The following is a 56426-nucleotide window of genomic DNA, read 5'->3' as shown; positions in this document are numbered from 1 at the left end:
ACCTGATCAAGCCGTTCACCGCCGACGCGATGCGCGACAAGCTCGCCATGCTCGGCCTGCTCACGGAAGGGCTGCCCGCATGACCGCCGCGCAGACCGCGCAGCCGATCACCGCGCTGCTGGAGACGTCGACGGTGCAGGCCATCGCCGACGAGGTGTGGCCGACCCTGGTCGGCGACGGCGAGGCCTTCGTCCCCGTGCCGGTGCCCCCGCCGGCCGAGGTCGTCAGCGCCTGGGTCGACATCACCGGGCCGTGGACCGGCTCGGTCGTGGTGACCTGCGCGCCGGCCACCGCCGAGGCGCTCACCCAGAGCGTCCTCATGTTCCACCCGCCGGCCGACGTGGACGCGGAGGACGTCAAGGACGCCCTCGGCGAGCTCGCCAACGTGCTCGGCGGCAACATCAAGAGCGTCCTGCCGGGTGAGTCCCGGCTGGGCCTCCCCCAGATCGGGTCCGCGCCGGCCACCGGCCGGCTGGACGACGTCTGCCGCGTCGCCGGCCAGTGGCGCGGTCAGTTCCTGACCATCACCGTGCAGGGGACCGCCGTGGCCCCGCACGCCGAGCGGAACGAGGAGAAGCCGCTGTGAAGATCCTGGTGACCGACGACAGCCGCGTCATGCGGCAGATCGTCATCCGCACCCTGCGCCAGGCGGGCTACGACGACCACGACATCGTCGAGGCCGAGGACGGCGCCCAGTGCCTGGCGAAGGTGGGCTCGGAGTCCCCCGACCTGGTCCTGTCCGACTGGAACATGCCGAACATGACCGGCATCGAGTGCCTGCAGGCGCTGCGCGCGTCGGGCTCGCAGGTGCCCTTCGGCTTCGTGACCTCGGAGGGCTCCCCGGAGATGCGGGAGAAGGCGGCCAACGCCGGCGCCCTGTTCCTCATCGCCAAGCCGTTCAACGAGGACACCTTCAAGGACGCGCTGGACGGGGTGATCGCGTGACCGCCGTGGTCCCCGCGCCGCTCCCGACCGCCAAGGACGTCCGCGACCTGTTCGAGGGCCTCTTCGGCAAGGACGTCGTGGTCTCCCCCGGCGAGCCGGTCTCGCTGAACGACAAGCCCGCCGTCGCCGTGTACGTCGACCCGACCATGGCGACCACCGCCCTGGTCCTGGTCGACCTGCGGCTGGGTGCCTGGCTCGCCGGCGCGCTGGCCCTGCTGCCCAAGGGCGGGCTGGAGGACGCCATCGACGAGGGCGAGCTCTACCCGATGCACCTCGAGGCCCTGTACGAGGTCGTGAACATCGCCGCGTCGATGTTCAACGGCGAGGGCGTCAACCACTCGAAGCTGCACCAGCTGATCGCCCCGGGCGACGCCGTGCCGGGCGACATCGCCGGGCTGGCCGCCGCCTTCAACCGCATCGACCTGCGGGTCGACGTGGCGGGCTACGGCTCGGGCGACCTGTCCGTCGTGCTGGCGCACTGACGGTCCCACCGCTCGACCGCTCGACCCCCGGGACCCGGGGAGCCACCACGGTGGCTCCCCGGGTCCCGTCGCGTCCGGCTCCTGGACCTGCGGACCGCCGCTCCCGGCGGGAAGATCACCGCGCACGCACACCGAGCGCACAGGAGCTGTCATGGCCACTGGGAGCACCCCCGCCGCCGACGCCGGGCACGACGCCGGCACGCCACCGGCGCGACAGCACCGGGACCGCACCCACTGGCTGTACCCGGCGGTGGTCGTCGCCGTCGCGCTGGGCATCGGCGTCGGCCTGCTCTTCCCGGACTTCGCGACGGACCTCAAGTGGATCGGCGACGCCTTCGTCGCGCTGATCAAGATGCTCATCGCCCCGGTCATCTTCTGCACGATCGTGCTGGGCATCGGCTCGATCCGGCAGGCGGCCCAGGTGGGCCGGGTCGGCGGCATCGCGCTGGCCTGGTTCCTGCTCATGTCGACCGTCGCGCTGGCGATCGGGCTGGTCATCGGCAACGTCATCCACCCCGGCGACGGCCTCCAGCTCACCGACGAGCTGCGCAGCAGCGGCGAGCGGTACGCCGGTGAGGCCGAGTCCGAGGGCGGCTTCAGCGGCTTCGTGCTGAGCCTGATCCCCACCACGCTGCTGTCCGCGCTCACCTCCGGCTCGGTGCTGCAGGCGCTGCTGGTCGCCCTGCTGGTCGGCTTCGCCGTCCAGGCCATGGGGACGGCGGGCGAGCCGGTGCTCCGCGGGATCGGCCACCTGCAGAAGCTGGTGTTCCGCGTGCTCGCGATGGTCATGTGGCTCGCCCCGGTGGGTGCCTTCGGCGCGATCGCGGCCGTGGTCGGGGCCACCGGCGCCGACGCGCTGACCAGCCTGCTGGTGCTGATGCTCAGCTTCTACGCGACGTGCATCGTGTTCGTCCTCGTGGTGCTGGGGCTGGTGCTGTGGTTCGCCGCCCGGGTCAACGTGCTGCAGCTGCTGCGGTACCTGGGCAAGGAGTTCCTGCTCATCGTCTCGACGTCCTCGTCGGAGACCGCGCTGCCGCGGCTGATCGCCAAGATGGAGCACGTCGGCGTGAGCCGGCCGGTGGCCGGCATCGTCGTGCCGACGGGGTACTCGTTCAACCTCGACGGCACTGCGATCTACCTGACGATGGCCTCGCTGTTCATCGCCGAGGCGCTCGGTGAGCCGCTGTCGCTCGGCGCGCAGATCGGCCTGCTGGTGTTCATGGTGGTCGCGTCCAAGGGCGCGGCCGGCGTCACCGGGGCGGGGCTGGCCACCCTCGCCGGCGGCCTGTCCTCGCACCGCCCCGAGCTGCTGGACGGCGTCGGCTTCATCGTCGGCATCGACCGGTTCATGTCCGAGGCCCGCGCGCTGACCAACTTCGCCGGCAACGCCATCGCCACCGTGCTGGTCGCGAACTGGACCCACGAGCTCGACCGCGACCAGCTCACCGAGGTGCTCGCCGGCCGGCGGCCGTTCGACGAGGCCACGCTGCTGGAGTCCGACGCGCACGGCGAGCGGCGCGACGGCGAGGTGCCGGCCGAGGAGGCCCAGTCGGAGCAGCGCGACCTGGCCGCCCGCCCGGTCCGCTGAGCACGACCCGGCCGCCCGCGTCACCCGTCCGGGCGACCGGCGCCGGGCCGCAGGAGCGCGGTTGTGGGGCAGGTGCCCCCCGATGAGGCACAGTGGTGCCATGACAGGGGTGGGCGCTGCGCCCGGCGACCTGCTCCTGCAGGCCGTCGAGGGCATGCAGCGGCCGCTCTTCGTCCTCGACGCCGACTGGCGGTTCAGCTACATCAACCGGGCCGGCGCCGAGGTGCTCGGCCGCCGGGTCGAGGAGCTGCTGACCCGCGTCGTCTGGGACGAGTTCCCCGAGGCGGTCGGCAGCCCGTTCTCCGAGCACTACGAGCGCGTGGTCGCCACCGGCGAGCCGGCGAGCTTCGAGGCGTGGTTCGAGCCGCTGCGCACCTGGTTCCAGGTCGACGCCTTCCGCACCGACGCCGGGCTGGTCGTCACCTACGACGACGTCACCCGCCGCCGCCAGGTGGAGCAGTCCCGGGTCGACGCGGTCGCCGCCCGGGAGGAGGAGGCGGCCCGCGCCGCCGAGTCCGCTGCGGCCGCCGAGCTGGCCGGCCGGCACCTGATGCTGCTCGGCGACATCAACATCGCCATGACGTCGACCACCGACACCGACGAGGCCGTGCAGCGGTTCGCCGAGCTCGTGGTGCCGCTGCTCGCCGACTGGTGCCTGGTCAGCGTCGTCGACGAGGGCGGCCGGCGTCGCGACGTCGGGCTGGCGCACCGCGACCCCGCCCAGCTGCCGCTGGCCCGCGACTACGCCCGCCTGCGCCCGCACACCAACCGCCCCAACGCCCCGGTGAACACCGCGCTGCGCGAGGGCCGGCCGGTCGTCCTGCAAGACCTCACCGACGAGGTCATCGCCACGATGACCACCGAGGCGGCACGCGAGCCGCTGCGGCACCTGCGGCCGTCGTCGGTCGCGGCGTTCCCGCTGCTGGCCCGCGGCGAGCTGTTCGGTGTCATCACGCTGGTGCACGGCGCCGACCGCGGCCCGTTCACCGACGCGGAGCTGCGCACCGGGGAGGTCGCCTCGCGCCGGGCGGCGCTCGCCCTGGACAACGCCCGGCTGGCCGCCGCGCAGAGCCGGGTGGCCGAGCGGCTGCAGCGCAGCCTGCTGTCCGCGCCGGTGCAGCCCGACCACCTCGAGCTGGCGGTGCGCTACCTGCCGGCCACCGCGGGCATCGCCATCGGCGGCGACTGGTACGACGCCTTCCTGCAGCCCGACGGCAGCACCGTGCTGGTGATCGGCGACGTGATGGGCCACGACCTCGAGGCCGCCGCGACGATGGGCCAGCTCAAGACGCTGGTCCGGGCCATCGCCTACGACCGGCAGGAGGCGCCCGCCGACGTGCTGCGCCGGGTCGACCTGGCCGTCGTCGGCCTGGGCGTGCAGAACCTGGCCACCGCGATGGTCGCGCGGGTGGAGCAGGACGAGCAGCAGCGGGCGCGCGGCGTCCGCCAGCTGCGCTGGTCGTCGGCCGGCCACCCGATGCCGGTGCTGCTGCTGGCCGACGGCACGGTGGTCGACCTCGCCGCCCCGGTGGGCCCGCCGCTGGGCATCGGCGGCACGTCGGAGCGGGCCGACGGGCTGGTGGAGATGCCGGCCGGCAGCACGCTGCTGATGTTCACCGACGGGCTGTTCGAGCGGCGGGCGTCGGACCTGGACGCCGGCCGGGAGCGGCTGCGGCGGGCGCTCGCCGGCCTGGTCGACCGGCCGCTGGAGGCGCTGTGCGACGGGCTGCTCGCCGAGCTGCTCGCCGAGGGCGCCGAGGACGACGTCGCCGTGCTGGCGGTGCGGGCGCACCCGGTCGACGCCCCGCGCCCGGCCGAGGCGGGCCCGGAGCGGGTGCCCGCGCGGGTGCCCGCGACCAGCTGACCGCCGGTCAGCGACCCCGGTCGGCCGCGGTCCGCACCGCGTCGGCGACCTCGGCGACCGCGCTGGCGGCCCACAGCACCGACCAGTGGTCGGTGCCGGGCACCTCGCGTGCGGTCACGTGCGCGCCGTCCAGGCCCAGCCGGCTCAGCCGGACCTCGTCGTAGAACCCGGGTGCCTCGCTCTGCGGGCCGCGCGGGGCCCACAGCAGCGTGGCCGGCACCGGCAGGTCGGTGGTCGCCTCCAGCACCAGCTCGTTGTCCAGCAGGTCCGCGCCGTCGAGCCGCACCGCCTCCGGGTGGACGCCGCTGCGCAGCTGGGGCGGGGTGCCGGTGAGGTCGCGGGCGACGAACGCGGTGACCGCCGGCTCGTCGACCCACGGCCCCACGGCCGGGTGCCCGGACCAGTAGGCCCGGACGGCGCCCTCGTCGGCGAAGGTGGCCGACAGCCGGTCCAGCTCCGTGCCGAACACGGCGGCGAGCGCGTCGTCGACGTCCGCGGCCGGCGGGACGGCGAGCGGCAGGCCGCCGTCGACGAAGACCAGGCCGTGCACCAGGTCGCGGGCCTCGCCGGCGGTGGCGAGCGCCGCGACGAAGGCGCCCATGCCGTGACCGGCCAGCACGGTCGCGTCGGCGCCGCCCTCGCGGTCGGCCCCGAAGCGCTCCAGCAGCGCGGTGACGTCGGCGGCGTGCACGGACAACCCGTAGGGCCCCGGCACGTCGGCGCTGCCGCCCCGGCCGCGCAGGTCCAGCGCCACGACCTCGCACCCGCCGGCCAGCGCCCCGGCCACCCGGGCCCACACCAGGGCGTTGCCGGTGATGTCGTGCAGCAGCACCACCAGCGGCGCGCCGGGGGCGTCGGCGGCCCAGTAGAGGGCGGCGAGCTCCCCGCCGTCGACGGGGACGCGGATCTCCTCGGGGGCACGGACGTCGCTCGGCGTGGTCACGGGGGCAGTCTGCCCACGAGCCCCCGCGTTCATTCGGCGTGGCTGAGCAGGTACCGGCCGAAGTGCGGGACGGTGAAGGCGATCTGCCCGCGCTCGGCGGAGTAGACCAGCCCCTTCTTGATCAGCGAGTCGCGGGCGGGGGAGAGGGACGCCGGCTTGCGGCCCAGCGTCGCGGCCACCTCCGCGGTGGCGACCGGGCTGCCCTGCGGCCCGCCGAGCTCGGCCATCGCGTGCATGTACTCCCGCTCGGCGGGGGTGGCCCGGTCGTACCGGGAGCCGAAGAAGCCCACGGCCAGCTCTGCCTCGGCGGCCGGCGCGGCCATCGCGACGTCCGCCGCGGTGATGGGGGAGGAGGCGGCGACGTCCCAGGTGACCTTCCCGTAGGCCTGCACGAAGTACGGGTAGCCGTCGGCGGCGTCGTAGAGGGCGTCCAGCGCGGCCGGCTCGAAGGTGACGTCCTCCCGCTCGGCCGGGGCGAGCAGCGCCCGGTCGGCGGCCGGGCGGTCCAGCCGGTCGATGCGCAGGTAGCGGAACAGCCGCTCGGAGTAGCTCTTGGACGCCGACAGCACCGCCGGCAGGTGGGGGAGCCCGGCGCCGACGACGATCAGCGGCGCGCCCTGCTGGGAGAGCTCGTGGCAGGCCGCGCAGATCGCCGAGACGTCCTGCGGCTGCACGTCCTGCATCTCGTCGATGAACAGCGCCACGCCCTTGCCGACGTCGGCGGCCAGCCCCGCGGCGTCGCTGAGCAGCTCGACCAGGTCGATCTCCATGTCCCCGGAGTCGGCGCGGCCGCTGCCGGCGGGCACGTCGATGCCCGGCTGCCAGCGGTCGCGCACCTTGGCCGGGCCGTCCGACCCGCCCGCCCCCCGCAGCGCGAACGCCTTGACCACGCCCAGCACGGTGTCCATCGACTCCTGGTCGGGGTGCCGCAGCTCGCGCAGCGCCATGTGCAGTGCGGAGGAGACCGGACGGCGCAGCGACTGGTCGGGGCGGGCCTCGATCTTGCCGGTGCCCCAGCCGCGGTTGATCGCGGCGGAGCGCAGCTGGTTGAGCAGCACGGTCTTGCCCACGCCGCGCAGCCCGGTGAGCACCAGGGAGCGCTCGGGGCGGCCGTGCGCGATCCGCTCGAGGACCACGTCGAACGCCGACAGCTCGGTGTCGCGGCCGGCGAGCTCGGGCGGGCGCTGGCCGGCGCCGGGGGCGTACGGGTTCCGGACGGGGTCCATGTCGAGCAGGGTATGGGGTCGTCTAGTTGTGTCGGTAGACATGCGTAGAACAGGGCATGCGTCGTCGACGCGAGGGCCATCTGCGGCCGTCTAGCGCGATGGCTAGACAGGTCCAGACGGTCATCGACGATCGGGTCCGCCGACCGTCGTCCCTCGCGGTGACCGGAACGCTAGCACGATCGTCGAACGTGTGTTCGAATGGGCGAGCAGCCACAGCAGCGATCGCGAGGTCCGTCTGCGGCTCTCTTTGCTCTGCCCTAGAGAGCGCTAGATCGAGCTCGACTCCGGGGACGGCCGCGACCGGTGGCGACGCCGCCAGGGACGCAGCACGAGCAGGGCGACGAGCGCCAGGGCCAGCGGGACGAGGCTGGCCAGCAGCCCCAGCCCGCCCCCGGGCCCAGTGGTCCCGACCGTCGCGCCCACCGTGACGTGCAGCAGGGTGCCCGGCGCCAGCCCCACCGCCGAACCGAGGAGGTACCTGCCCGGCCGGATCCCGGACAGCCCGCTGGCGTAGCTGATCAGGGTGAACGGGATGACGGGGACCAGCCGCCCGCTCAGCACCGCCAGCGCGCCGCGCTCGGCGAGCAGGGCGTCGGCCCGCGCCAGGCGGGGCCCGGCCAGCCGGGTCACGGTCTCGCGCCCCAGCCAGCGCGCCGACCAGAAGCCGGCCAGGGCGCCGAGCACGCCGCTGCTGAGCGCCAGGGCGAGGCCGCCCCAGAGGCCCGCGACGACGCCGGCCAGCAGGGAGACCGCGGCCCGCGGCACGGGGGCCAGCGTGATCAGCGACATGCCCACCAGCAGCCCGGCCCAGCCGGCCGGGCCACTGCGGTCGAGCCAGGAGCGCACGGCACCGATCGAGGGGACGCCGACCAGGAGGGCGACGAGACCTCCCGCGGCGACCAGGAGCACCAGCACCAGGCTGCGCAGCACCGCGCGGCGGGGGAGCCGCCGCAGCCGGGCGGTCCAGCCGGGTGACGGGCGGCTGGCGGCCGCTCCAGGCGTCGGCGTCTCGGGCATCGCGCTCCAGTGTGCGGACGGCCGGCCGGTCAGGACGACGCCGCACGGGGTGGTGGTGCTCGAGAGGGGGACGAGGCGCGGGTGGCCGGGTACGCAACGCCCCGCCGACGGGCGACGTCGACGGGGCGCGCGATGGCCGGCCCGTCAGCCGCCTCTCGGCGAGGAGTCGCTCGCAGCGACGGAGGGGTGGAGCCCGGGGGTCTGCCCGGGCCGGCACGTCGTACAAGCCGGCGGGAGGCGGAGGACTTCCGGGGAACGGCTGTGGCGCTGGTCGCCTCATGGGTCGTCTGCGCCCGTCTAGCGCCGACGCAAGATCTTGCTAGATGCGGGGAGAGACGCCTGCGGACAGGTGCGGCCGCTAGCGTGCCCGCCGTGAAGGCCATCCTGAAGTTCGCGCTCCGCGTGGTCGTCCTGGCAGTGATCATCTACTTCGTCACCCGGCTGGTGAACGGCATCACGGTCGACACCGCCGGGGGCCGGTACGGCGAGGCCGGCACGTACCTGTGGGTGGCGCTGCTCTTCGCCGTCGTCAACTCGGTGCTCGGCCCGGTGCTGCGGCTGCTCTCGCTGCCCTTCGTCGTGCTCACGCTCGGGTTGTTCCTGCTGGTGGTGAACGCGGCGCTGCTGGGCATCACCGCGGCGCTGTCCGACCGGCTGCAGGTCGACGGGCTGTGGCCGGCGGTGGCCGGCGGGTTCCTGATCGCGCTGTTCAGCTGGATCGCCGAGCTGGTGCTGCCGCTGGAGGTCAACGGCCGCCGCTGAGCCGCGCGGCGGCGCGCCACGCGGACGCGCTGCTGCGCGTGACGGCGGTCTCCCCGGCGGCTAGCGTGGCCGGACATGGTCCGCCCCGGTTCCGTCTCCGACCGCCCCGATGCCGACCACCCTGCGGAGCCCGGTCCGGACCCGGTCGACCGGCTCGACGACATGGCCTCGCTGGAGGCCGCGGAGGACGAGAAGAACCGGCTGCTGGACCGCGCAGCGGCCACCGCCCGCGACCGGCTGGACGCCGACCTGCCCGCCGGCTGCGGCGCTGCGGACCTGCCGGCGCTGCTGCACCGGTTCTGGTCCGGGGAGCCCGCGGGCGAGGTGGTCGGCCGCGAGCCGGAGGCGCTGGCCGCGCTGGCCCTGGACCACGTGCGGCTGGCGGGGGAGCGGCCGGCGGGCACCGCCGTCCTCGACCTGCACCGCCGTCCCGACGGGTCGTCGGTCGTGCGGGTGGTCGTCGACGACATGCCCTTCCTGGTCGACTCGGTCACCGCCGAGGTGGTGCGGCAGGGCCTGGACACCGGCCACGTCGTCCACCCGGTCGTCGTCGTCCGCCGGGACGCGGCGGGGCGGCTGACCGCGTTCTGCGACAGCGCGGACGCCGGGGCGTGCGGCGCGGACGCGCTGGCCGAGTCGTGGATGGCCGTGGAGCTGGTCGGCTCGGTCGACGACGAGGCGGCCGGTGACCTGCTGGCCGGGCTGCGCACCGTGCTGGACGACGTCCGGTCGGTGACCGAGGACTCCGCCGCGCTCGCCGCCCGGGCCCTGGAGCTCGCCGCCGCGCTGGACGCGCTGCCGGCCGCGCCGGACGCCGACCGGCCCGGTGAGGACCCGGCCGAGGCCGCCGCGCTGCTGCGCTGGCTGGTCGACGGCAACTTCGTCTTCCTCGGGGCCCGCGCCGTCGAGCTGGTGACCGGCCCGGACGGCCGCCCCGGCACCCGGCTGGTGCGCGGCACCGAGCTCGGGGTGCTGCGCCGCTCGCGGGACCGGGTGACCTCGGTGGCCCCGCCGGCGCTGGCCGACCCGGCGGTGCTCGGCGACGCGCGGGTGCTGGTGACCAAGGGCGACGCCCGCTCCACCGTGCACCGGCCGGCCTGGCTGGACCTCGTCGTCGTGACGCTGCCGGCGGGTGGGGCGGCTCGGGGTGCGGACCGGCCCCGCCAGCACCTGCTGGTGGGGCTCTTCCCCGGCAGCTCGTTCACCAGCAGCGTGCGCGAGGTGCCGCTGGTGCGGCGCACCGCGGACTCCGTGCTCGAGCGCTCCGGCGTGCCGGCCGACAGCCACACCGGCAAGGAGCTGCTGGGGGTGCTGGAGGCCTACCCGCGCGACGAGCTGCTGCAGGTCGACGTCGACGAGCTGTTCCCGGTGGCGCTGGCCGTGCTGCACCTGCGCGAGCGCCGGCAGACCCGGCTGTTCCTCCGCCGCGACCCGTACGGCCGGTTCTTCTCCGCGCTGGTCTACCTGCCGCGCGACCGGTACACCACGCACGTCCGGCTGGCGATGCAGCAGCTGCTGCTGGAGCACCTGGGCGGCACCAGCCTGGACTACACGGTGCGCTCCACCGAGTCGGTGCTCACCCGGCTGCACGTGGTCGTGCGGGTGCCGGTGAGCCGGCGCAGCGGCGCGGCCCTGCCGGAGGTCGACGTCCCCGCGCTGGAGGCCGCCCTGGCCGGCGCCGCCCGCAGCTGGACCGACGACCTGGGCGACGCCCTGGCCACCCGCCACGGCGCGGACGCCCCGCGGGTGCTGTCCCGGGTGGCCGACGCCTTCCCGGCGTCCTACCAGGAGGACTTCCCCGCCGGGACGGCCGTCGAGGACCTGGACCGGCTGGACCGGCTGGCACCGGGCGCGCTGGACCTCCGGCTGTGGACGCCGCGCGGCGGCGCGCCGGACGAGCGCCGGCTCACCGTCTACCGGGTGGGGCAGCGGCTGCTGCTCTCGGACGTGCTGCCGGTGCTGCAGCACATGGGCGTGGACGTCGTCGACGAGCGGCCGTACGAGATCGACCGGATCGGCGCCCCGCTGGCCTGGGTGTACGACTTCGGGCTGGCCGCGCCGGACGTCGAGGTGCCCTTCCCCGGCAGCCTGGCCGAGCGGTTCACCGACGCGATCGCGGCGGTGTGGTCCGGCCGCGCCGAGGACGACGGGCTCAACGCGCTGGTCCTGCTGGCCGGGCTGACCTGGCGCCAGGTGGCCGTGCTGCGCGCCTACGTGCAGTGGCTGCGGCAGGGCAGCCTGCCGTTCGGGGCCGGCTACGTGGAGGAGGTGCTGGCCGCCCACCCGCACGTCGTCGCCCAGCTCGTGTCGCTGTTCGAGACCCGGTTCCACCCCGACCGGGCGGCCCGGCGGGAGACCCGGTCGGCGGCGCTGGTCGAGTCGTTGACGGCGGCGATCGCCCGGGTCGAGACGCTGGACGCCGACCGCGTGCTGTCGGCGCTGCTGGCCGCGGTGCAGGCCACCGTGCGGACCACGGCCTACACGCCCGGGGTGCTCGGCGGCGGCGCCCCGCTGGCGCTGAAGCTGCACCCCGCGACCGTGCCGGACCTGCCCGAGCCGCGGCCGGCCCGCGAGGTGTGGGTGAGCTCGCCGCGGGTGCGCGGCGTGCACCTGCGCTTCGGCGCGGTCGCCCGCGGCGGGCTGCGCTGGAGCGACCGCCCGGAGGACCTGCGCACCGAGGTGCTCGGCCTGGTGAAGGCTCAGACGGTGAAGAACACCGTCATCGTGCCGACCGGCGCCAAGGGCGGCTTCGTCGTCCTGCGGCCCCCGGCGGACGGGGCGTCGCGGGACGAGGTGCTGGCCGAGGGCCAGGCCTGCTACCGGCTGTTCATCGGCGCCCTGCTGTCGATGACCGACAACCTGGTCGAGGGCCAGGTCGTGCCGCCGGAGCGGGTGGTGCGGCACGACGGCGACGACACCTACCTGGTGGTCGCCGCCGACAAGGGGACGGCGACCTTCTCCGACCTGGCCAACGCGGTCGCCACCGAGCGGGGGTTCTGGCTGGGCGACGCGTTCGCCTCCGGCGGGTCGGTGGGCTACGACCACAAGGCCATGGGCATCACCGCCCGCGGCGCCTGGGAGTCGGTGACCCGGCACTTCCGGGAGCTCGGCATCGACGTGCAGAGCCAGGAGGTCACCGTCGTCGGCATCGGCGACATGTCCGGTGACGTGTTCGGCAACGGCATGCTCTTGAGCGAGCACCTGCGGCTGGTGGCGGCCTTCGACCACCGGCACGTGTTCGTCGACCCCGCTCCCGACGCGGCCGCGTCGTACGCCGAGCGGCGCCGGCTGTTCGAGCTGCCCCGCTCGTCGTGGGCCGACTACGACCGGGCGCTGATCAGCCCCGGCGGCGGCGTGTGGCCCCGGACGGCGAAGTCGGTGCCGGTGTCCGAGCCGATGCGCCAGGCCCTGGGCCTGGCCGAGGGGGTGACCGACCTCAGCCCCGCGGAGCTGGTGCGGGCGGTGCTGCTGGCCCCGGTGGACCTGCTGTTCAACGGTGGCATCGGCACCTACGTGAAGGCCGCCACGGAGAGCCACCTGGACGTCGGCGACAAGGCCAACGACGCGGTGCGGGTGGACGGCGGGCAGCTGCGCGTCCGCGTGGTGGGGGAGGGCGGCAACCTCGGGCTCACCCAGCGCGGGCGGGTCGAGTACGCGCTGACCGGGGGGCGGGTGAACACCGACGCCATCGACAACAGCGCCGGAGTCGACACCTCCGACCACGAGGTCAACATCAAGATCGCGCTGAACCGGGTGGTCGACGAGGGCCGGCTGGACGCCGTCGGCCGGGCCCGGCTGCTGGTGGAGATGGCCGACGACGTGGCGGCCAGCGTGCTCGGCGACAACTACGCGCAGAACGCGACGCTGGCGACGGAGACCGCCTCGGCCCGCGGGCTGCTGGACGCGCACGAGCGGTTCATGCGCCACCTGGGCCGCGCCGGCCGGCTGGACCGGGCGGTCGAGGCGCTGCCCGGCGACCGGGCGATCGACGAGCGGCGCCGCGACGGGAACGCGCTCACCTCGCCGGAGCTGTGCGTGCTGCTCGCCTACGCCAAGATCGAGGCGGGCGACGAGCTGCTGCACTCCGGGCTGCCGGACGACCCGGCGCTGGAGGAGCTGCTGTCGGGCTACTTCCCGGCGCCGCTGCGCCGGCGGTTCCCGGCCGCGCTGTCGACGCACCCGCTCCGCCGGGAGATCGTGGCGACCGCGCTGGCCAACCGCGCGGTCAACGTCGCCGGGGTGACCGGGCTGTTCCGGCTGGCCGAGGAGACCGGCGCGCCGCTGCCGGCCGTCGTGCGGGCGCACGCGGTGGCCCGGGCGGTGTTCGACGTCGACCGGCTGTGGGACGCCCCGCGCGAGCTGGACAACCGGGTGCCCGCCGCGACCCAGGTGCAGCTGCGCACCGAGGCGACCCGGCTCGCCGAGCGGGGCACCCGCTGGCTGCTGCGGGTGCCGGAGCTGACCGCGGACCCCGCCCCCGGCATCAACGCCGCGGTCGACCGGTTCGCCGGGCCGGTGGCCGCCGTCCGGGCGGGCCTGCCGGGCTGGCTGCTGGGCGCCGACGCCGAGGCGTACGCCGAGCGGGCGGCGTCGCTGCGGGCCTCCGGGGTGCCGGAGCAGCTGGCGGCGGAGGTGGCCGCGGCGCCGCTGCTGCCGACCGCGCTGGACCTCGCGGTGGTCGCCGAGCGGACCGGGGCGCCGATCGCGCAGGCCGGGCGGGTGTCGCAGTGCCTCGCCGAGCGGCTGGGCCTGGTGCCGCTGCGCGAGCTGGTCACGGGCCTGCCCCGGGACCGCCGCTGGCCGTCGATCGCGCGCACCGCGCTGCGCGACGACCTGGCCGGTGAGCAGGCTGCGCTCACCGCCGACGTGCTGCGGCTGCGGGACGGCGACGACGACCCGGCCGACGAGCTGGTGGGCCGGTGGGCCGACGCCTGGAGCCCGGGGCAGCAGCGGGCCGCCGCGCAGCTGGGCGAGCTGGCCGCGGGGGACCGGCACGAGCTCGCCGAGCTCGTCGTCGCGGTCCGCACGCTGCGCGGGCTGCGCGGGCACTGACGGCGGGGCCGGACGGCGCATGGCGCGCCGTCCGGCGGGGCACCCCGGGGCGGTGAAGACCGTCGTCGTCGCCGCGCTCGGCGGCTTCCTCACCCTGGCCGGCATCGCGCTGCTGGTGCTGCCCGGCCCGGGGTTCGTGCTCATCGCTGCCGGCCTCGCCGTGCTGGCCACCCGCTTCGACTGGGCGCGCAAGCCGCTGGACCAGGCGAAGGAGAAGGCGGCCGAGGGCGTCGACCAGGTGCGCCGCCGGCCGCTGCAGGCGGTGCTCGCGCTGGTGTGCGCGCTGGCCCTGCTCGCGGTCGGGGTCGTCGTGCTGGCCGGCGTCGACCTGCCGTTCGTGAACGCGTTCACGGCGGTCGTGCTGATCCTGTCCGGGCTGTTCCTGCTCGGCACGATCGTCTACGCCCGCGTCACCCGCGGGAAGCCCGACGCCGTGGGGGCCGGCGCGCGCTGACCATTCCGGGGAGTCGACTTGGCCATTCCCGGGTGCGGTCGTCGACCATTCTCGGAAATGCGGCGCGCCGCTCACGGAAATGTGACGCACCACCCTGCACCATTTCTTCGGGGCACACGGAGGTGCCCGGCCCGGACCACCGGGTCCCGCTCAACGGACGAGGACGGGGACTCGCTCCCCTCATCGACCTCAGGTGCGCGACGTCGTCCTTCCCCACTGCGCTCGGCGCACGGCACGACGCTGGTCAGGCGGCGGTCACCGGTCTTCCCCCCGGCGCCCGCCGGCTGCCGGCACCCGCATCGCGCGGCGGTCGCCCGTCCTTCCCCCGGGCGGCCGCCGCGCGGACGCGCGGGCCCGGCCCGGGGGCTCAGCCCAGGTCGGGACGGCGCAGGCCGAACCCGGTCGCCTGCTCGAAGGCGTGCCCGACCTCCAGCACCCGCCGGTCCGCGCGCGGCGCACCGATCACCTGCAGGCCCACCGGCAGCCCGTCGGGCGTGAACCCGCCGGGCACCGACAGCGCCGGGCAGCCGGTGGCCGAGATGACCGTGCAGGAGCGCATCCACTCCAGGTAGTTCTCCTGCGGCACCCCGCCGATCTCGGTCGGGTACTCGAGCTCCACCGGGAAGGGCAGCACCTGCGTGGTGGGCGCCAGCAGGACGTCGTAGCGGCCGAAGAACGACACCACCCGCTCGTACAGCTCGGTGTGCGCCGCCTCCGCCCGGGCGAGGTCCGCGCCGGTCAGCCGGGCGCCCTGCTCGGCGTTCCACCGGATGCTCTCCTTGACCAGGTCCGGGTGCTCCCGCGACCGGTCCAGGTGCGCCTGGGCGAACAGCCACGCGCGGAGCGTGCCGAACACCTCGTCGGCGTCCGAGAGGTCCGGGCAGTCCTCCTCGACGGTGGCACCGAGGCCGGTGAACACGCCGAGCTGCGCCTCGAGCACGGCGGTGACCGCCGGGTCGACCGTCACCCGGCCGCCCAGGTCGGGCGTCCAGGCGACGCGCAGGCCGGTCAGGTCCTCGGGCAGCGGCGCGGCGAACCCCGCACCGGGGGTCTCCAGGCTGATCGGCACCCGGGCGTCGGGACCGGCGATCGCGGACAGCTGCAGCGCCACGTCGGCGACGGTGCGGCCCATCGGCCCCTGCACCGACAGCGTCGACCAGCCCAGCGGCGCGGGCCAGGTGGGCACCCGGCCGGGCGTCGTCCGCAGCCCGACGACGTTGCAGAACGCGGCCGGGTTGCGCAGCGAGCCGCCCATGTCGCTGCCCTCGGCCAGCGGGACCAGGCCCGCGGCCAGCGCGGCGGCCGCGCCACCGGAGGAGCCGCCGGCCGACAGCCCGTGCCGGTACGGGTTGTGCGTGACACCGAAGACCGGGTTGAACGTGTGCGAGCCGGCCGCGAACTCCGGCACGTTGGTCTTGCCCACCCGGACGGCGCCGGCCGCCCGGTACCGGGCCACCACCAGCTCGTCGCGGGCCGGGACGGTGTCCCGGAACAGCGGGGAGCCCCAGGTGGTGCGCATCCCGCCGGTCGCGTGGGTGTCCTTGTGCGCCACCGGCAGGCCGTGCAGCGGACCCACGGGCTCTCCGGCGGCCAGCGCGGCGTCGGCGGCGTCGGCCGCGGCCCGGGCGCCGTCCGGGTCGAGCGTGACGATCGCGTTGAGCGCCGGGCCGACCCGGTCGATCCGGTCCAGGTGCGCCTCGAGCAGCTCGCGCGCGGACACCTCACGGGCCCGCACCAGCGCCGCCAGCTCGGTCGCCGGCCGCAGGCACAGCTCGTCGTCGCTCATGCTGGGACCGTACAAGTCCCTTAGTGCTGAGAGGACGCCGTGATGGCTGCGTTCACCAGCGCCAGGTGGCTGAGCCCCTGCGGCAGGTTGCCCCACTGCTCGCCGGTGGTCGGGTCGACCAGCTCGGCGAGCAGCCCGACGTCGTTGCCCAGCCCGACCAGCTCGTCCATCAGCGCGCGGGCCTCGTCGGCGCGGCCGCACAGCCGCAGCGCAGACACCATCCAGAACGAGCAGGCGACGAAGGCCGGCTCCTCGTCGGCGGCGCCGCTGTAGCGGTACAGCAGCGGGCCGGCGCCCAGCTCCTCGCGCAGCGCGTCGAGGGTGCGGCTCATCCGCTCGCCGCGGTCGAACCCGCTGATCGCGTGCAGCAGGATCGAGGCGTCCAGCTGGTGGGTGCCGGGGTACCAGACGTACGCGCCGCGCTCCTCGGACCAGCAGTGCTCGTCCACCCACCGGCGGATCTGGTCGGCCTCGGAGCGCCACCGGGCCGGGTCGCCGGGGATCTGCCCGTCGTCGGCGAGCTCGACGGCCTTGGTGAGCGCCTGCCAGCAGCCGAGCTTCGAGGTGGTGTGGTGCCGCACCTCGGTCAGCTCCCACATGCCGGAGTCCTTCGACCGCCAGCGGTCGCAGGCCAGGTCGGCGATGCCGGCGAGCATCCGGCCGGTCGCGGCGTCCAGCACGTTCCCGTTCTCCACGTAGAGGGAGACGATGCCGAACAGGTCGCCGAAGACGCCGAGCTGGAGCTGGTCCTCGGCCCGGTTGCCCTCGACCACCGGGCCGAGGCCCCGCCACCCGGGGACGTCGCGCACCGCGTAGCCGTCGGTCAGCTCGCCGCGGGGCGTGTAGAAGACCTGCGGCTCCGGGCCGTGCCGGCGGATCGTCGACAGCAGCCAGCTGATCGCGCCGTGGGTCTCCTCGCGCAGCCCGAACCGGAACAGCGCGGTGAGCACGTAGGCGGAGTCGCGCACCCAGGCGAACCGGTAGTCCCAGTTCTTCCCGCCGGCGGGGCTCTCCGGCAGCGAGGTGGTCGCCGCGGCGACCATCGACCCGGTCGCCGCGTTGGTCAGCAGCTTCAGCGCCAGGGTGCTGCGCCGGACGGCGTCCTCCCAGGGGCCGTCCCAGTCGAACGTGCCGCTCCAGGCCTGCCAGTTCGCCACCGTGCGGTCGACGCCGGAGTCGATCGAGTCGGCCGGCGGGAGGAACAGCGGCTCGCTGCGGGTGGCCACCAGGCCCAGCAGGTGCCGCGAGCCGGGCTCGGTGGTGAAGGCGACGTCGACCCGCCGGTCGCCGTCCACCACGTCGTCCGCGCCCAGCGTGCGGACGGCGAGGGTCAGGTCGTCGACGCGCAGCACCGGGCCGTGCACCGTCTGGTGCACCCACGGCGAGGCGGTGTTCAGGCAGGTGCCGGGCCGGACGGCGCCCTGCAGCCGCACCGACCCGGTGAGCCCCTCGACCCGGCGGGCCAGCTCGGACCAGGGCAGCCGGCCGGCGACCCCGCTGTTGAGCGAGTCGGTGACCCGCACCGTGCCGGTCGGCGTGGTGAACGTCGTGGTCAGCACGTTGGTGTCGGGCACGTAGGCGCGCTCGACGGTGAACTCGCCGACCGGGCGCAGCTCGATGCAGCCCCCGTTGTCGGCGTCCAGCAGCGCGGCGAACACGGGCGGGCCGTCCATCTCCGGCAGCGGCAGCCAGTCGATGCGGCCGTCGCGGGCGATGAGCGCCACGGTGCGGCCGTCGCCGATGGCGGCGTAGTCGGCCAGGTCGGCGTAGCCGGCGGGGTCGCGGGTCACCGGGTGACCGCGTCCGCCGGCACGACGAGGGTGAGCTGGTCGCCCTGCCGTCCGTCGCTGCGGTGTTCCACGTGCAACCCGTTCCGGCGCAGCAGCGCCCGCAGCTTCACGGCCGAGTCGGGCTCGGCGGTCGTGGTGGCGAGCAGCCGGGCCAGCCTGCCCTTGTGCGCCTTGTTGAAGTGCGAGACCACGGCCCGCGTCCCGTCCGGCCGCTCGCTGAGCACCTGCACCGTGACGGCGTCCGGCACCGGGGCGAGCTCCGCGTAGGCGCCCGAGCGCAGGTCGACGACCAGCTCGCCGGTGCCGGTGAGCACGTCGGTGAGCACCGGCTTCCACAGCGAGCGCAGCGACGGCAGGCCGGGCAGCGCCGATCCGGCCGACAGCCGGTACGCCGGGACGGCGTCGTCGGCGCGCAGGAGGCCGAACAGCGCGGACCCCACCGCCAGCCGGGCACCGGCCCGGGCGCGCTGGGCGCGGGTGAACGACCGGACGTCGAGGGCGTCGTAGAGCACCCCGGTGTACCGCTCGAGCGCGGGCATCGTCGGGCTGGTGCGGAGCACGGCGTTCCGGGCGATCTCGTCGTCCTGCTTGGCCGACAGGCCCAGCGCGGCGCGGGCGGCCGGGACGTCGCCGGCGAGCGCGACCACCGTCTCGACGAGCTGCGCGCGCACGGGGGTGAGCTCCGGGGAGCCGAGGGTGGCCAGGTCGAGGGGGGCGCCGTCGCCACCGGGCTGCTTGGTCTCCGACGGCGGCAGGAGCACGAGCACGGGTGCCCACGGTAGTCGGCGGGGGAGCGGGCCACCCGGCGGCCGCGGAGCGCTGTTCGGCCAGCCGTCGTCCCGGACCGGGGGCGCGTGCTCTACCGTTCGTCGATCGCTGTGCACGAGGTGTTCGTCCGGCGGAGACGGTGGTGCGAGGAGGTGTCCGGCGGGTGCTCGTGCTGGACTCGGCGGCCGTCTCGCACACCGGACCCCGGCCGGACAACCAGGACTCCGCCTGCGCGGGCCGGCTGCTGATCGCGATCGCGGACGGCGTCGGCGGCAACGTCGGCGGTGCGGTCGCCTCCTCGCTGGTGGCCACCTGGATGGCCCCGCTGGCCGGCTGGAGCGGCGCGGACGGCGCCCCCGACCCGGTGCAGGTGGTGGCCAGCGCGAACGAGCGGATCCGCGCCGCGTACACGGTGCGCCCGCGGCTGCGGACGATGGCGACCACGCTGACCGCGATGCGGGCCGACGCGGACGGCGTCCACCTGCTGCACATCGGCGACTCGCGCGGCTACGTGCTGCGGGCCGGGGTGCTGCACCAGGTGAGCACCGACCACACGCTGGTGCAGGCGCTCATCGACGCCGGCAGCCTCACCCCGGCCGAGGCGAAGGTGCACCCGCAGCGCTCGGCGGTCTACGCCGCGCTGCACGGCGCGGAGGACGACGTGGCGGCGCTGGACGTCATCCGGCTCGACGTGCGGGCCGGCGACCGGCTCATGGTGTGCTCCGACGGGCTGTCCGACGTGGTGAGCCCCGACCGGATCGCCGACCTGCTGGCCGCTCCGGGCACCCCGACCGAGGTGGCCCGGGCGCTGCGGGACGAGGCGCTGCTCTCGCCGGTCGACAACACGACGGTGGTCGTCGCCGACGTCCGCGAGGAGGCGGCGGGAGAGCAGCGCGGCGGGCCGAACACCGTCGGGGCCGCCCGGGAGCTGCGCGAGGAGACAGCCGAGGCGCTCGAGGCGCTGTGGCCGGGCCCGGTGCCGGTCGGCCTCGCCCAGCACCGGCCCCGCTGAGCCCCTCCGACCGCTAGGTCCAGTAGAGCAGCCGGGCGCCGGGCAGCCGTTCGGCGATCGCCGCGGTGAACCAGCCGCGCAGCTCGCCCATCGTCTCCTTCGGGTAGACGTGCTTGACCGAGCCGAACTTGCCGCGCTTCGGGGTGCGCTGCGCCTCGTCCATCTCCAGCCGGGTGCGCGGGTACCAGTCCAGCAGCGTCTCCTTGCTGCCCGGGGTGAACCGGTGGGTGATGCACTCGACGGTCACGTCGGCGCCCGGTGGCAGGGCCGCGGCGACGTCGTCCAGCAGCTGCCCGTACTGCTCCCGCCAGCCCTCGACCGGCATGATCGGGGCGAGGGTGAGGCCGACCGGGTAGCCGGCGGCGGCGACCGCGCCGAGCGCGGCGATCCGGCCGGCCACCGGTGAGGTGGCGCCCTCGAACCGCCGGGCGACCGTCTCCGCGTTGAGGCTGAAGCGCAACCGGGTGCGGCCGGCGTGCGGGAGGTCCAGCAGCCCGGCGACGTCGTCGAACTTGGTGGTGGCCCGCAGCTGCACCGGGCCGGGGAACGGGTGCGTGCCGACGTGGCTGATCGCGGTGGCCAGGCCGCCGGTCAGGTGCTCCAGCGCGAGCGGGTCGGTGTAGCAGGACGCCTCGAACGTCGTCCCCTCCGCCCCGCGCTCGGCGGTGCCCGAGGTGACCGTGCCGTGCCCGACGTAGGCGTCCAGGCCGGTCAGCGCCTCGTCGAGGTCGGCGTACACCCGGGTGACCGGCGGGCCGGACAGCGAGCCGGCGAGGTAGCAGTACTGGCAGTGGGCGGGGCAGCCCTTTGCCAGGTCGAAGCGCCAGTCGGCGGACGGCGGGATCGGCTGCAGGCGCCGGGCCGACGGCGGCGGGACGACGAGCGCGAGGGTCTGCTTGGCGGCCATGAACGCCGCCCGGTCACCGTCGCCGCGCAGGCCGGGCAGCCGGTCGCCGGGCAGCAGCTCGATCCGGTCGACGCCGGCGGCCTCGAGCCGGGCGAGCACCCGCTGCCCGTAGGGGCGCTCCGCGGCGGAGCGGGTGACGAGGACGCGCGACGGCGTCCACAGGCGGGTGGGGGAAGGGAGCTCCAGCGTGCTCATCGACAGGTCCAACACCCACCCTGAGCTGCAGCTTCCGCCCTGCCCGGCGGATCCCGGTCACAACGTCGGGCGGGCGATCCTCGACGGTGCGGCCACGGCGGAGGCGGTCAGGGTGAGCCGCTCGGCCACCCCGTAGAGGGCGTCGAGCGCGACGGCGGCGGACAGGTCGGCGACGGCCGAGCCCGTGACCTCGACCTGCGCCGCGGTGACCACCGACGCGGCGAGGTCGGTCTCGAAGAACGGGTGCGGCCGGCCGAGGTCGTCGAGCTCCTCGGTCGCGTCGTGGCCGACACCGGTGAGGTCGAAGAAGACGTCGGGCGGGGCGCCCAGGGAGTCGAGCAGCTCGCCGGGCGTCGCCCCACCACCCGCGGCCGCGGCCGCGGCGCGGATCCGCGCGAGGAACGGCCGGAGCCGTGCCTCCACGTCGCCGAGGGTGTCGAGGCCGTCCTGGTCGCGCCAGGCGTCGCCGATCAGCTCCCGCAGGGTCACCGCGTCGAAGGGCACGCCGTCCGGGTCGCCCTCGGTCGCCCCCTCACCGTCCCCGGCCGGCTGGGTCGCCGGGTCGTTGGGGTCCTCGTCGCCGTCGGTCCCCCCATGCACGTCCTCGTCGGACTCGCCGTCCACCGTGTCGCCGTGGCCGTGCGACTCGTGGCGCGTGCCGTCGCCGTTGCGGTCGGTCGTCTCGGTCACCACGCGCCACGAGCTGCCCGGGCCGGTGTCACTCCAGGTCGTGGAGTGGGTGCCGTCCGGGTTGTCGACGGTGACCCCGCGGGACTGCTCCCCCGTGCGCGGGTTGTACTCGCCGCGCTCCCACACCGTGCGCTCGCCCCCGGCGTCGTCGCGGGTGGTCACCTTGAGGCCGGAGAAGGTGATGCGGTCCCCGTTGGACAGCGTCTTGGTGCCCCACTCGCTGGACTCGCGCTGCCGGCGGTCGCCGCCGTGCTGGGCGTCGCCGTAGGGGTGGAAGACCCGGGTCCAGTCCACGGCGGGCGTCTCGAACCCGTCGGCGTCCACCACCCGGGTGCGCGTCCCGTGTTCCCAGAAGTGCCCGGTCCCGTCGCCGTCGCGGTCGATGTGCACGTGCGCGCCGCTGGGCAGCACCTTGTCGATCGGCACGCCGGCCTTCCACGGACCGTCCAGCGCGCCGCGCAGCTCCGCGTCGTACACCGGCGCCGGTCCGGCCGGCTCCGCCGGCAGGGCGACGGAGACGGCCACCCCGCGCTCGGCCGCGGTGACGAACGTCCGGTGGCGGACGCCGTCGGTGCCGGCCACGTCGGTCGTGACGCCGCCGCTCGGGTCCACCCAGAGGAAGGAGCTGCTCCCGTCGTCCCCCTCCGACGCGAGCGAGAACCGTCCCGACTTCCACATCGTCAGACGCACGCCTCCCGGCATGCGCAGAAGCTAGCGACTGCGGGGGCCCTCCGGAGCACTTCGCCACCCCGGCCCGGGTGGCCGCTACTCGGCGAGTTCGACCACCACGGGCGCGTGGTCGCTGGCGCCCTTGCCCTTGCGCTCCTCGCGGTCGATCCGCGCGTCGGTGACCCGGCGGGCCAGCGCCGGCGAGCACAGCTGGAAGTCGATGCGCATGCCCTCGCGGCGCGGGAAGCGCAGCTGCGTGTAGTCCCAGTACGTGTAGACGCCGGGGCCCGGGGTGTGCGGCCGGACGACGTCGGTGAAGCCGGCCTCCACGATCCCGCGGAACGCCGCCCGCTCGGGCTCGGAGACGTGCGTGGAGTGGCTGAACACCGACATGTCCCACACGTCGTCGTCCTGCGGCGCGATGTTCCAGTCACCGACCAGCGCGACCTGCGCCTCGGCGTCCTCGGTCAGCCAGCCGCCGGCGGCGACCCGCAGCGCCTCCAGCCACGCCAGCTTGTACTGCAGGTGCGGGTCGGTGAGCGTGCGGCCGTTGGGCACGTACAGGCTCCACACCCGCACCCCGCCGCAGGTGGCGCCCAGCGCCCGCGCCTCGGCGGCGGGCTCGGCGCCGTCCTTGGCCCACGACGGCATGCCGGGGAAGCCGACCTCGACGTCGCTGATGCCCACCCGGGACAGCAGCGCCACGCCGTTCCACTGCGAGTAGCCGACGTGGGCGACCTCGTAGCCGATCTCCCGGAACCGCGCTGAAGGGAACTGCTCGTCCTTGCACTTGGTCTCCTGCAGCGCCAGGACGTCGACGTCGCTGCGCTGGAGGAAGGCCACCGCCCGGTCCACGCGGCTGCGGATGGAGTTCACGTTCCAGGTCGCGAGGCGCACGGGAGCCAAGCCTAGGCGGAGTGGATCCGTCGAGCTGACGCCGACGGATCCACTCCGCATCACGCCTGGGGGAGCGGGGTGAGCGCGGTGTCCTGCTTGGCCTGCAGGCGGGCACGCATCCGCTCGCGGCCGTCCACGAACTTCGTCGCCTGCGCGTCCAGGCCGACCATGAACTGCGCCAGCTCCTCCCGGGCCCGCTCGCCCTCGGGGCCGAGGTCGGTGCGGTCGAAGACCTTCCAGGTGCGCAGGATCGGCGAGATGACCTCGTCGTGGTGCAGCCGCAGGTCGTAGATGCCGGCCTTGGCGATGATCACCGAGTTCTTCCGGAAGCCGGCCATGGTGGCGCCGGGCATCTCGAACCGGATGACCTCGTCGGCGACGGCCCGCATGGTCGCGTCGGGGTCGATGTCGAACGCCGCGCTGACCAGGTTCCGGTAGAAGATCATGTGCAGGTTCTCGTCCTTGGCGATCCGGGCGAGCAGCTGGTCGGCGATCGGGTCGCCGGTGGCCTTGCCGGTGTTCCGGTGGCTCACCCGGGTGGCCAGCTCCTGGAAGGAGACGTAGACGACCGCCTCCAGCGGGGTCTTGTCGCCGGAGTCGTAGCCGGAGGTCATGTAGTCCATCCGGGCGCGCTCGAGCTCGACCGGGTCGACGCCGCGGGTGACCACGAGGTAGTCGCGCAGCGCGATGCCGTGCCGGCCCTCCTCCGCCGTCCAGCGGCCGACCCAGGTGCCCCACGCGCCGTCCCGGCCGAACCGGGTGGCGATCTCGCGGTGGTAGCTGGGCAGGTTGTCCTCGGTGAGCAGGTTGGTGAACATCGCGGCCTTCGCCGTCTCGTCCAGCCGCGACTGCTCCGGCGACCAGTCCTCGCCGCCCAGGAACGCGAAGTCGCGCCCCTGCGACCAGGGGGTGTAGTCGTGCGGGTGCCACTCCTGCGTCATCGACAGGTGGCGGTCGAGGTTCTGCGCCACGACCGGCTCCAGCTCGGTGAGCAGGGCGGTCTGCCGGCTCGTCTGTGCCATGGGTGGCCTCCTCGGATCGGACCTACGGTCTCGTAACCTACGCGACCGTAGGAACGTCCGTACCCGGGGAGGGGGTTCCCATGCGCGCCGTCCGGCGTGTCGGGTGCGCCACAGCGGCCCCTCCTGGGAGGGTGATCTGCTCGCGTGCGGACGACCCCCCTCCCGCGAGGTGAGAACATGGCGGGATGACCGGCATCGACGAGCGGGTGGCCTGCGCGTGAGCGACCACGTCCCACCCCGCGGCCGCCGCGCCCGGCGCGAGGCCGCGGCTGCGGCCGCCGCCGACGCCGGGGCGACCCGGTCCGCCGCCGGCCTGCCGCCCGTCGCCGGTCCGCCGCCCCCGCGCACGGGTCCGCACCCGGCCGGTGGCCTCGGCCGCGCGCTGGGCCTGACCGTGGCCGGCACCGTCGTGCCCGGGACCGCCTTCCTCGCCAGCGGACGACGCCGCACCGGTGCCGTGGTCCTCGGGCTGTTCGTGCTGCTCGTGGCCGCCGTCGTGTGGATCGTCACCCGGGGGCTGCACGGCGCCGTCCGGATGGCCTTCGACTCCACGGCGCTGGTCTGGCTGATGGTCGGCGCCGTGGTGGTCGCCCTCGCGTGGGTCGTGGCCGTGCTGACCCAGTGGCGCGCGGTGCGACCGCGCCCGCTGCGCGCCTGGCAGCGCGGGGTCGCCGGCGTCGTCGTGGCGCTGCTGGCGCTGGCCGTCGTCGCGCCCGCGGTGCAGGTCGTCCGGCTCGCCAGCGCCCAGCGCGACCTGGTCGACTCGGTGTTCGCCGAACACGAGAGCGCGACGGTGACCGAGCCGGAGGACACCTCGGTGCCCTTCGGCGGCAAGAAGGAGGTCAACGTCCTGCTGCTCGGCGGTGACGGTGGCGAGGGGCGCGAGGGCGTGCGCACCGACACCGTCATCGTCGCCAACGTCCAGGTCGCGACCGGCCGGACGACGTTGTTCAGCCTCCCCCGCAACCTGGAGAACCTGCCCTTCCCGGCGAGCAGCCCGCTGGGACCGCTGTACCCGAACGGCTTCGACGCCGGCAGCGAGAGCGAGAGCCTGCTCAACGCGGTCTACCGCAACGGCCCGGCCGCCCACCCGGGCGTGCTCGGCCCCACCGACGACGAGGGCGCCGACTGGTTGAAGCTGGGCGTCGGCGAGGCGCTGGGCCTGCACCTGGACTACTTCGCGCTGGTCAACCTCGACGGCTTCAGCAAGCTGGTCGACGCGCTCGGCGGCGTCACGGTCAACGTGAACTACTGGGTGCCGGTCAACGGCATCACCAACCAGGAGCTGCCCGACGACTACATCACCCCTGGGCCGGCGCAGCACATGGACGGCTACACCGCGCTGCAGTTCGCGCGGGGCCGCTACGGGCTCACCGACTACCTGCGGATGGACCGGCAGCGCTGCGTGCTGCAGGCGATGGTCGACCAGGCCGACCCGGTGACCCTGCTGCGCAAGTACCAGGAGCTGGCCTCGACCGCCCAGGACATCATCTCCACCGACATGCCGCAGTCGGTGCTCGGCGACGTCGTCGACCTGGCGTTCAAGGTGAAGGACGCCGGCATCCGCAGCGTCGTGTTCGACGACACGGTGATCAGCCCGGCGTACCCGGACTACCCGAAGATCCGGTCGCTGGTGCAGCAGGCGCTGCACCCGACGGCATCGGGTCCCGCCGCGCCGCCGTCCGCGGACGGCGGCACCACCGCACCGGTGACCTCCACCCCGACGGCCGGCGCCCCCGCGACGGGCACCGCGGCCGGCGGCGACCCGGCGGCCTCGGTGAGCGACGTGTGCGCCTACAACCCGCAGCAGGCGCAGGAGCAGCTCGCGGCCGGCAAGCCCCCGACGCGGCAGCGCTGAGGGCTCCGTAGGGTCGCCGCATGACCTCACCGGACCCCCGGGCCCGCCGCGAGCGCCTCGTCGGCCTGCTCCTGCTGGGCATCGCGCTGATGCTGCTGGCGACGTCGGCCACCTGGTTCGGCAGCGACCGGGCGGGGGTCGGCGTGGGCTCCCTGGTGCTCGGCGTCGTCGTCGCCGTGGTCGGCGCCTGGCTGTACCGGCGGTCCCCCACCCGCTAGGTGGAGTGGATCCGTCGCGCTCAGCTCGACGGATCCACTCCGCTCAGCCGGCGTACGGGCGCTCCCGGGCCAGCTCCTCCTTGGCCACCCCGCGGAGGTGGACGGCGTCCGGGCCGTCGACGATCCGCAGGGTGCGGGCGCTGGCGTAGAACCGCGCCAGCACGGTGTCGTCGCTGACCCCGGCCCCGCCGTGCAGCTGGATGGCGCGGTCGATGACGGCCAGCGCGACCCGGGGTGCGGCCACCTTGATCGCGGAAATCTCGGTGCGGGCGCCCTTCGCGCCGTGCCGGTCGATCAGGTCCGCGGTCTTGAGCACCAGCAGCCGGGCCTGGTCGATCTCGATCCGGGACAGCGCGATCGACTCGCGCACGGTGCCCTGCTCGGCGAGGGGCCGCCCGAACGCGACCCGCTGCTGCGCGCGGGACACCATCAGCGCCAGCGCCCGCTCGGCCATGCCGATGGCGCGCATGCAGTGGTGGATGCGGCCGGGGCCGAGCCGGGCCTGGGCGATCATGAAGCCGTCGCCCTCGCCGGCCAGGATGTTCGCCGCCGGCACCCGGACGTCGCGGAAGACGATCTCCGAGTGGCCGTGCTGGTCCTGGTAGCCGAACACCGGCAGGTGGCGCTTGATCTCCACACCCGGGGTCTCGCGGGGCACCAGCACCATCGACTGCTGCCGGTGCGGGGCGCCGTCCGGGTCGGTCTTGCCCATGACGATGAAGACCTGGCACCGCTCGTCGGCGGCACCCGAGGTCCACCACTTGCGGCCGTTGACGACGTACTCGTCGCCGTCCCGGGCGATCGACGTCTGGATGTTACGCGCGTCGGAGCTGGCGACCTCGGGCTCGGTCATCGCGAAGCCGGAGCGGATCTCGCCCTCCAGCAGGGGGGTGAGCCAGCGCTCCTTCTGCTCCGGGGTGCCGAAGAGCATGAGCGTCTCCATGTTGCCGGTGTCCGGGGCTCCGCAGTTGGTGACCTCGGGGGCGATCACCGGCGACCAGCCGGTGATCTCGGCGACGCTCGCGTACTCCAGGTTCGACAGGCCGGAGAGCTCGGGGGAGAAGAGGTTCCACAGCCCGCGGGCGCGGGCCTCGGCCTTGAGCTCCTCGAGCACCGGCGGGTGGGCGTGGTCGTCGTGGCCGCGGGCGGCCCGCCAGTCGGCGTAGACGGCCTCGGCGGGGAAGACCCGCTCGCGCATGAAGTCCCACATCCGGCCGGAGACGTCCTCGGCCCGCGCGGACAGGGTGAAGTCCATGACCGGACGCTAGTGCCGGGTGCGACGCGTGTCGCACCCGGCACCGGCGGTCACTCCGGCCGGGGCGTCCGCTTCGGCCGGCGGACGACGAACGGGCCGATGGCGAGCAGGTCGACCGGCGCCGAACCGAAGCACTCCAGCGCGTCGCGGGGGTCGTCGACCATCGGCCGGCCCGCGGTGTTCAGGCTGGTGTTCACCACGACCGGGATGCCGGTGCGCCGCTCGAAGGCGGAGATCATCCGGTGGACCAGCGGCGACTCCTGCGGGTCGATCGTCTGGATCCGGGCGGTGCCGTCGACGTGCGTGACGGTGGGGATGCGGTCGCGCCACTCGGGTGCCACGTCGTGCACGAAGAGCATGTACGGCGAGGGGATCGGACCGCGGCTGAAGATCTCCGGGGCCTTCTCCAGCAGCACCATCGGGGCGACCGGCCGGAACTGCTCGCGGCCCTTGACGTCGTTCATCCGCTCGAGGTTGGCCTCGTAGCCGGGGTGGGCCATCAGCGACCGCTGGCCCAGCGCCCGCGGGCCGTACTCGCTGCGGCCCTGGAACCAGGCGATGACGCCGTTGTCGGCGAGCACCTCGGCCACGGCCTCGGCGACGTCGTCCGGGCGCTCGTAGTCGATCGCGGCGGTGATGAGCACCTGCTCGATCTCGTCGTCGGTCCAGCCGCGGCCGAGTGCGGCGCCGGGCATCGGCTGGGTGTCCTCGCCGAGCTCGCGGGCCACGTGCAGGGCGCTGCCCAGCGCGGTGCCGGCGTCGCCGGCGGCCGGCTGGACCCAGACCTCCTCGAACGGGCTCTCGGCGAGGATGCGGGTGTTGGCGACGCAGTTGAGGGCGGTGCCGCCGGCGAGGGTGAGGACCTTGTCGCCGGTCTGCTCGTGCACCCAGCGGGCCAGGTCGATGAGCACCTCCTCGAGGCGCTGCTGGACGCTGGCGGCGAGGTCGGCGTGCGCCTCGGTCCACTGCTCGCCCTTGCCCAGGCGGGGCGCGAACTCGGTGAAGTCGATCTTCTCGGTGCGGAAGCCGCCGTCGTCGGTGGCGCGGATCAGCTCGGCCAGGTCGCCGACGAAGCGCGGCTTGCCGTAGCTGGCCATCGCCATGACCTTGAACTCGTCGGAGCTGCGCAGGAAGCCCAGGTGGTCGGTGAGGTCCTCGTACATGAGGCCCAGCGAGTGCGGCAGCGCCTGGCCGGCGAGAACCTCGAGCTGGCCGTCGCGGTAGCGGCCGGCGAGGTGGCTGTGCGCCTCGCCGCGGCCGTCGAGCACCAGCACCGAGTTGTCGCGGCGGCCCTGGTGGCCGGGCGCGGCGAGACCGGCGGAGGCGGCGTGCGCGACGTGGTGCTTGACGAAGCGGACCTTCGCCGGGTCGAGCCCGGGCAGGGCGTGGGCGAGGAAGTCCGGCGCCATCTCGGCGTACTTCTTGCGCATGACGTCGCCGTCGTCGAACAGGCCGGACTCCTCCGGCGTGCCCATCAGGGCGGGGTCGAACGAGTAGGCGACCGCGTCGAGATCCTCGGGCCGGATGCCGGCCTCGCTCAGGCACCAGGCCGCGGACAGCTCGGGCTGCTCCCAGGCGCTCCACGGCAGGGGGCGCTTGCCGTGCTTGCGCCGGCTGAACCGCTCCTCCTCGGCCGCGGCCACGACCTTCCCGTCGACGACGAGGGCCGCCGCCGGGTCGTGGTAGATGGCGTTGATGCCCAGGACCTTCACGCGTGCGCTCCTCCCGGCCGGGCCTGTTCCGCCCGGTCCGTGTTCATGATCAAGGGGGCGGGCCGATCCCGCAGGTCGAGACGGCCCGGTTCACCCGGCCGTGCGCTCGGCGAGCAGGTGGTGGTCGATGACGGCCTGCAGGCCCAGCGTCTTGTAGCCGACCTCCTCGAACAGGACGACGATGCGGTCGTCCTCGTGGCGCATGACCAGGCCCGGCCCCCACTCGGTGTGCTCGACGGCCATGTCCACCGGGAACGGGTGGTCGGCGTCGGCGGTGTGCTGCTCCTGCGAGAGCCCGGCGCTGCAGTTGTCGCAGTTGCCGCACGGCTCGTCGAGCTGCTCGCCGAAGTAGCCGAGCAGGAACTGCCGCCGGCAGCCGGTGGTCTCGGCGTAGCCGCGCATCATCTCGATGCGGCTCTCGTCGACCCTGATGTGGTGCTCGGCGAGCTCGCGGGCCGCGGCGGCCGCCTCGCCGGGGCTGGGCGCGTCGGCGGCGGGCACGGCGTGGCCCTCGTCGTCCAGGACGACTGCGCCGGCCTGCTCCAGCAGGTTGAGGTCGCGCACCAGCGGCGTGGCCGGGCGGCCGGTCTCCTCGCGCAGGTCGGCGATGTCCACGCCGTCCAGCCCCGCCTCGACCCCGGCCTTGACCAGCCCGGCGACCTGCTGCAGCTCCTCCTCCGGCGGGGCGCCGGCGGCGAAGAACTTGCGGATGCCGAGGTCCTCCTGCCGGTACACGAGGACGGCGAGCGCGGGCTCGCCGTCCCGGCCCGCGCGGCCGATCTCCTGGTAGTAGCTGTCGATGGAGTCCGCGGGCTCGGCGTGGACGACGAAGCGGGTCTCGGGCTTGTCGATGCCCATGCCGAACGCGGTGGTGGCGACCACGACGTCCAGCTCGTCGTCCATGAACTGCCGCTGGACCTCCTCGCGGTCGCTCTTCTTCAGCCCCGCGTGGTACGCGGCGGCGCGCAGCCCGCGGCCGGCGAGCTCCTCGGCGAACTCCTCGGTGCCCTTGCGGGTCGCGCTGTAGAGGATCCCGGTGCCGAGCTTCGCGAGCTCGGTGACCCGGTCCAGGATGGCGTACTGCTTGTGCTGGCCGTCGGGCTGCTGCTCGACCTCCAGCCGGATCTCCGGGCGGTCGAACCCGGCGACGATCACCTCGGCGTCGTCCATCTCCAGCCGCTCGACGATCTCCGCGCGCACCGGCGGGGCGGCGGTGGCGGTGAGCGCGAGGACGGTCGGGTGGCCCAGCTGCTGGACGACGCCGCCCAGCCGCAGGTAGTCGGGGCGGAAGTCGTGGCCCCACGCGGAGACGCAGTGCGCCTCGTCGACGACGAACAGCGCCGGGCCGGCGTCCCGGATGGCGTCGACGACCTCGGGCCTGGCCAGCTGCTCGGGCGCGAGGAAGACGAAGCGGACCGTTCCGTCCTGCAGCTGCTCGAGCACCTCCCGCTGGCGGCCGTCGGACAGGCTGGAGTTCAGCAGCGCGGCAGCGCCCACCTTGTCCGCGCCGATGTCCTCGAGCCGCTGGACCTGGTCGCGCTGCAGGGCGATGAGCGGGGAGACGACGAGCACCGGGCCGTCGACCAGGGTGCCGGCGATCGTGTAGACGGCCGACTTCCCCGCACCGGAGGGCAGCACGGCGAGGGTGTCGCGACCGGAGAGCACGGACTGCATGGCCGCCTCCTGGCCGGGCCGGAACTCCTCGAAGCCGAGGAGCTCGCGGGCGGCCTCACGGATGCGGCGGGTGCGCACCGACGCGGACCCGCCGGCGGGGTTGGTTGTGCTCTGGGCTGTCACCGACCCCGTCTGCCCGGCGCCCCTGATCGACAAACGACCCTAGAAATCCAAGGTTGTGCAGCCGCCGTTTCGCATGCGCGCCCAGAGTGCAGGGCCGGGCATCAAGTCGCCGGTGGCTCGCTGGGTGCCGACGGCCGCCAGGCGGTCATATCGCGGGTGGACTACGAGAGACATGTCGTCGTGTCGCGCGGTGCATCGCCAGGCCTCCCACACGGATGCTGGGTAGCTGTTGCTAGACGGCACCACTCGCACGGTCCGCACGACTTCTGCCTGGGCGACTCGAAAGGCGAGCCCGTCCCCGGGGCAACACGAGGAGTCCGGGTCCGGGCTGAGTGCCGTCGGGTCCACCGCCACCTCGTAGATCGCCGCATCCGCGTTTGAAGTGTTGGCGACGCTGCGGGCGTAGAGGTGACAGAAGTCCGGCCACGTGCTCACGTATACCCAGTTGCGGTCAATGAAGCTGAGACCGGGGTTTCCGCCGCCGCGAACCTCGGCATTCAAGCGGGCGCGCCGGATGGGGTCGTCCGCGGTTCTGAGGTTCAAGGGTGTCAGGCGGGTCCCTGGCTCAAGTCCGCCGGTGCCGCCGTGGAAGTAGCGAACGGCCGCAGGGGAAGTCGTGCTCATGTTCGCTCTATCGGTTCCGCACCGGCCGCCGGATCGGGCCGTGCGGCGAGCACTCGCTCGAACTGATGGGCCGGGAGGGCGTTCGCATCGAACAAGCGGCCCTAGAGTGCGGCGGTGCCCACGTCCTACCGGATCGCCGAGGCGGCCGCCCTGCTCGGCGTCAGCGACGACACCGTCCGCCGCTGGATCGACTCCGACCGGCTGGCCGCGACCCGGTCCGCCGGCGGGCCCGCGCAGGTCGACGGCGCCGACCTGGCCCGGGTGGCCACCGAGCTGCACGAGGCGCCGCAGCCGGGCGCGACCCGCTCGTCGTCGGCGCGCAACCGGTTCACCGGGATCGTCACCGGCGTCGTCCGGGACACCGTGATGGCGCAGGTGGAGATCCAGGCGGGGCCCTTCCGGGTGGTGTCGCTGATGTCGCGCGAGGCGGCGGACGAGCTGGGCCTGGAGGTCGGCGTCCGGGCGGTCGCGACGGTCAAGGCGACCCAGGTCAGCGTCGACGTGCCCTGATCTCCGCAGTTGCGGTCGTCAGTCGGCTAGTGTCCCGCGCATGCGGAAGCCGCTCGGTGTCCTGCTCGCGCTGCCCCTGGTCCTGGCCGGGTGTGGGGGCTCGTCGACGGACGACGGTGCGGCGGGCGCGGCGTCGTCGTCGGCCGACGACGTGACCGGCAACCTCACCGTGTTCGCCGCGGCCTCGCTGACCGGGGTGTTCGGCGACCTCGGCAAGCAGCTGGAGCAGGAGCACCCCGGGCTGACGGTGACGTTCAACTTCGCCGGCAGCCAGGCGCTGGCCACCCAGCTCACCCAGGGCGCCCCGGCCGACGTCTTCGCCTCGGCCAACCAGGCGCAGATGGACGTCGTCACGAAGGCCGGCCTGCCGGCCGCGGAGCCGACGACCTTCACCGAGAACGCGCTGGAGATCGCCGTGCCCAAGGGCAACCCGGGCAAGGTCACCGGGCTGGCCGACTTCGCCAAGCCGGACCTCACCCTGGCGGTCTGCGCGCCGAGCGTGCCCTGCGGCGCGGCGGCTGAGCAGGTGTTCAACGCGGCCGGGATCACCGCGCAGCCGGACTCCGAGGAGGAGGACGTCAAGGCGGCGCTGACCAAGGTGCAGCTCGGCGAGGTCGACGCGGCGCTGGTGTACGCGACCGACGTCGAGGCGGCCGGCTCGGACGTCGAGGGCATCGAGTTCCCCGAGGCCGGGAAGGCGGTCAACACCTACCCGATCACCACGCTGGAGGCGGCGCCGAACGCCGCGGCCGCGAAGGCGTTCGTCGACCTGGTCGAGGGTCCGGAGGGGCAGCAGGCGCTGCAGGCGGCCGGGTTCCGCGCGCCGTGAACCGCCGGGTCCCGCTGCCGCTGCTCCTCCCGGCGGCGATCGGCACGGTCTTCCTCGTCCTGCCGCTGGTCGGGCTCGTCGTCCGGGCGCCCTGGTCGGACCTCGGCTCCCAGCTCACCGCGCCGGGCGTCGGGACGGCGCTGCGGCTGTCGCTGGTGTCCGCGACGCTCGCCACCGCGGTCTCGTTGGTGCTGGGCGTGCCGCTGGCGTGGGTGCTGGCGCGGTCCACGGTGCCGGGCCGGTCGGTGCTGCGCGCGCTGGTGACGGTGCCGCTGGTGCTGCCGCCGGTGGTCGGCGGCGTGGCGCTGTTCCTGGTGCTGGGCCGGCAGGGGCTGGTCGGGCACTGGCTGTACACGCAGTTCGGGTTCACGCTGCCGTTCACGACGACCGCGGTGGTGATCGCGGAGACGTTCGTGGCGATGCCGTTCCTGGTGGTCAGCGCCGAGGGTGCGCTCCGCGCGGCGGATGCCCGGTTCGAGGACGCCGCCGCCACCCTCGGGGCCGACCGCTGGACGACGTTCCGCCGGGTGACGCTGCCGATGGTCGCGCCCGGGGTGGCCGCGGGCGCGGTGCTCTGCTGGGCGAGGGCGCTGGGGGAGTTCGGCGCGACGATCACGTTCGCCGGCAACTTCCCGGGGACGACGCAGACGATGCCGCTGGCGGTGTACCTGGCGCTGCAGAGCGACCCGGAGGCGGCGATCGTGCTGTCGCTGGTGCTGCTGGCGGTGTCGCTGGCGACGCTGCTGCTGCTCCGGGAGCGCTGGCTGGGTCGGTCGCGGGTGGCCGCGGCATGACGCTCTCGGCGCACGTGGTCGTGGACCGCGGGCCGCTGGCGGTCGACGTCGAGCTGGCGGTGGCGGACGGCGAGGTGCTCGCCGTGCTCGGGCCGAACGGGGCCGGGAAGTCCACGCTGCTGCGGGTGCTCGCCGGGTTGCTGCGTCCGTCGGCGGGCTCGGCGGTGAGCGTCGACGGCGAGGAGTGGGACGGCGCCTCCCGGCACCTGCCGGCGCACGAGCGGGCGCTGGGCATGGTGTTCCAGGACCACCTGCTGTTCCCGCACCTGTCGGTGACGGAGAACGTGGCCTTCGGGCTCCGCTCGCGGGGCGCGCGCCGGGCGGCGGCGCGGGCGGCCGCGCTGCCCTGGCTGGACCGGGTGGGGCTCGCGGGGCTCGGCGACCGGCGGCCGGGGCAGCTGTCCGGCGGGCAGGCGCAGCGGGCCGCGCTGGCGCGGGCGCTGGTGGGGGACCCGCGGCTGCTGCTGCTGGACGAGCCGCTGTCGGCGCTGGACGCCCGCACCCGGCTGACCGTGCGGGCGGAGCTGCGCCAGCACCTGGCCGCGTTCGGCGGCTCGACGGTGCTGGTGACGCACGACCCGGTGGACGCGATGGCGCTGGCCGACCGGGTGGTGGTGGTCGAGGACGGCCGGGTGGTGCAGTCCGGCACGCCCGCCGACGTCGCCCGGCGTCCGCGCACCGACTACGTCGCGCGGCTGGTCGGGCTGGTGCTGCTCCCGGGGGTCGGCGCCGGGACGTCGGTCGCGCTGGACGGCGGGGGAGCGGTGGCGGTGGCCGAGCCGGTCGAGGGGCCGGTGTTCGTGGCGGTGCGGCCGGAGTCGGTGGCGCTGTACCTGTCCCGGCCCGACGGCAGCCCGCGCAACGTCTGGCCGGCGCAGGTCGTCGCGGCGACGCCGCACGGGTCGGTGGTGCGGTGCGACCTGGCCGGTGAGGTGCCGCTGACCGCGGACGTGACCGCGACGTCGTTCGCCGAGCTGGGCCTGGCCCCGGGCGTGCCGGTGTGGGCGACGGTCAAGGCCTCCGAGGTCGCCGTCTACGCCCGCTGACGTCCCTCCGCTCCCGGCGCCTGACCCCGCACCGCTTTCGGCGCCGAAAGCGGTCCCGCTTTCGGTGCCGAAAGCGGCCCGGTTTGTCGGGACAAACCGGCCCGGTTCGTCGCGAGGAAGCGGGAGGGGGGCGTCTGGGAGGGTGGGGGAGTGAGTTCCGACCACCCCGTCGCCGGGCTGGTGCTGGCCGCCGGCGGCGGCCGCCGCTACGGCATGCCCAAGGCCCTCGTCGAGTACGAGGGGAGCCTGCTGGTCGAGCGGGCGGTCCGGACGGCGGTCGCCGTCTGCGACCCGGTGCTCGTCGTCCTCGGCGCGCAGGCGGTCGACGTCTGGCGGCAGGCCGACCTCACCGGCGCCACCGTGCTGGCGAACGAGGACTGGGAGACCGGCATGGCCGGCTCCCTCACCACCGGGCTGGACGGCGCCCGCGCGTACCCCGGCCGGATCGACGCCGTCCTGGTCACCCTCGTCGACATGCCCGGCATGACCCCGGCGGCGCTGGAGCGGATGGCCGGGCACGCCGCCCCGGATGCGCTCGCCGTCGCCACCTACGACGGCGTCCGCAGCCACCCGGTGCTGCTCGGCCGCGACCACTGGGCCGGTGTCGCGGCCACCGCCACCGGTGACGAGGGCGCCCGTCGCTACCTCCAGCAGCACGACGTCACCGAGGTCGACTGCACCGGCCTGGCCGATCCGGCGGACCTGGACACCCCGCCCGCCCGCTGAACCGCAGGTACCGTCGACGGCGTGGAGCTGCTCGCCCGGGTCACCGAGGAACCGCTGAGCGTGGTCGAGCACGAGGCCGCCGTCGCCGACAAGGCGGCCGGCGCCGTCGTCTCGTTCTCCGGCGTGGTCCGCGACCACGACGGCGGCCGGTCGGTGACCGAGCTCGAGTACGTCGGCCACCCGACGGCCCCCGAGCTGATCGCCGAGATCGCCGCCGAGTTCGCCGCCCGCCCCGACGTGCAGGCGGTCGCCGTCTCGCACCGGGTCGGCCTGCTCGCCATCGGTGACGTCGCGCTCGCCTGCGCGGTCAGCGCCGCGCACCGCGGCCAGGCGTTCGCCGCCTGCGCGGAGCTCGTCGACGAGGTGAAGGCCCGGCTGCCCATCTGGAAGCGGCAGGTCTTCACCGACGGGCAGGAGGAGTGGGTCGCCTGCCCGTGAGCAGGTGACGCGGAACGCTCCCGGGTCCCGGGAGCGGTTCTTGCCCGGCGCGTCCGGGCCGTGACATAACTGTGCAGCCGGACTCGACACAGCGGGACGGCGCTGGCTCGGGCGTGCTGCCGCGGGACGGACGACGACCGTGGGAGGGCCACTCCGTGGCGCAGGACCGGAGCACCGAGGTGCTCGATGCCGTCCCGATCGGCATCATGCGGGTCGACCGGGAGTGGCGGGTCACCTACCTCAACCCGTCGGGTGGCGCGGTCGTCGGCTACACCCCCGCCGAGTTGGTCGGCCGGGACTACTGGGACGCCTTCCCGGCCAACGTCGACGGCGCCTTCGGCCCGGCGTTCCGCGAGATCATGCGCACCCGGCAGGGCGCCACCGTCGAGGCCTGGTACCCCGAGCCGCTCAACGCCTGGTTCGAGGTGCAGACCGTCCCGGAGGACGACGGCGGGCTCGCCTTCTACTTCACCGACGTCACCGAGCGGCGGATGGCCCAGGACAGGCTGGCCGTCCTCGCCGCCGTGAGCGCCGAGGTCGCCGGCGAGATGGACGTCGCCAAGGCCACCGCCCGGATCCCGCAGCTGCTCGCCCCCGCGCTGGCCGACTGGTGCATCCTCACCCTGCTCGACGACGACGGCCGCCCCCGCGACGTCGGCTGGTGGCACCCCGACCCGGTGAAGCGGCCGGCGCTGGACCGCTACGCCACCATCCGGATGAGCTCCCTGCCGGCGAGCGCGCCGATCATGCGGGTGCTGCGCGGCGAGGAGGCGGTGGCCGCCGCGGCCGCCGGCGTCTACGACGTCCTGCCCGAGGGCGGGACGCGCGCCGCGCTGATGGAGCTGGCGCCCCGCCACGGCGTCGCGATCGCGCTGCGCGGCCGGGCGCGGACGCTGGGCGCGCTGACCCTCTGGTACGACGGCGGCGAGCCGTCGGAGCCGGTGCTCGACACCGCCCGCGAGGTCGCCGAGCGGCTGGGGCTGGCGCTGGACAACGTCCGGCTGTTCCACCAGCAGCGCCAGCTCGCCGAGGAGCTGCAGCGCAGCCTGCTCACCGGCGCGTTCGAGCACCCGCAGGCCGAGATCGCCGTCCGGTACACCCCGGCCGCCGAGGCCGCCCGCGTGGGCGGCGACTGGTACGACGCGTTCCTGCAGCCGTCGGAGGCGATGATGCTGGTCATCGGCGACGTCGTCGGCCACGACACCGCCGCCGCGGCGGCGATGGGCCAGCTGCGCGCGCTGCTGCGCGGCATCGCCAGCTACAGCGACGCCGGCCCCGGCGAAGTGCTCCGCGGGCTGGACGCCGCCATGGCCCACCTGCGCCTGGGCACCTACGCGACCGCCGCCGTCGCCCGCCTCGAGCAGACCCCGGACGAGGCGGCCCGCGGCGTGACCCGGATGCGCTGGAGCAACGCCGGGCACCTGCCGCCGCTGGTCATCCACCCCGACGGGACCCTCGCGGCGCTCGCCGAGTGGAAGGGCGGGCTGCTGCTCGGCGTCGACCCGACGTGCGTGCGCACCGAGCAGGTGGTCGCGCTGACCGCCGGCACCACGGTGCTGCTCTACACCGACGGGCTCATCGAGCGCCGGGACAGCGACCTGGACGAGGGCGTGCGGCGGCTGCGCGCGGCGGCCGCCGACCTGGCCGGCCGGTCACCCGACGAGCTGTGCGACGAGCTGCTCGACCGGCTGGTGCAGGGCCGCCCCGACGACGACGTGGCGCTGGTGGCCATCCGCCTGCGGGGCTGACCGCCGCTCAGCTGGTGCGGCCGCCGTCCCCGCCGTGCTGCCGCCGGGCGGCCTCCTCGGCCGCCGCGCGCTCCTCCTCGGCCTCGCCCTCGAGCCGGCGGGCCTCGCCCGCGGCCTCGGCGGCGGCGTCGCCGTGCGACTCGCCGTAGACCTCCTCGGCCCGGCCGAGCAGCTCCTCGGCCTTCGCCCTGGCCTTGTCGAACAACCCGCTCATCGGCTTCCTCTCACCGGTGCACCTGGTCGCGGATCTCCCCGACCAGCTCCTCAAGGATGTCCTCCAGCGCAACCACGCCGACGACCACCCCGTCCTCCTCGACCGCGGCCAGCTGCGCGCGGCGGGCCTGCATGGTCTGCAGCGTGCCCCGCAGCGCGGTGGTGACGTCGACCCGGGGCAGCGGCCGGACGACGTCCGCGACCCGCACGTCGGGCTCCCCCGGCGCCACCAGGACGTCCTTCACGTGCACGTACCCGGTCATCTCGCCGCCGTCGAAGACCGGGAAGCGGGAGAAGCCGGTGCGGGCCGCCAGCCGCTCCACGGCCGGGCCGTCGGCGTCCGGCGCCACCCCGGTGATGTCGGCCAGCGGGATGAGCACCGCGCGGGTGTCGCGCTCCTCCAGCGACAGGGCGCCGGTGAGCAGGTCGTGCTCCTCCGCCGGGAGCAGCCCGCCCTCGCGGGACTCCTCGATCAGCGCGGCCACCTCGTCCCGGGTGAACGAGCTGGTCACCTCGTCCTTGGGCTCGACCTGCATGAGCCGGAGCACCCCGGTGGCGACGGCGTTGAGCGCGACCAGCACCGGCCGCAGCACCGTGACGATGCCGGCCAGCGGCGGGGCCAGCAGCAGCACCGCGCGGTCGGGCCCGGCCAGCGCCAGGTTCTTGGGCACCATCTCGCCGAGCACCACGTGCAGCCCGACCACGAGCAGCAGCGCGATCGCGAACGAGACCGGGTGCACCAGCGCGTGCGGCAGGTGCACCGCCTCGAACACCGGCTCCAGCAGGTGCGCGACGGCCGGCTCGGACACCGCACCCAGCAGCAGCGACGCGACCGTCACGCCGAGCTGCGCGCCGGCGAGCATCACCGAGACCCGCTCCATCGCGGCCAGCGCGGTGCGGGCCCGCCGGGAGCCGGCCTCGGCCAGGGGCTCGATCGACGAGCGGCGCGCGGAGATCAGCGCGAACTCGGCCGCCACGAAGAAGGCGTTGGCCGCCAGCAGGACGACGGTCAGCGGGATCCCGATCAGCGGGCTCACGACTGCGGCTCCTCGTCCTCACCGGTGGGCAGCGCGCTGACCAGCACCCGGTCGGCCCGGGCGCCCTCCACGCGCTGCACCAGCACCCGGACGCCGCCCAGCGGGCCCTCCAGCTCGTCGGCGAACTCCGGCGGGGCCACCAGCTCGGCGGTCACCTCGTCGCCCTCCTCGGGCACCCGGCCCAGCAGGTGCAGCACCAGCCCGCCCATCGTGTCGTAGTGCCGGTCGGCGGGGACGGCGAGCCCGGTCAGCGCGGTGACCTCGTCGGGCCGGAGCAGCCCGGACACCGACCAGGTGCCGTCGCCGAGGTCGACCACCTCGGTGTCGGCCTGCTCGTCGTGCTCGTCGGTGACCGCGCCGACCAGCTCCTCGACCAGGTCCTCGACGGTGACGACGCCGCTGGTGCCGCCGTACTCGTCGACCAGCACCGCCATCTGCAGGCTGCCGCCGCGCAGGTCGGTGAGCAGGTCGTCCAGCCGGCGGGAGGTGGGCACCTCGAGTGCCCGCACCATCACCGACGCGACCGGGACGGCGTCGCGCTCGTCCCGCGCCACGGCCAGCGCGTGCTTCACGTGGACCACGCCGCGGACGTCGTCGATGTCCTCCTTGGCGACCACGGGGAACCGGGAGTGGCCGGTCTCCCGGGCCGCGGTGAGCACCGCGGCGACCGGGTCGTCGTCGTGCACCGTGGACATCTGCACCCGCGGGGTGGCGACGTCGCTGGCCCGCAGGTCGCCGAACGCCAGCCCCCGCTGCAGCAGGCTCGCGGTGGCCGCCGGGAGCGTGCCCACCTGCCCGGACCGGCGCACCAGCGAGCTGAGCTCCTCCGGCGAGCGGGCCGAGGCGAGCTCCTCCTGGGGCTCGATCCCGAACAGCTTGCGCAGCAGCGCGTTGGCGGTGCCGTTGAGCAGCCGGATCAGGGGCGCGGTGGCCCGGGTGAACCCGCGCTGGAAGCCCGCGACCGTCTTCGCGGCGGCCAGCGGGTCGGCGATCGCCAGGTTCTTGGGCACCAGCTCGCCGAACACCATGGTCAGCACGGTGGCCAGCACCAGGCCGAAGGTCACCGACACCGAGCGGGTCGCCCCCTCGCCCAGCCCGATCGCGCCGATCGGCCCGCGGACCAGGTCGGCGATCGAGGGCTCGGCGACGAAGCCGATGGCCAGGTTGGTCACGGTGATGCCGACCTGCGCGCCGGACAGCTGGGTCGACAGGGACCGCAGCGCCGCGAGCACGCTGCCGGCCCGGCGGTCACCCGCCGCGGCCGCGCGCTCGACGGTCGGCCGGTCGACGGTGACCAGCGCGAACTCGAAGGCGACGAACGCCGCGCACGCCAGCAGCAGCACGACGGCGACCAGCAGGAGCAGCCAGGCGGTCATGCGCGGGACCCGCCGTGGAGGTGACCAGGTGTCTCAGGATGGTGAGGCAACGAGCTCACAGGGAGAAGGATCAGCCTCCGGCGAAGGGGGGCAGCACGTCGACCGTGGCCCCTGGTTCGAGCACCAACGAACGGTCGCGGGTCTGTGTTCCGTCGACCAGGAACGAGCAGGCGGTGAGCACCCGCTCCAGCCGCTCGCCGTGCGCGTCGACGATCTGCCCGACCAGCTCCTGCAGCGACCCGGCGTCCCGCGTCTCGGTGTCGACGCCGACCGCGGCGCGGGCCCCGGCGAAGTACCGGACGGTGACCACGCTCAACCCCCGATCGCGGACATCGGCCGGCTCGGCTGCAGGAACGACGGGTCGTCGATGCCGTGCCCGGGCAGCTTGGTCAGCGTCGCGATCCGCCAGCGGTCGGCGAGCTCCTGGTCGGTGGCGCCCTCGCGCATCGCCGTCCGCAGGTCGCTCTCCTCGCGGGCGAACAGGCAGTTGCGGACCTGCCCGTCGGCGGTGAGCCGGGTGCGGTCGCAGGCGCCGCAGAACGACCGGGTCACCGAGGCGATCACCCCGACGGTGGCCGGGCCGCCGTCGACCAGCCAGCGCTCGGCCGGGGCGGCCCCGCGCGCCTCGGTGTCCGGGGTGAGCGTGTGCGCCGCGGTCAGCCGCTCGAGGATGTCCTCCGCGGTGACCATCCGGCCGCGGGTCCAGGCGTGGTGGGCGTCCAGCGGCATCTGCTCGATGAACCGCAGCTCGTAGCCGTGCTCCAGGCAGTAGTCCAGCAGCGGGACGGCGTCGACGTCGTTGAGCCCGTGCAGCAGGACGGCGTTCACCTTCACCGGGGTCAGCCCGGCGTCCTTCGCGGCCTGCAGGCCGGCGAGCACGTCACCGAGCCGGTCGCGCATCGTCAGCTGCTTGAACCGGTCGCGGTCCAGCGTGTCCAGGCTGACGTTGATCCGGTCCAGGCCCGCCTCGGCCAGCGCCGGCGCCATCCGGGACAGCCCGATCGCGTTGGTGGTCAGCGACACCTCGGGGCGCGGGGCCAGCGCGGTCGCGGCGGCCACGATGCCGGGCAGGCCCGGGCGCAGCAGGGGCTCACCGCCGGTGAACCGCACCTCGCGGATGCCCAGGTGCTCGACGCCGATCCGCACCAGCCGGGAGACCTCGTCGTCGGTGAGCTGCTCGACCTTGGGCAGCCACTGCAGGCCCTCCGGCGGCATGCAGTAGGTGCAGCGCAGGTTGCAGCGGTCGGTCAGCGACACCCGCAGGTCGGTCGCGACCCGGCCGTGCCGGTCGACCAGCCCACCGGTGCCCGGTGCCGGCGCCGGGGGGCGCAGCCGCGGGTAGGGGAGGGGGCTGGAGGTCGTCACGGTCCCGAGGTTACTGACGTCGGCGACGGTCGGCGGCCCACAACCGGAGCCGGGACGGTGGGCTTCCGCACGTGCGGAGCGCGCCGGCCGCTCCCGCCGCACGCGCGGGGAGGGCGGCCGGCGCGGCAGCGTCAGCCGCCGATCGGCGCGGGGTCGACCGGGTCGGTGGGCACCGGCAGCGAGCCGCGCACCTGGTTCTGCGCCTGGCACTGGCTGGTGCAGTTGGTGGCCCCGGCGGACAGCTCCACCGCGTCCTCGCCGAGCACGCCGCCCATCCGGCCGCCCGGGGTCACCGTCCAGCGGGACCCGGTCGCGGTCTGCAGCGTCCTCGTCGCCACCTGCGGGCTGTCCTTGCCCAGCAGCATCTGGTGCGTGGCGTCGGCGTCGACGCCGTTGCCGAGGTTGACCTTGCCGGTGAAGGCGTTGACGAAGTAGAAGACGCCCGGGCCGAGGGTGTGCACGACCTCGACCGGCCCGCCGAACTCCGGCTCCATCTGGAAGATGCCGCCCTGCGGGGCGTCCTTCGCCTGCACCTTGAGCTTGCCGGCCGCGGTGGCGAAGGTGACGACGAGCGTGTCGTCGCGCAGCTCCAGCCGGTCGATCCGCACACCGCGCAGCTGGGCGGCGGTCAGCTGCGGCGTCTTCGCCGCGAAGACGACGGTCGGGGCGGTGACCATCCGCTGCGGGTCGGGCGCCCCGGTGAGCGTGTAGTCGCGGACGCCCAGGGTGGCCGGGTCGATGGTGAAGCCGACGTGCACGCCGCGGACGACGACCGGCGCCGTGGGGGTGACACCGCTGAGCTCGAGGTCGCGGCCGCGGGCCGGGTTGCCCGTCGCACCGTTGACGGTCACCGCGAAGTCGCCGGGGGTGGCCGGGGCCGCGGCGGTGGTGCCGCGGTCGTCACCGGCCGCCCCGTCGTCGCCACCGCCCCTGGCCGCGGCGACACCGGGGACGAGCGCGAGCGCGGTGGTGAGGGTCAGTGCGGCCAGCAGGCGGCGGGAGGAGCGGGTCACGGAGGCCTCCGGGAGCAGGATGATCACCGTGCGTGTGCGACGGCTCACGCATTGGTTCATGAAACGTCAAATACCGCCAGCGTCGTTGGAGGAGTCAACGAGCCGCGGAAACCGCCGGACGAAGTCGCCGGACCTTGCTACGTTGCACCGGCCACCCGAGGGTCCGGCGGGGCGTCCCCCGCACTCGCCTGTGGCCAGGAAGCGCGAGAGAGCACGTGTCAGCCCGCACCGTCCTCAGTCCGTACACCCGCCTGTTCGCCGTCCCCGGCGCGCGGGCCTTCTCCGGCGCCGGCTGGCTGGGGCGCGTCCCGATGGCCACCGCCGGGCTCGGCACCCTGCTGCTGGTGCAGGGGGAGACCGGCAGCTACGGCCTGGCCGGCGCGGTCTCCGGGGCGAACGCCCTGGCCTTCGCGATCGGCAGCCCGCAGTGGGCGCGCGCCATGGACCGGGCGGGGCAGGGGCGGGTGCTGCGCCTCACGGCGGTCCTGTCGCTGACCTGCGGGCTCGCGCTGGTCGCGGCGGTCGTCGGCGGTGCCGCGCAGTGGACCTGGTTCGTGCTCTCGGCGCTCACCGGCCTGACCGCGTCCAACGTCGGCTCCGTCGTGCGCAGCCGCTGGGCGCACGCCCTCCCCGGGGCCGACCAGCGGCAGACCGCCTTCGCCTTCGAGTCGGTGGCCGACGAGGTCGTCTTCGTGAGCGCCCCGCCGCTGGTCACCGTGCTCGCCGCCACGGTGTCGCCGCCGGCCGGGTTCCTCGCCGGCGCCGTGGTGGGCTTCGCCGGGACCCTCTGGCTGAGCCGGCTGCACGCGACCGCGCCGCCGGTGACCAGGCCCGACCCCGCCGCGGGCGTCCGGCGCACCTCGGTGGTCAGCCCGGGCCTCGCCGTCGTCGCCGTCACCTACGTGGCCATGGGCGGGGTCTTCGGCGCGATGGACGTCGTGGTGGTCGGGTTCGCGAACGCCGAGGGCCGGCCCACCGCGGCGGGCCTCGCGCTGGCCCTCTACGCCGCCGGCAGCCTGGTCGCCGGCCTGGTCTACGGGCTGCTGAAGCTGCCCGGCTCGCTCGCGGCCCGGTTCGTCGCGACCGCGCTGCTGTTCGCGGTCGCCGCCCAGGCGCTGCACCTGGTCGGCTCGCTCGCCGCGCTGGACGCGATCGCCTTCCTCGCCGGGCTCACCATCGCGCCGGTGCTCGTCGCCGGCCTGTCGCTGGTGGAGTCGCGGGTGCCCCGGTCGTCGCTCACCGAGGCGCTCACCTGGACCACGACCGGGCTCACCGTGGGCGTCACCGCGGGGTCGGCGCTGGCCGGCCGCGCCGTCGACGCGTGGGGTGCCGAGACGGCGTTCGCCGTCCCGGCCACCGCGGCGGCGCTCACCGGCGTGCTGGCGCTGGCCGGGGCGGGGCTGCTCCGCCGGCCGGTGGCCGCGTGACGCCGTCCGGCGCGGGACCTTGTCCCGCTCCGCCTCGACGCGTCAGGCTGCGGTGCCGCACCGCCCACCGCTGAGGACCTCCTGATGACGACCCGACCGCACCCCGGCCGCCCCGCGCCGCTGGACGCCGCCACCCGCGCCGCCCGGGCGGCGGGCAACGAGGGGCTGCCCACCGTCGAGTTCGCCGAGGCCACGCCGTACGAGCAGTACGTGGGCGTGCGGCAGCTGCAGGCGCTGGTGCGCCCGGTCACCGACCACCCCGCCGAGCCGTCGTTCCTGGTGGTCACCCAGGTGATGGAACTGTGGTTCACCCTGCTGCGCCGCGAGTGGGAGCTGGCCCAGCGGGACCTGCGGGCCGACGACCTCGACGGCGCGCTGGGCGCGGTCCGCCGCTCGGTGCACCACCTGCGCTCGCTGGACGCCAGCTGGGGCTCGCTGCTGTGGCTCACCCCGGCGGAGTTCAACGCGTTCCGCGACGCGCTGGGGGAGGCCTCGGGCTTCCAGTCCTACGAGTACCGGCACGTCGAGTTCCTGCTCGGGCTCAAGGCGGAGTCCGTCGTCCGGCCGCACCGGGGGCTGCCCGTCGTCCACGCCGACCTGCAGCGGGCGCTGGCCGCGGACTCGCTGGAGGACGACGTCCTGGCGTACCTGGCCCGGCGCGGCCTGCCGGTGCCGGCCGAGGTGCTCGGGCGTGACCGCACGGTCACCCACGACGCGCACCCCGCGGTGACCGCGATCTGGGCGCAGGTCTACGCCGACCCGCGGCCGACCAGCGACCTGTTCGCGCTGGGCGAGGCGCTCACCGACGTCGCCGAGGTGTTCACCACCTGGCGGCAGCGGCACGTGCTCGCCGTCCGCCGGTCGATGGGGGCCAAGCCCGGCAGCGGCGGCTCGGCCGGCCTGGCGTGGCTGGAGCGCAGCGCCGCCCGGCAGGTCTTCCCCGACCTCTGGGCCGCCCGCACCGTGCTCTGAGCGGTATTCCCGGCGGCGGTCGTGAGATCTCTCCCGGTTGGCGGCCGGGCGGCCGGGTAGCTCTTCCCCTTGGTCGGGGAGGCGCACCGCGCCCCCGTCACCCCACTTCCGAGGAGGACCCCGCATGGCCACCGTGCCCACCATCACCCTGAACAACGGCGTCGAGATCCCGCAGCTCGGGTTCGGCGTCTACCAGGTCAAGCCGGAGGAGACCGCGCAGGCGGTGCAGTCGGCGCTCGAGGTCGGCTACCGGCACATCGACACCGCGGAGATGTACCAGAACGAGAAGGGCGTCGGCGAGGGCATCCGCAACTCCGGCGTCCCGCGCGAGGAGGTCTTCGTGACCTCCAAGCTGAACAACGGCTTCCACGCCCACGACGCCGCGCTGAAGGCGTTCGACGGCACCCTCGAGGCGCTGCAGTTCGACTACGTCGACCTGTTCCTCATCCACTGGCCGCTGCCGGGCATCGACGTCGACTACGTCGAGACCTGGAAGGCGATGGAGGAGATCTACCGCTCCGGGCGCGCCAAGGCCATCGGCGTCTCGAACTTCAACCCGCACCACCTGCGCCGCCTGTTCGCCGAGACCGAGATCCGGCCCGCGGTGAACCAGGTCGAGGTGCACCCGTACCTGACGCAGGACGAGGTGCGGGCGTTCGACGCCGAGCACGAGATCGCCACCGAGGCCTGGTCGCCGATCGCGCAGGGCAAGGTGCTCGACGACCCGACGATCCTGCGGGTGGCCGAGCGGCACGGGAAGACCGCCTCGCAGGTCACCCTGCGCTGGCACATCGAGCGGGGCGACATCGTCTTCCCGAAGTCGGTGACCCGCAGCCGCGTCGAGGAGAACTTCGGCCTCTTCGACTTCTCGCTCACCGAGGACGACATGCGCGAGATCAGCGCGCTGAACCGGGACGAGCGCACCGGCCCCGACCCGGACACGTTCAACTACATCCCCAGCTGACGCCTGCGGAGTGGAGTCCCAGCGCTCGGGAAGTGATGCGCTGGGACTCCACCTGCCGCTCAGTCGCTGGTGACGAAGTCGATGAGCTCCTCGACCCGGCCGATGAGCATCGGCTCGAGGTCGGTCCAGGTCCTCACCCGGGCGAGGATGCGCTGCGCCCAGACGTAGCCGGTGTCGTCCTCCCAGCCCAGCCGCCGGCAGACGCCGGTCTTCCAGTCCTCGCCCTTCGGGACGGTCGGCCACGCCGTGATGCCGACCACCGAGGGCTTCACGGCCTGCCAGATGTCGATGAACGGGTGGCCGACCACGAGCGCGTGGTCGCCGGTGACCTGTGCGGCGATGCGCGACTCCTTCGACCCGGTCACCAGGTGGTCGACGAGCACGCCGAGCCGGCGGCCCGATGCCGGCCGGAAGTCCCGCACGATCGCGGGCAGGTCGTCGACGCCGTGCAGCGGCTCGACCACGACGCCCTCGATGCGCAGGTCGTGGCCCCACACCTTCTCGACCAGCTCGGCGTCGTGCTTGCCCTCCACGTAGATGCGCCCCTCGCGGGCGACCCGGGCGCGGGCGTTGGCGACGTAGGTGGAGCCGGACGCGCTGCGGGCCGGCCCGGCCGGCGCCTTGGGCTTCGGTCGCACCAGCACGACGGGGCGGCCGTCGACCCAGAAGCCGGGGCCGAGCGGGTAGGCCCGCACCTTCCCGAACCGGTCCTCGAGGTGGACGACGTCCTTCTCGCACCGCACCACGGCCCCGACGAAGCCGCTGCTGGGGTCCTCGACCACGACGTCGAGCTCCGCCTCGACCTCGGGCGACGGCTTCTTCCGGGTGCGCGGGTGGACCAGGTCGTCGTACGGCGAACGGGGAGGCACCCGTCCATGCTCGGCGCGACCGGCCGCGAGGGCGCGGCGCGACACGCCCGTCGGTCGCCTCTCCCGGCGTGTCGCGGACAGGTCCGTCACCCGGGAGTGTCGCCGACCGGACCCCGCTGACCTGCACGGACGGTGATGAGAGCCGGTGGGGACGCGAGTCGCGCCGACGTTACCGGGCAGTAGTTCGAAGACCGCCCGTTTCCTGATCTTCGTCTCGGATAGCCCTCTGAGAGCCACGACACGTCCCCGAGAAGAGGAGCACGACACCATGATCGGCACCGACACCCTCGACCGCGTGATCGGCGCAGACGTCTACGACGCCGACGGCGACAAGATCGGCACGGCCTCCGAGGTGTACCTGGACGACCAGTCCGGCAACCCGGAGTGGGTCACGGTCAAGACCGGCCTGTTCGGCACGAAGGAGACCTTCGTGCCGATCGCCCAGGCGGACATGACCGGCAACGGCCTGCGCGTACCCGTGAGCAAGGCCAAGGTCAAGGACGCCCCGAAGATCGACACCGACGGGCACCTGTCCCCCGACGAGGAGGACCAGCTCTACCGGTACTACGGCCTCGGCGGCGGCAGTGGTCAGACGACCCAGACCACCCGGACGACGCAGACCACGGGTCAGGCCGCGGGGACCGTCGGCGGGCGCGACGACGTCGACCTCGGCCGCGGCGACCGGCGTGACGACATGGACTTCACCACCACCGGTGCGGCCCAGACGACCGGCCGCAGCACCGCCGGGTTCGACGACACCACCGCGCGCGGCACCACCGGGCGGGACACCACCACCGGGCGCGACGCCGACCGGCTGGGCACCGACACCAACCGGCACGGCACCGTCGGGCACGACACCTCCGGTCCGACCACGGACGACGCGATGACCCTCTCCGAGGAGCGGCTGAACGTCGGTACCGAGCGGGTGGAGGCCGGCCGCGCCCGGCTGCGCAAGTACGTCGTCACCGAGAACGTCACCCAGACGGTCCCGGTGTCGCACGAGGAGGTCCGGGTCGAGCGCGAGCCCATCACCGACGCCAACGTCGGCAACGCGATGGACGGCCCGGCGATCTCGGAGGAGGAGCACGAGGTGACGCTCCACGCGGAGCGCCCCGTCGTGCAGAAGGAGGCGGTGCCCGTCGAGCGGGTGCGGCTGGACACGGAGACGGTGACCGACCAGCAGCAGGTCTCGGACACGGTCCGCAAGGAGCAGGTCGACACGGACGGCATCACCACGGAGGGCACCACCGGTCGCGACACGACCGGCCGGCGCGGCCTGGTCGACAAGGCCAAGGACGCGCTGGGTCGCGACGACGACCGTCGCGTCTGACCCGATCCCGTTCGGCCGGCACTGATCCGGCTGCAGGTCACGGCGCCCGCTCCGTCCTCGACGGGGCGGGCGCCGCTCTGCGCCGGCCGTGACAGATTGGGCGCATGGGCAGCGGTGCGCGGGTCGTCGTGGTGGGGGCCGGCATCGTGGGCGCCACCGCGGCGTGGCAGCTGGCTCGCCGCGGCGCGGACGTCGTCCTGGTCGAGGCGGGTGACCGCGGGGCGGCGACGTCGGCGGGCGCCGGCATCGTCCAGCCGTTCCGCCCGGCCGCCGGCGGCCCGTGGGCCGCGTACAGCGACCTGGCCGCCCGCCGCTGGCCGGGGCTGGCCGCCGAGCTCGCCGAGGACGCCGGCCGGGACACCGGCTACGCGGCGGTCGGCGGGCTGACCGTCGGGTCGGACGCCGCCGCCCTCCAGGAGATGGCCGACGCGCTGCGGGCCGGGCGCACCCCGCGCGGCTGGGACACCCTCGGCGACGTCGAGGTGCTGGCCGCCGGCGAGGCCGCCCGCTCGTTCCCCGGGCTGCGCACCGACCTGCCCGCCGTCTGGGTGGCCGGCACCGGCCGGGTCGACGGGCGGCTGTTCCGGGACGCCGCGCTGGCCGCCGCCGAGCTCGCCGGCGCCACCCGCCGGGCCGGCCGGGCCGAGCTGCGCACCGCCGGCGACCGGGTGACCGGGGTGCGGGTGGACGGCGCGGAGGTGGCCGCCGACGTCGTCGTCGCCGCGGCCGGCGCCTGGACGGCGGAGCTGTGCCGGCCGCTGGGCCGGGCGCTGGCCGTGTCGCCGATGCGCGGCCAGATCGTCCACCTGCAGCTGCCCGACCCGGTGCCGGACACCGCCGGCCGGCCCACGGTGATGACCCTCGGCGAGGAGTTCGGCCACCACTACGTGCTCGCCTTCCCCGGCGGCCGGGTGGTCGTCGGCGCGACCCGCGAGGCCGGCGCCGGCTTCGACCACCGGGTGACCGCCGCCGGTCAGCGGCAGGTGCTGGACGCCGCGCTCACCCTGGTGCCCGGGCTGGCCGACGCGACGGTGCTGGAGACCCGCGTCGGGTTCCGGCCGATGACCCCGGACGGCTTCCCGCTGCTCGGCGCGCTGCCCGGCGTCGACGGCCTGGTGACCGCCACCGGGCTCGGCGCCAACGGGCTCACCTACGGCCCGCTGACCGGCGTCCTGGCCGCCGACCTGGCGCTGGGCGGGGCGGCGCCGTTCGACCTAGCGCCGTTCACCCCCGACCGGGTGCCGGGCTCCTAGGGCTCCACGGGGAGGGCGTCGAGCCGGGTGATCGACGGGTCGACGTCCTCGTCGTCCAGCACGTCGGCGGCCGGGCCGACGATCAGCGGGTCGGGGGTGCCGACCGCCCCGGCGTCCTTGTCGTCGTAGTCGAAGCGGGACAGCACGTGCCGCATCGCGGCCAGCCGGGCACGCTTCTTGTCGTTGCTCTTGATCACCGTCCACGGGGCGTGCCCGGTGTCGGTGTGCAGGAACATCGCCTGCTTGGCGTCGGTGTAGGCGTCCCACTCGTCCAGCGACGCGAGGTCGTTGGAGGAGAGCTTCCACTGCCGCACCGGGTCGATCTGCCGCACGATGAACCGGCTGCGCTGCTCGCTGCGGGTCACCGAGAACCAGAACTTGACCAGGTGGACGCCGGACTCGACGAGCATCCGCTCGAACTCCGGGCACTGGCGCATGAAGACCCGGTACTCCTCGTCGGTGCAGTAGCCGAAGACCCGCTCGACGCCGGCGCGGTTGTACCAGGACCGGTCGAACAGCACGATCTCACCGGCCGCCGGCAGGTGCTGCACGTAGCGCTGGAAGTACCACTGGGTCCGCTCGCGCTCCGACGGCTTGTCCAGCGCCACGACCCGGGAGCCGCGCGGGTTGAGGTGCTCGGTGAAGCGCTTGATCGTGCCGCCCTTGCCGGCGGCGTCGCGGCCCTCGAAGACGACGACGAGCTTCTGCCCGGTCTCCTTGACCCAGCCCTGCAGCTTGAGCAGCTCGATCTGCAGCACCCGCTTCTGCACCTCGTACTCGCGGCGCTGCATCCGCTCCGGGTACGGGTACCCCTCCCGCCAGGTGTCGACCCGGCAGCCGGCCGGGTCGAACAGCTCCCGGTCGTCGTCCCAGTCCTCGTCGGAGTTCTCGTCGGGCAGGGCGGCGAGCCGCCACAGGTGGAGGTCCGGCACGGGCGACGGCGCGTGGTCGAGGTCGTGCGCGGGCGGGTGCTGCTCGGTCACGGGACCTCCGGGGGGCGGAGCGGACAGGGGCGCCTGCCGGGGTGGTTCCCCGCGCGGCCGGCTCCGACACCGGTGGGTGCCTTGTCGACCTGTCGGCCCAGGTCAGCCGGTCACCGCACGACTTTGCGCCCGCTGTGCGACACGCGGCGCGCTGCCACCCGGCTGCGCCCCTCTATCCGGACACTCGGGTTCCGCTGCGGCCGGTCGGCCGCGGGCACCACCGAGTTCCAGGAGCACCGCATGGCACCGCGCCGACCCGAGACCTCGTCCCCCTCCGCCACCCGGCTGGCGTGGTGGGCGGACCGCGGGGTCAAGACCAAGGTCCTCGCGGCGGTCGGCACGGCCTCCGTGGTCGCCGGTGCCATCGGGGTGGTGGGCGTCCTCTCCCTCAACGACGCCGCGGACACCGCGCAGTCGCTCTACGAGCAGAACCTCGTGGGCGTGGCGTCGGTCGGCGCGATGATCGACGATGTCCAGACCATGCGGGTGAACTCGCGCAACGCCATCCTGTCCACCTCCGACGCCGACACGCGCAAGGCGTTCGACACCATCGACGCGACTCTGCAGCGGTTCGCGGAGGACACGAAGGCGTACAGCGCAACGGGGGTCGAGGGCGCGGACCGCCCCGTTCTGCAGCAGGCCACCGACCTGGTCGACGAGTGGCAGGGCTTCGCCACCAGCACGCTCGCACCCCTGGCCCTGGCCAACGACTACGACGGCTGGATCAAGGCCAACAGCGCCAACCTGCTGCTCACCCAGGCGACCGAGCAGCTGGGCTCGCTGCGCGAGCGGGAGAACGACGAGGCCGCCGCGGCATCGGAGGGCGCGGTCACCTCGGCGAGCAGCGCCCGGATGGCGATGATCGCCATGCTCGTCGTGGGCGTGCTGGGCGCCGTGGCGCTGGGCTGGGTCGTCGCTGCCGGCATCGCCCGCGCCGTCGGCCGGGTCAAGGCCTCCGCCGACGCGCTGGCCGCGGGCGACCTGACCGTCTCGGCGGGGCTGCAGTCGCGGGACGAGCTGGGCCTGATGGGGGCGTCGCTCGACGCGGCGGTGGGCACCCTCCGCGGCGTCCTCACCACGGTCGCCGGCTCCGCCGACGCGGTCGCGGCCTCCTCGGAGGAGCTGAGCGCCTCCTCGGCGCAGATCTCGGCGTCGGCGGAGGAGACCGCCGCGCAGTCCGGCGTCGTCTCCTCGGCGGCCGAGGAGGTGTCGCGCAGCGTCGCGACCGTGGCCGCCGGTGCCGAGCAGATGGGCGCGTCGATCCGGGAGATCAGCCAGAACGCCAACGAGGCCGCCCGGGTGGCCGCCGCCGCGGTGACCGAGGCCCGCACGACGACCGAGACCATCGCCGCCCTGGGCGCCTCCAGCCAGGAGATCGGCGAGGTCGTCAAGGTGATCACCTCGATCGCGGAGCAGACGAACCTGCTGGCGCTCAACGCCACGATCGAGGCCGCGCGCGCCGGCGAGGCCGGCAAGGGCTTCGCGGTCGTCGCGACCGAGGTCAAGGAGCTCGCTCAGGAGACGGCGAAGGCCACCGAGGACATCGCACGGAAGGTCGAGGCCATCCAGGCCGACACCGCCAAGGCCGTCGCAGCGATCGGCGGCATCAGCGAGACGATCGGCAGCATCAACGACTTCCAGCTCACCATCGCCAGCGCCGTGGAGGAGCAGACCGCGACCACCAACGAGATGTCCCGGTCGGTCCAGGAGGCCGCCGGCGGGTCCACCGAGATCGCGCAGAACATCACCGGCGTCTCGAGCGCCGCCGACTCGACCACCCAGGCGCTCTCGCAGACCCGGCTGGCGGTCGACGAGCTGTCCCGGATGGCGGCGGAGCTGCGGACGACGGTCGCCACCTTCACCGTCTGAGCGGCGCCCGGTCCGGCTCGTCGCGGCCGGACCGGGCACCCGCCCGGGCGGGAGCCGCGGCGCCCGGGCACCAGCCGGCCGGCGTGGTGCCCGGGCCCCACCGGCGAGGCCGCGGCAGCGAGCCGTGCAGCTCCCCGCCGGACCAGTGCAGGAACTCCTCCTCCCACGGCCGGGCCGCGAGCGCGGCCCGGGCGTGGAGCTCCTCCTGCACGGCGAGGAACCCCGAGACGGCGCGCCACCCGCGGCGCACCGCCCCGGTCATGCTCCGCGGCCCGGCCGGGCGCCGTTGATCAGGCGGCCGGCGGACCACTCCGGATCGCGGGTGTCGGGCACCCAGCGGCGGTGCGTGCGGTGCGTCCAGCGGGAGAGGGTGTCGGCGGTGCGGGACATAGTGGCCTCCTGGGGCCGGTCCGCGGCGGTCCGTCCGCCGCTGGGACCAGCCTGGCCCGGTCGGCCCCGCCGGACGAGTGGCCGGGAGGCCAGCGACCGCGTCGTTCCTGCCATCCCTCCGGACGCCGCTCACCCCGGGGCGCGAGCCGCCGCCCGGACGTCCTGGAGGTGGCCGATCAGCTGGTCGCCGACCGCCGCCCAGGTGCGGTGCCGCACCGAGTCGCGCGCCCGCCGGGCGGCCGCCTGCAGGGCGGCCCGGTCGTCGCGCAGCCCGGCGACCAGGGCGGCGAGCACGTGCGGGTCGTCCCCCGACCACAGCCAGCCGTTGTCCCCGTGCCGCACCAGGTCCAGCGGGCCGCCGGACGCCACGACGACCGCCGGCACCCCGGCGGCGAGCGCCTCCTGCACCGCCTGGCAGAACGTCTCGTCGGCGCCCGGGTGGACGAACAGGTCCAGCGACGCCACCACCCGGCCGAGCTCGGCGCCGCCCAGCTGGCCGAGGAAGCGGGCCCGCGGCATGGCCCGGGTCAGCTGGCGGCGCTGCGGGCCGTCCCCGACGACGACCAGCCGGACGCCGGGCAGCTCGCTCACCGCGGCGAGCAGCTCGAGCCGCTTCTCCACCGCCAGCCGGGCGACGACGCCGACCAGCAGCTCGCCGCCCGGCGCGTGTTCCACGTGCAACGAGGGGTCCCGGCGGGCCGGGTCGAACTGCGCCAGGTCGACGCCGCGGGCCCACAGCCGCACCGGTCCGATGCCCCGCCGGCGGAGCACCGCCGCGGTCGCCGAGGACGGCGCCAGGGTGAGGTCGGCGGCGCCGTGCACCGCGCGCAGGAGCCGCCACGCGGCCGCGGCGCCGCCGGGCAGCCGGTAGCGCTGCGCGTAGGCGGCGAGGTCGGTCTGGAACACCGCGACCGACGGGACGCCGGCCGCCCGGGCCGCCCGGGCAGCGGCGCCGCCGAGCAGCGCGGGGGAAGCCAGGTGGACGACGTCCGGGGCGATCCGGTCGAGCACCGGGCCGAGGTCCAGCGCCGGGCGGGCCAGCGCGAGCTGCCGGTAGCGGGGCAGCCGCACCGCCGGCACCGCCACCACCTCGATCCGGGCCCCGCAGCGGGACTCGTAGCCGGTGCCCGACGGCGCCACGACGACCGGCGTGTGCCCGCGGACGGCGAGGTGGTCGACCGCGCGCAACACCGAGGTGACCACGCCGTTGACCGAGGGCACGAAAGTCTCGGCGACCACCGCCACCCGCAGGCCGGGGCCGCCGGTGACCGGTGCGGGCGGCAGCAGCTCAGGCAGCACGCGGCGCCCCGGTCAGCAACTCGTGCCTCGCTGCCGGTGCCGGTTCACGGCGGCCTGCCTGCAGGGGCCCGCCGCGAGCTTGCGAGTGGTGGGGGGCAGGGAGGTCCTTTCGTTCGGTCACCGCGGCGACCGCGTACTCGGCCAGCGCGGCGAGCGAGCGGCGGTCCGCGCCCGCCGGGTCGAGCGCGGGCAGCAGGTGCACCTCGACGACCAGGCCGCGGGCGGTCACCACCCGGGCGAGGGTCCGGCCGAGCGAGTCGCCGTCCAGGTGGCCGGCGACGGCGGTGGGGGAGCCGTCGGCCACCCGGTACCGGATCGCGACCGGGCACACGGCCGCCCCGGCGTCGACGGCGGCCTGGAAGAGCGCCGGCCGGAAGCGGCCCAGCTCCACGCCGCACGACGTGGTCCCCTCGGGGTGCACGGTCACGCTGCGGCCGGACCGCAGCAGCCCGGTGACCTCGGCGACGGTGCCGGGCAGCGCCCGCAGGCGCGCCCGGTCCAGCAGCACCGTGCCGGCCCGGCGGGCCAGCGACCCGAGCACCGGCAGGGCGGCCACCTCCCGCTTCGCCACCGGCACGGCGGGGACCACGGTGAGCAGGGCCAGCGAGTCCAGCCAGGAGACGTGGTTGGCCACGACCAGGTGGCCGGGACCGGTGCGCGGCCAGCCGACGGGGGAGGGGTGCACCTCGACCCGCACCCCGGCCGAGGTGAGCACCCGCGCCGCGGTGCACACCAGCAGCCGGTGCCGGCCGCGGACGCCGGCCAGCGGGGCCCGGAGCGCGGCCGCCGCCGCCCCGCACAGGCTGCCGGCCAGCCGCACCCACCGGCGCCGCCGGACGGCGGGGGGCACCTGCGGTGCCGGGTCACCGGCGCAGGCGGTGGTGCACGGGGAGGTGGGCCACCAGGGGGAGGTGCGGGCGGGGCTTCCGGTCACGGCGACACCTCGGGTGTCGGAGGAGCCCTGGGCGGGCCCGGACGGCGCCACTGTCGAGGCCGCAGGTGACCGCCGGGTGACCGCGGTCCGGCGGGTCGCCGACGCCTCGGCGAAGAGGAACGCGACCGTCCTCCGGCCCGGTGACCCGCGGGGGTTGGCCGACGGGTGCCGCGCTGGTAGGACGGGGCGGTGCGCGACGACGCGGCGGTGACCCTGGTCGACGTGGCCCGGCGGGCCGGGTTGTCGCGGGCCACGGTGTCGCGGGCGCTCACCGGCTCCGGCCCGGTCGCCGACGAGACCCGCCGGCGCGCCCTCGCGGCGGCCGCGGAGCTCGGCTACGCGGCCGACCCGGTGGCCCGGGCGATGGTCACCGGCGCGGGCACCCGGCTGGTCGTCGCGGTGACCGGCGCGGCGCCGACCGTGCTCACCGACCCCTACCTCGCCCGGGTGGTCGGGGCGGCCGCCCGGGTCGCCGACGCGGACGGGCTGGGCGTCGCGGCGCGCTGGCTGCCGCTGGACCGGCCCGGCGAGGCGCTGCGGCAGCTCGGCGCGGACCGCACCGTGGCGGGCGTCGTCCTGGTCAACACCACGCAGGCGGTGCTCGGGTCGGTGCCACCGGCGCTGCGCCGGCGCACCGTCTCCATCGGCGTGGGCGGCGGCGTGCTGCCGGCGTACGACGTCGACAACGACGCCGCGGTCGCCGGGCTCGCCCGGCACCTGGTGCGCTCCGGGCGGCGCCGGATCGCGATGCTCACCGGGCCGCCCTGGCTGCCGTGCACCCGCCGGCCGGTCGCGGCCTACCGGCGGGTCGTCGCCGAGGCCGGCCTGCCCGCCCGCACCGTCCCGGGCGACTTCGACGCCGCCAGCGGCCGGACCGGGGTCGCCGAGGTGCTGCGCCGCTGGCCGGGCACCGACGCGGTGCTCGCCGTCTCCGACGCGGTCGCGCTCGGTGCCCTGGCCGCGCTGCGGGAGCGCGGCCGGCAGGTGCCCGGCGACGTCGCGGTGGCCGGGTTCGACGACGTCCCGGCGGCCTGGGCCAGCGGCCCGCCGCTGACCACCGCGACGCACCCGGTCGAGGAGATCGCCGCCGCGGCCGCGCGCGGGGCGCTCGGCCGGCCGGACGTCGTCGACACCTGGTTCGGCTCCGAGGTGGTCGTCCGGGCCAGCGCCTGATGGTTGAGCGCGGCACCGTCCGGGGAGGAACGACGCATGGCACGAGTGGTGGTCACCGGTGGAGCCGGCAAGCTGGGACGGGCGGTCGTCACCGACCTGGTGCAGCACGGGGAGGACGTCGTGGTGTTCGACCGGGTGCGCCCGGCCGGGCTGCCGGCGGAGGTGGCGGCCGCGATCACCGTCGTGCCGATGGACCTCACCGACTACGGCGCCGTCCTGGACGCGATGCACGGCTTCGAGGAGAACTACGGCTCGGTCGACGCGCTGGTGCACCTGGCCGCCGTCCCGGCGCCCGGGATCGTCGGTGACCACGCCACCTTCACCAACAACATGAA

Annotated in this window: 52 protein-coding genes (2 of these 52 only partly in view); 27 read left to right on the top strand and 25 right to left on the bottom strand. The window is 75.0% G+C overall.

From position 1 onward, the window contains the following. The 6 genes from AB0J00_RS06625 to AB0J00_RS06600 all read left to right on the top strand — a co-directional run. A protein-coding gene (locus AB0J00_RS06625) for a response regulator (protein ID WP_357741968.1) crosses the window boundary here: on the top strand, positions 1-83 show its 3' end. The gene continues 301 nt to the left of window position 1, outside the view; only the last 83 of its 384 coding nucleotides appear in the window; its start codon lies off the left edge, out of view; the stop codon is at positions 81-83. Continuing rightward, the gene (locus AB0J00_RS06620) at positions 80-586 is read left to right on the top strand and encodes a chemotaxis protein CheX (protein ID WP_357741965.1); all 507 of its coding nucleotides are present in this window, start codon (positions 80-82) and stop codon (positions 584-586) included. The genes AB0J00_RS06625 and AB0J00_RS06620 overlap by 4 nt, the downstream gene beginning before the upstream one ends. After that, the gene (locus AB0J00_RS06615; RefSeq protein WP_357741962.1) at positions 583-945 is read left to right on the top strand and encodes a response regulator; all 363 of its coding nucleotides are present in this window, start codon (positions 583-585) and stop codon (positions 943-945) included. Before AB0J00_RS06620 ends, AB0J00_RS06615 begins: the two co-directional genes overlap by 4 nt. Continuing rightward, positions 942-1427 carry a hypothetical protein gene (locus AB0J00_RS06610; protein ID WP_357741959.1) on the top strand — a complete coding sequence of 162 codons (486 nt, stop codon included), beginning with the start codon at positions 942-944 and terminating at the stop codon, positions 1425-1427. The genes AB0J00_RS06615 and AB0J00_RS06610 overlap by 4 nt, the downstream gene beginning before the upstream one ends. Before the next feature lie 151 nt (positions 1428-1578). After that, a complete protein-coding gene (locus AB0J00_RS06605; protein WP_357741956.1) occupies positions 1579-3015 on the top strand; it encodes a cation:dicarboxylase symporter family transporter in 1437 nt (478 codons plus the stop codon). 100 nt (positions 3016-3115) lie between these two features. After that, entirely contained in the window at positions 3116-4879 is a 1764-nt protein-coding gene (locus AB0J00_RS06600) for a SpoIIE family protein phosphatase (RefSeq protein ID WP_357741952.1), read from the top strand. A 7-nt stretch (positions 4880-4886) separates the two neighbouring features. Here AB0J00_RS06600 and AB0J00_RS06595 read toward each other — a convergent pair whose 3' ends face one another. From AB0J00_RS06595 to AB0J00_RS06585, 3 genes are all read right to left on the bottom strand, one after another. Continuing rightward, positions 4887-5822, bottom strand: coding sequence for an alpha/beta hydrolase (locus AB0J00_RS06595; protein ID WP_357741949.1), 936 nt, complete (start codon positions 5820-5822; stop codon positions 4887-4889). Between the two features lie 29 nt (positions 5823-5851). Next, positions 5852-7048 (bottom strand): ATP-binding protein, encoded by a 1197-nt coding sequence (locus tag AB0J00_RS06590; protein ID WP_357741946.1) that lies wholly within the window; start codon positions 7046-7048, stop codon positions 5852-5854. A 267-nt stretch (positions 7049-7315) separates the two neighbouring features. Beyond that, positions 7316-8065, bottom strand: coding sequence for a VTT domain-containing protein (locus tag AB0J00_RS06585; protein ID WP_357741944.1), 750 nt, complete (start codon positions 8063-8065; stop codon positions 7316-7318). A gap of 372 nt (positions 8066-8437) precedes the next feature. Here AB0J00_RS06585 and AB0J00_RS06580 point away from each other — a divergent pair, with 372 nt between their 5' ends. From AB0J00_RS06580 to AB0J00_RS06570, 3 genes are all read left to right on the top strand, one after another. Next, complete coding sequence (locus tag AB0J00_RS06580) at positions 8438-8827, top strand: phage holin family protein (RefSeq protein WP_357741941.1); 390 nt, start codon at positions 8438-8440, stop codon at positions 8825-8827. A gap of 75 nt (positions 8828-8902) precedes the next feature. Beyond that, positions 8903-13879, top strand: a complete 4977-nt coding sequence (locus AB0J00_RS06575; protein WP_357741938.1) for an NAD-glutamate dehydrogenase — start codon at positions 8903-8905, stop codon at positions 13877-13879. A gap of 19 nt (positions 13880-13898) precedes the next feature. After that, positions 13899-14333, top strand: a complete 435-nt coding sequence (locus AB0J00_RS06570) for a PGPGW domain-containing protein (protein ID WP_357741935.1) — start codon at positions 13899-13901, stop codon at positions 14331-14333. Positions 14334-14700: 367 nt separating this feature from the next. Here the strand turns inward: AB0J00_RS06570 and AB0J00_RS06565 are convergent, their stop codons facing one another. From AB0J00_RS06565 to yaaA, 3 genes are read right to left on the bottom strand one after another with little or no spacing between them, the layout of a single operon-like run. Then, positions 14701-16119, bottom strand: coding sequence for an amidase (locus AB0J00_RS06565; RefSeq protein ID WP_357741932.1), 1419 nt, complete (start codon positions 16117-16119; stop codon positions 14701-14703). A gap of 20 nt (positions 16120-16139) precedes the next feature. Next, a complete protein-coding gene (locus tag AB0J00_RS06560; RefSeq protein ID WP_357741930.1) occupies positions 16140-17909 on the bottom strand; it encodes a glycoside hydrolase family 15 protein in 1770 nt (589 codons plus the stop codon). Next, entirely contained in the window at positions 17906-18676 is a 771-nt protein-coding gene (gene yaaA, locus AB0J00_RS06555) for a peroxide stress protein YaaA (protein WP_357741927.1), read from the bottom strand. The genes AB0J00_RS06560 and yaaA overlap by 4 nt, the downstream gene beginning before the upstream one ends. Before the next feature lie 164 nt (positions 18677-18840). Between yaaA and AB0J00_RS06550 the strand changes: the two genes are divergently transcribed. Beyond that, positions 18841-19689: a protein phosphatase 2C domain-containing protein gene (locus AB0J00_RS06550; RefSeq protein ID WP_357741924.1), complete on the top strand. Its 849-nt coding sequence runs from the start codon at positions 18841-18843 to the stop codon at positions 19687-19689. A gap of 13 nt (positions 19690-19702) precedes the next feature. Here the strand turns inward: AB0J00_RS06550 and AB0J00_RS06545 are convergent, their stop codons facing one another. The 4 genes from AB0J00_RS06545 to AB0J00_RS06530 form a co-directional block, all read right to left on the bottom strand. Next, on the bottom strand, positions 19703-20791 hold the full coding sequence (locus tag AB0J00_RS06545; protein WP_357741921.1) for a spore photoproduct lyase family protein: 1089 nt from the start codon (positions 20789-20791) through the stop codon (positions 19703-19705). Between the two features lie 57 nt (positions 20792-20848). After that, positions 20849-22171, bottom strand: coding sequence for a hypothetical protein (locus AB0J00_RS06540; protein ID WP_357741918.1), 1323 nt, complete (start codon positions 22169-22171; stop codon positions 20849-20851). A gap of 75 nt (positions 22172-22246) precedes the next feature. After that, entirely contained in the window at positions 22247-23047 is an 801-nt protein-coding gene (locus AB0J00_RS06535) for an exodeoxyribonuclease III (protein WP_357741915.1), read from the bottom strand. Between the two features lie 59 nt (positions 23048-23106). After that, complete coding sequence (locus AB0J00_RS06530; protein WP_357741912.1) at positions 23107-24069, bottom strand: acyl-ACP desaturase; 963 nt, start codon at positions 24067-24069, stop codon at positions 23107-23109. Between the two features lie 217 nt (positions 24070-24286). On the opposite strand from AB0J00_RS06530, the gene AB0J00_RS06525 reads away from it, so the two are divergent. Both AB0J00_RS06525 and AB0J00_RS06520 read left to right on the top strand, forming a co-directional pair. Next, a complete protein-coding gene (locus AB0J00_RS06525) occupies positions 24287-25927 on the top strand; it encodes an LCP family protein (RefSeq protein WP_357741910.1) in 1641 nt (546 codons plus the stop codon). Positions 25928-25947: 20 nt separating this feature from the next. Then, positions 25948-26145, top strand: a complete 198-nt coding sequence (locus tag AB0J00_RS06520) for a hypothetical protein (RefSeq protein ID WP_357741907.1) — start codon at positions 25948-25950, stop codon at positions 26143-26145. A gap of 43 nt (positions 26146-26188) precedes the next feature. Here the strand turns inward: AB0J00_RS06520 and AB0J00_RS06515 are convergent, their stop codons facing one another. From AB0J00_RS06515 to AB0J00_RS06505, 3 genes are all read right to left on the bottom strand, one after another. Beyond that, positions 26189-27400, bottom strand: coding sequence for an acyl-CoA dehydrogenase family protein (locus AB0J00_RS06515; RefSeq protein WP_357741904.1), 1212 nt, complete (start codon positions 27398-27400; stop codon positions 26189-26191). 50 nt (positions 27401-27450) lie between these two features. Continuing rightward, positions 27451-29112: a carbamoyltransferase C-terminal domain-containing protein gene (locus AB0J00_RS06510; protein ID WP_357741901.1), complete on the bottom strand. Its 1662-nt coding sequence runs from the start codon at positions 29110-29112 to the stop codon at positions 27451-27453. 90 nt (positions 29113-29202) lie between these two features. Further along, complete coding sequence (locus AB0J00_RS06505) at positions 29203-30909, bottom strand: ATP-dependent DNA helicase RecQ (RefSeq protein WP_357741898.1); 1707 nt, start codon at positions 30907-30909, stop codon at positions 29203-29205. Between the two features lie 738 nt (positions 30910-31647). Between AB0J00_RS06505 and AB0J00_RS06500 the strand changes: the two genes are divergently transcribed. The 7 genes from AB0J00_RS06500 (at position 31648) to AB0J00_RS06470 (ending at position 37624) form a co-directional block, all read left to right on the top strand. Next, positions 31648-32043, top strand: coding sequence for a TOBE domain-containing protein (locus AB0J00_RS06500; RefSeq protein WP_357741895.1), 396 nt, complete (start codon positions 31648-31650; stop codon positions 32041-32043). Positions 32044-32083: 40 nt separating this feature from the next. Then, positions 32084-32872: a molybdate ABC transporter substrate-binding protein gene (modA, locus tag AB0J00_RS06495; protein ID WP_357741893.1), complete on the top strand. Its 789-nt coding sequence runs from the start codon at positions 32084-32086 to the stop codon at positions 32870-32872. Further along, complete coding sequence (locus AB0J00_RS06490; RefSeq protein WP_357741890.1) at positions 32869-33666, top strand: ABC transporter permease; 798 nt, start codon at positions 32869-32871, stop codon at positions 33664-33666. The genes modA and AB0J00_RS06490 overlap by 4 nt, the downstream gene beginning before the upstream one ends. Continuing rightward, positions 33663-34712, top strand: coding sequence for an ABC transporter ATP-binding protein (locus AB0J00_RS06485; RefSeq protein WP_357741887.1), 1050 nt, complete (start codon positions 33663-33665; stop codon positions 34710-34712). The genes AB0J00_RS06490 and AB0J00_RS06485 overlap by 4 nt, the downstream gene beginning before the upstream one ends. Before the next feature lie 150 nt (positions 34713-34862). Further along, positions 34863-35438: a nucleotidyltransferase family protein gene (locus AB0J00_RS06480; RefSeq protein ID WP_357741884.1), complete on the top strand. Its 576-nt coding sequence runs from the start codon at positions 34863-34865 to the stop codon at positions 35436-35438. Between the two features lie 21 nt (positions 35439-35459). Next, positions 35460-35876: a molybdenum cofactor biosynthesis protein MoaE gene (locus AB0J00_RS06475; RefSeq protein WP_357741881.1), complete on the top strand. Its 417-nt coding sequence runs from the start codon at positions 35460-35462 to the stop codon at positions 35874-35876. 155 nt (positions 35877-36031) lie between these two features. Next, positions 36032-37624 carry a SpoIIE family protein phosphatase gene (locus AB0J00_RS06470; protein ID WP_357741878.1) on the top strand — a complete coding sequence of 531 codons (1593 nt, stop codon included), beginning with the start codon at positions 36032-36034 and terminating at the stop codon, positions 37622-37624. 7 nt (positions 37625-37631) lie between these two features. On the opposite strand, the gene AB0J00_RS06465 is transcribed toward AB0J00_RS06470, so the two are convergent. The 6 genes from AB0J00_RS06465 to AB0J00_RS06440 form a co-directional block, all read right to left on the bottom strand. Then, positions 37632-37838, bottom strand: coding sequence for a hypothetical protein (locus AB0J00_RS06465; RefSeq protein WP_357741875.1), 207 nt, complete (start codon positions 37836-37838; stop codon positions 37632-37634). 10 nt (positions 37839-37848) lie between these two features. Further along, positions 37849-38874: a hemolysin family protein gene (locus tag AB0J00_RS06460; RefSeq protein WP_357741872.1), complete on the bottom strand. Its 1026-nt coding sequence runs from the start codon at positions 38872-38874 to the stop codon at positions 37849-37851. Further along, complete coding sequence (locus AB0J00_RS06455) at positions 38871-40250, bottom strand: hemolysin family protein (RefSeq protein WP_357741869.1); 1380 nt, start codon at positions 40248-40250, stop codon at positions 38871-38873. The genes AB0J00_RS06460 and AB0J00_RS06455 overlap by 4 nt, the downstream gene beginning before the upstream one ends. Before the next feature lie 70 nt (positions 40251-40320). Next, positions 40321-40560, bottom strand: a complete 240-nt coding sequence (locus AB0J00_RS06450) for a MoaD/ThiS family protein (protein WP_357742365.1) — start codon at positions 40558-40560, stop codon at positions 40321-40323. A 2-nt stretch (positions 40561-40562) separates the two neighbouring features. Then, positions 40563-41615 carry a GTP 3',8-cyclase MoaA gene (gene moaA / locus AB0J00_RS06445; protein WP_357741866.1) on the bottom strand — a complete coding sequence of 351 codons (1053 nt, stop codon included), beginning with the start codon at positions 41613-41615 and terminating at the stop codon, positions 40563-40565. A gap of 131 nt (positions 41616-41746) precedes the next feature. Then, positions 41747-42676, bottom strand: a complete 930-nt coding sequence (locus AB0J00_RS06440; protein ID WP_357741863.1) for a hypothetical protein — start codon at positions 42674-42676, stop codon at positions 41747-41749. A 167-nt stretch (positions 42677-42843) separates the two neighbouring features. On the opposite strand from AB0J00_RS06440, the gene AB0J00_RS06435 reads away from it, so the two are divergent. The 3 genes from AB0J00_RS06435 to AB0J00_RS06425 all read left to right on the top strand — a co-directional run bounded on the left by AB0J00_RS06435 (position 42844) and on the right by AB0J00_RS06425 (position 45991). Next, positions 42844-44055: an MFS transporter gene (locus AB0J00_RS06435; RefSeq protein ID WP_357741860.1), complete on the top strand. Its 1212-nt coding sequence runs from the start codon at positions 42844-42846 to the stop codon at positions 44053-44055. Between the two features lie 84 nt (positions 44056-44139). Further along, on the top strand, positions 44140-45027 hold the full coding sequence (locus AB0J00_RS06430) for a tryptophan 2,3-dioxygenase family protein (RefSeq protein WP_357741857.1): 888 nt from the start codon (positions 44140-44142) through the stop codon (positions 45025-45027). Between the two features lie 124 nt (positions 45028-45151). Further along, complete coding sequence (locus AB0J00_RS06425; RefSeq protein WP_357741855.1) at positions 45152-45991, top strand: aldo/keto reductase; 840 nt, start codon at positions 45152-45154, stop codon at positions 45989-45991. A gap of 59 nt (positions 45992-46050) precedes the next feature. On the opposite strand, the gene AB0J00_RS06420 is transcribed toward AB0J00_RS06425, so the two are convergent. After that, positions 46051-46860 (bottom strand): DUF3097 domain-containing protein, encoded by an 810-nt coding sequence (locus tag AB0J00_RS06420; RefSeq protein WP_357741852.1) that lies wholly within the window; start codon positions 46858-46860, stop codon positions 46051-46053. A gap of 268 nt (positions 46861-47128) precedes the next feature. Here AB0J00_RS06420 and AB0J00_RS06415 point away from each other — a divergent pair, with 268 nt between their 5' ends. Together AB0J00_RS06415 and AB0J00_RS06410 are read left to right on the top strand one after the other, a co-directional pair. Then, positions 47129-48190: a PRC and DUF2382 domain-containing protein gene (locus tag AB0J00_RS06415; protein ID WP_357741849.1), complete on the top strand. Its 1062-nt coding sequence runs from the start codon at positions 47129-47131 to the stop codon at positions 48188-48190. A gap of 104 nt (positions 48191-48294) precedes the next feature. Further along, positions 48295-49443, top strand: a complete 1149-nt coding sequence (locus AB0J00_RS06410) for an FAD-dependent oxidoreductase (protein WP_357741846.1) — start codon at positions 48295-48297, stop codon at positions 49441-49443. Here AB0J00_RS06410 and ppk2 read toward each other — a convergent pair. Continuing rightward, complete coding sequence (gene ppk2, locus AB0J00_RS06405) at positions 49440-50426, bottom strand: polyphosphate kinase 2 (protein WP_357741843.1); 987 nt, start codon at positions 50424-50426, stop codon at positions 49440-49442. The two genes, AB0J00_RS06410 and ppk2, sit on opposite strands and share 4 nt — an antisense overlap. 240 nt (positions 50427-50666) lie before the next feature. Between ppk2 and AB0J00_RS06400 the strand changes: the two genes are divergently transcribed. Continuing rightward, a complete protein-coding gene (locus AB0J00_RS06400) occupies positions 50667-52295 on the top strand; it encodes a methyl-accepting chemotaxis protein (RefSeq protein ID WP_357741840.1) in 1629 nt (542 codons plus the stop codon). Here AB0J00_RS06400 and AB0J00_RS06395 read toward each other — a convergent pair. From AB0J00_RS06395 to AB0J00_RS06380, 4 genes are all read right to left on the bottom strand, one after another. Then, positions 52285-52557, bottom strand: coding sequence for a hypothetical protein (locus AB0J00_RS06395; protein ID WP_357741837.1), 273 nt, complete (start codon positions 52555-52557; stop codon positions 52285-52287). The genes AB0J00_RS06400 and AB0J00_RS06395 overlap by 11 nt on opposite strands. Continuing rightward, positions 52554-52685 carry a hypothetical protein gene (locus AB0J00_RS06390; RefSeq protein WP_357741834.1) on the bottom strand — a complete coding sequence of 44 codons (132 nt, stop codon included), beginning with the start codon at positions 52683-52685 and terminating at the stop codon, positions 52554-52556. Before AB0J00_RS06390 ends, AB0J00_RS06395 begins: the two co-directional genes overlap by 4 nt. 129 nt (positions 52686-52814) lie before the next feature. Beyond that, positions 52815-53984: a glycosyltransferase gene (locus tag AB0J00_RS06385; protein WP_357741831.1), complete on the bottom strand. Its 1170-nt coding sequence runs from the start codon at positions 53982-53984 to the stop codon at positions 52815-52817. After that, entirely contained in the window at positions 53974-54918 is a 945-nt protein-coding gene (locus AB0J00_RS06380; protein WP_357741828.1) for a lysophospholipid acyltransferase family protein, read from the bottom strand. The genes AB0J00_RS06385 and AB0J00_RS06380 overlap by 11 nt, the downstream gene beginning before the upstream one ends. Before the next feature lie 189 nt (positions 54919-55107). Here AB0J00_RS06380 and AB0J00_RS06375 point away from each other — a divergent pair, with 189 nt between their 5' ends. Together AB0J00_RS06375 and AB0J00_RS06370 are read left to right on the top strand one after the other, a co-directional pair. After that, complete coding sequence (locus AB0J00_RS06375; protein WP_357741825.1) at positions 55108-56091, top strand: LacI family DNA-binding transcriptional regulator; 984 nt, start codon at positions 55108-55110, stop codon at positions 56089-56091. A 36-nt stretch (positions 56092-56127) separates the two neighbouring features. After that, positions 56128-56426: the 5' portion of an NAD(P)-dependent oxidoreductase gene (locus AB0J00_RS06370; protein ID WP_357741822.1), read on the top strand. It continues 574 nt past the right edge of the window; the window shows 299 of its 873 coding nt (coding positions 1-299); it begins with the start codon at positions 56128-56130; the stop codon falls past the right edge of the window.

The sequence above is a fragment of the Modestobacter sp. NPDC049651 genome (genome assembly GCF_040659695.1).
In the GTDB taxonomy this organism is placed as follows: Bacteria; Actinomycetota; Actinomycetes; order Mycobacteriales; family Geodermatophilaceae; genus Modestobacter.
This window is presented reverse-complemented; position numbering and strand designations above follow the sequence as displayed.

What these genes read in the sequence shown, in the direction of transcription:
- AB0J00_RS06620 (WP_357741965.1), top strand. Translation starts at nt 80, where the DNA reads ATGACCGCCGCGCAGACCGCGCAGCCGATCACCGCGCTGCTGGAGACG.
- AB0J00_RS06605 (WP_357741956.1), top strand. Translation starts at nt 1,579, where the DNA reads ATGGCCACTGGGAGCACCCCCGCCGCCGACGCCGGGCACGACGCCGGC.
- AB0J00_RS06600 (WP_357741952.1), top strand. Translation starts at nt 3,116, where the DNA reads ATGACAGGGGTGGGCGCTGCGCCCGGCGACCTGCTCCTGCAGGCCGTC.
- AB0J00_RS06590 (WP_357741946.1), bottom strand. Translation starts at nt 7,048, where the DNA reads ATGGACCCCGTCCGGAACCCGTACGCCCCCGGCGCCGGCCAGCGCCCG.
- AB0J00_RS06585 (WP_357741944.1), bottom strand. Translation starts at nt 8,065, where the DNA reads ATGCCCGAGACGCCGACGCCTGGAGCGGCCGCCAGCCGCCCGTCACCC.
- AB0J00_RS06575 (WP_357741938.1), top strand. Translation starts at nt 8,903, where the DNA reads ATGGTCCGCCCCGGTTCCGTCTCCGACCGCCCCGATGCCGACCACCCT.
- AB0J00_RS06570 (WP_357741935.1), top strand. Translation starts at nt 13,899, where the DNA reads ATGGCGCGCCGTCCGGCGGGGCACCCCGGGGCGGTGAAGACCGTCGTC.
- AB0J00_RS06565 (WP_357741932.1), bottom strand. Translation starts at nt 16,119, where the DNA reads ATGAGCGACGACGAGCTGTGCCTGCGGCCGGCGACCGAGCTGGCGGCG.
- AB0J00_RS06545 (WP_357741921.1), bottom strand. Translation starts at nt 20,791, where the DNA reads ATGAGCACGCTGGAGCTCCCTTCCCCCACCCGCCTGTGGACGCCGTCG.
- AB0J00_RS06530 (WP_357741912.1), bottom strand. Translation starts at nt 24,069, where the DNA reads ATGGCACAGACGAGCCGGCAGACCGCCCTGCTCACCGAGCTGGAGCCG.
- AB0J00_RS06520 (WP_357741907.1), top strand. Translation starts at nt 25,948, where the DNA reads ATGACCTCACCGGACCCCCGGGCCCGCCGCGAGCGCCTCGTCGGCCTG.
- AB0J00_RS06515 (WP_357741904.1), bottom strand. Translation starts at nt 27,400, where the DNA reads ATGGACTTCACCCTGTCCGCGCGGGCCGAGGACGTCTCCGGCCGGATG.
- modA (WP_357741893.1), top strand. Translation starts at nt 32,084, where the DNA reads ATGCGGAAGCCGCTCGGTGTCCTGCTCGCGCTGCCCCTGGTCCTGGCC.
- AB0J00_RS06485 (WP_357741887.1), top strand. Translation starts at nt 33,663, where the DNA reads ATGACGCTCTCGGCGCACGTGGTCGTGGACCGCGGGCCGCTGGCGGTC.
- AB0J00_RS06465 (WP_357741875.1), bottom strand. Translation starts at nt 37,838, where the DNA reads ATGAGCGGGTTGTTCGACAAGGCCAGGGCGAAGGCCGAGGAGCTGCTC.
- AB0J00_RS06455 (WP_357741869.1), bottom strand. Translation starts at nt 40,250, where the DNA reads ATGACCGCCTGGCTGCTCCTGCTGGTCGCCGTCGTGCTGCTGCTGGCG.
- AB0J00_RS06430 (WP_357741857.1), top strand. Translation starts at nt 44,140, where the DNA reads ATGACGACCCGACCGCACCCCGGCCGCCCCGCGCCGCTGGACGCCGCC.
- AB0J00_RS06425 (WP_357741855.1), top strand. Translation starts at nt 45,152, where the DNA reads ATGGCCACCGTGCCCACCATCACCCTGAACAACGGCGTCGAGATCCCG.
- AB0J00_RS06415 (WP_357741849.1), top strand. Translation starts at nt 47,129, where the DNA reads ATGATCGGCACCGACACCCTCGACCGCGTGATCGGCGCAGACGTCTAC.
- AB0J00_RS06410 (WP_357741846.1), top strand. Translation starts at nt 48,295, where the DNA reads ATGGGCAGCGGTGCGCGGGTCGTCGTGGTGGGGGCCGGCATCGTGGGC.
- AB0J00_RS06400 (WP_357741840.1), top strand. Translation starts at nt 50,667, where the DNA reads ATGGCACCGCGCCGACCCGAGACCTCGTCCCCCTCCGCCACCCGGCTG.
- AB0J00_RS06395 (WP_357741837.1), bottom strand. Translation starts at nt 52,557, where the DNA reads ATGACCGGGGCGGTGCGCCGCGGGTGGCGCGCCGTCTCGGGGTTCCTC.
- AB0J00_RS06390 (WP_357741834.1), bottom strand. Translation starts at nt 52,685, where the DNA reads ATGTCCCGCACCGCCGACACCCTCTCCCGCTGGACGCACCGCACGCAC.